This is a genomic window from Inconstantimicrobium porci (genome assembly GCF_009696465.1).
Lineage (GTDB): Bacteria > Bacillota > Clostridia > Clostridiales > Clostridiaceae > Inconstantimicrobium > Inconstantimicrobium porci.
Genome location: NZ_VULX01000001.1, coordinates 57,672 through 115,342, shown reverse-complemented (window position 1 = coordinate 115,342; position 57,671 = coordinate 57,672). Strand labels below are relative to the sequence as shown.

Below are 57,671 nucleotides of genomic sequence, written 5' to 3'. Positions count from 1 at the left end.
ATTCTGCAGAAAATCAACTTTGATTATATCTATATAATCTATTATAGGCATAATATCCCTTTCATAGACATAATCATCAACTGCAAATCTATAACCTTCTTTACGCATCATTTTACAGCTTTCTATTACAGATTCATTCAAATCCACATCTTCTAGTATCTCTACAATGAGATAATCTTTGTCAAGTAACCTAGGAAGTTTGTTAACAAGTGTCTTCTGAGTAAAGTTTATAAATGCACTTTTATTACAGCATAATAATCTGAGACCCATAGAAGAAACGTTATATAATAAATTTTCGGTTGCTCTATCACCATCATCACAGTTATAGCTACTTACATTACCATTTCTATATAGTAGTTCATACCCTACAACTTTTAAATTCCTATCAAAGATAGGCTGCCTTCCTATAAAAATATCCATGAATCCACCTTATCTCTAAACATAAAATAAATTCATAAAAACAAGTGTAAAATAAAAACCGTTCTCATGAATTTATTTTCTAAACTTATTTATATTATTTATTCTTATTTTTATTTAATGTATTTTTTATTACTGAAACATTTATTATTTCATTTTGAAAAGCCTTAAGAAGAGCCTTTTCTAATACCATCTGCTGATCAAAATTTTCTATATCATTACATACAGCAAATACCTTATTTATTGTTCCATCAACACTTTTATATGTTAATGTAACATTAGGTTTATCATATTCTACATCAACTATTTTTAAACCCCAGCAGAACTGTGCATAATCACCATCTACAGTAAGTGTACTTAAATCCTTAAGTTTTTGAGCTTCCTTAGTAGGGTCATTTACTATTATTAATTCGTCACCAACTTTATATTTAGCCATACCAACTTCCTCCTCAAGCAAAATATTATATTTTTAGTTTATCACTTCCATTAGATTAAGTAAAGAAAGCTTTGTTAGATTTATATTTCATGTAATATTATTAAGTTTATATTAATTTTCTAAAAGTAAATTAAGAAAAAAATCATATTTTACGCCATAATTTTACACAGTCATGCTATTTTATTATCAGTCTTTTTTTGATATAATTAGATATATTTATTTAATATGAGGAGCTGATTAATTGTTTGGCTATGTAACTCCATTTAAAATGGAATTAAAGATTAAAGATTATGAAAAATTCAAAGCATATTACTGCGGTCTGTGTCATGAAATAAAATCTAATTTCGGAGATTTACCACGAATGTCATTAAATTATGATATGACATTTATTGCAGTGCTATTTGATGCACTAAGTTCTGATAAGACTATATATGAACCATTCAAATGTGCTCTTCATCCAACAAAGAAGAAAATTAAAGCTGTAAATGTAAAAGCACTAAACTATGCTTCATTCTTAAATGTAAGCTTATTTTATTATAAAATGCTTGATGATGTTTATGACGATAAGAGTATTAAAGCAAAAATAATTAGTATAATTTTAAAAAAATCAAAAAATAAATTTGTCAAAGATTATCCTTATATTAATGATAAAATTAAAGAAGAACTTAACAATTTAAGCATACTTGAATCATCTACTGATAAATGTATTGATGAAATCGCCCATCCATTTGCATCACTTACAGGTTTTTTATTTAAGAACTACCCATATAAATTATTTAACGACAGCATGGATCTTAGAGAAGACCTGTATGCACTCGGATATAATTTAGGAAAGTGGATTTATATAATAGACGCACTGGACGATTTAAAAGATGACATGAAAAAGGATAAGTACAATGCTTTAAACAGCTCCATGAACAAAGACAGAGATTCTTTTGAAGTATTCTTTTATAAAGAAAAAGAAAGAATTAAATTTATTCTGCTCTCATGTGCATCTCAATGCTGTGATATAATAAAGAAAATCAATTTTGTTAAAGATATAGAAATAATAAACAATATATTGTTTTATGGAATAATGGATAAAAACTTAAAGATTCTTTCAAAGTACGATCCAGATAATAACATAAAACAACATGAAGGAGTGTTATAATATGAGAAACCCATATGAAGTATTAGGTGTCAATGAAAACGCCTCTGAAGCCGAAATAAAAAAAGCATATAGAGAACTAGCAAAAAAATATCATCCAGACCAATATGGTACAAACCCACTTAAAGAATTGGCTGAAGAAAAAATGAGAGAAATAAATGAAGCTTATGATTCGCTTATGAAGAATCCTCAAGGTTCAAACAACACTTATAGTAGCCAGCAGAATAACTACTCAAACAGCGCATATGATTACAGACAAATAAGAGTACTTATAAATCAGCGAAGAATTTCTGAAGCAGAAGCTAAATTAACTCAGATACAAACAAGAGATGCAGAATGGAACTACCTTTATGGATTAGTATTATTCCAGAAGGGCTGGTATGACAGCGCTGTTAATTATATCAGTACTGCATGTTCATTAGATCCTAATAACTTTGAATATCGTCAGACTTTAAATTCTATACGCGGAAGAAATAATTCATATGAAAGACAATACAGACAAAACAATAATTCAGATGACTTCTGTAATTTATGCTTGAACCTTTGGTGTCTAGACTCAATCTGTGAATGCTTTGGCGGAGATTTAATCCCCTGCTGTTAATTAATGATATGGAGGTACAAGTAAAATGAACTCTAAAAACATAGCTAAAGGAGGATTATTTACTGCCGCTGGTTTTATCTTCTTATATCTTTCCTCCTTTATGCCAACTAACAAGTTGGCATTTTTAATATTGTCATCAGTAATAATACCAATAACTTTATTAACTTGTAATTTAAAAACAGCTATTCTTGTATATTCAGCCACATCACTTTTATCACTAATTATACCAAACAAGGTTATCTGCATTGTGTACATTTTCCTATTCGGTATATATGGGATTGTTAAATATTTTGCTGAAAAGATTAACAACAATGTTATAGAATTTATCATAAAATTCACATTTTTTAATATATCTCTTGGAATATGTTACTTTATATATTCTACATTGTTTATGGGTCTTACAAATTCAAAACTGCCTATTTATATATTATTAGCAGGAGCTGAAATAGGATTCGGATTATATGATTTTATTCTTACAGGATTTATCAGCTACTTCCTAAATAAATTCAACATATTCACAAAAAACAAGTAATAATTGCTATTAGTTGACAAATGATATTGTTTAGAATATAATTTTAAATGTATTATTGAAATCAAATATAACAAAATATTATAGGATGGTTATTTATGGACAATTTAACATTGGTTTTCAAAGAACACAACCTAAAGTTAACTCCTCAAAGAATAGCTGTATACAAATACTTAAAAGGTACTACAGAACATCCTTCAGCAGAAACAATATATACAGCACTTCACGAAGATTATCCTACAATGAGTCTTGCAACTTTATACAAAGCTCTTAAGACTCTTACTGAAGTAGGATTGATTCAGGAGTTAAATCTAGGTGAGAATAATTTCAGATATGATGCAAACACATCATCACATCCACATGTAAAATGTATTAACTGTGGAAGAGTGGATGATATAATGGGCCTTGACTATTCCACTCTTGTAATAGATGCAGAAAAGCACAGCGACTATACAATACTTTCTGATCAGGTATACTTTTTTGGTGTATGTAGCAATTGTCAGAAAAAAAAAACAGATTAGTAATATACTAATCTGTTTTTTTGCTTATTTTTATTTTTAAGCATAATTATTTTCTATAAAAAATCATATAAATATATAAAGTAAATTTGCGGAGGATATAAATGAGAGTATCTGATAAACAATTAAACAAATTCATTATACAAGTAGTTATATTTTTATGCATTGTAATTTGCCTGCCTATTATGACTTTATATTATAATACGAACAGAAACTTAGATACGAATAATTCTGCAGCTATTGAAACAATTTCAAGTGGCAAGGATACAGATTATAAAATTGATTTAAACGGTGACGGAAGAAAAGATATCTTAAGTATTGAAGTCGATGACGGCAAGTATTCTGCTATAGCGTATATAAACAGTACAAAATATCAACTTATTCCTAGTACACCTTTAAATACTTTAGGGACAAGTAACAACGAAATATACTGTACTTTTATAGATACTACGCGTAATAATATCCCTGAAATCATAATACAGTCATATGAAAACAATACCCCTATGCAGCACATATTTACCTGGAATGGCCATAAATTTATTGATATATTTTCTTCTACAAATAATTCTATAGGAATTTTAGATCATACCTCTAATAAAACTTCAAGGTTGCTTTCTTTTAACATAAATAGTTCGCTAGAAAATATTCAGCAGTATATGTACATTAAAGACAGCTATAAGAATATATCATATGATAAATCAGATATTCAGGGATATTCTTGTATACAAAAATTAATCGATGTAATTCAACTTCAATATGAACTTGAAGAATGTCCTGACATCTTTAATGACGATGTTGATTACTACAGCAAGTCGCTTCTTTGGAAGCTATCTAAAAATTCCTATGATTATCAATTTAGAGACTGTTTCTTCTTTGACACAAAATGTGATAAAAACGGAAACCCTACAGAATATCAATGGAATATAAGATTCGAAAAGAAGTTAAAATCAGCAGAACAGACTTCATCAATAATAAAAATGAAAGTTACAGTAAAGCAGTTATCTGATATGTTTAAAATTAATTCAATATCTATTGAAAAGTAGGGAATTAGATTTTTAATAAAATTAAAAAGGGCCGCTTTTGCGGCCCCAAAAGGGGGATGGGGGGTTTTAGCTTTTTGAAGATTACTCTTCGTAAGCTAAAGGAGATTTCTCTCCTTTACGTTTATATTATTGTCATTTTATTTTTTTTTATACAATAAAATTAATTTATTGTATCTTTTATTTCTCCATCTTCATACATTTTAATAAGTTTATCTATAAACTCCACTTTACTTGAATCAACGACATCTCTTAAAGACTTTAGCATTTCAATATTGGTCCCCTCAGCAAATGGTTTTTTCTTCAGTTCTTCTGCTCTTGATTCTTCTACAGTTTCTTTTACAGTATCATTATTTATTGGAGTTTCTTTATTTATATTTTTATTTACATTAACAGAATTATTTCTTATGTTTGTCCTATTGTTGTTCATATTACTATTAGTGCTATTATTTCTTCCAAATGGTCGTTGCATAGTTTGTCTCTGCGGACCTTTCATAAACATGCTCATCATAGCCATTAATGGATTCATTTGACCACCCATCATTCCAGCTAAGGGGTTTCCTCCTGCTCCGCCCATGGCATTCATCATTCCTGCTAATGGATTTCCTCCTTGTCCGCCCATAGCGTTCATCATTCCTGCTAATGGATTTCCTCCTTGTCCGCCCATAGCATTCATCATTCCTGCTAATGGGTTTCCTCCTTGTCCGCCACCCATGGCATTCATCATTCCTGCTAATGGGTTTCCTCCCATCTCATTCATTCCAGAAGATGTATTAGGCTGTGCACCAAGTCCAAGCATTGATGCTAAGTTATTTATATTCATATAATCATTATTACCGCTATTTTGTGGGGTTCCATTCTGCATATTACCCATATTATTCATCATTGAAGCCATTTTTTGAAAGTCAACATTATTAAAATTCCCCATGCTTCCATGACTATGGTTTCTACTATGTCTGCTCAACTTTTCTCCTCCCTATAATATTAATAAATATGTATTAAACTTTTTTATTGGGAGGGCTTACGCCCTCCAATAACTATCCTAGTTTACCTCATAAATACGACACCAGAATAATATTAATTCAAATGATAGGATTATTAGAAGAATCCACCGCCACAGCCGTTGTTTCCGCCAAAGCCCCATCCAAATGCTAGGATGATTATTAACCAAATCCAGATCCAAGATCCACCACAGCCAAATCCGTTTGCACCGACTCCACCGTATCCGCCACCATATGGTACTCCATAAGCAGGCATCATAGCATTACAACAGCATGGTTCGCAGCAGCAACAACTACTTCTCTGTTTCTTCTTAGAGCAGCAGCAGCATGGTTGGCAGCAGCTCATAACAGGCATCTGATATCCAGCGCCAGCACCGTATCCTCCGCCGAAGCCTCCAAAGCCATTACCACATCCAAAGAATATTAATAGTATTAATATCCACCATATCCATCCATTTCCACAATTGCTATTGTTGTTATTATTGCAGCAGCAGCATGGTTGTGGTTTGCATCCACAATTTCCATCTCCATTAAGAATATCGTTTATTTCCATTCGTAATTCCTCCTATATTCAATTTGTTTTTTATAGTATATCTTATTCTCTCACTACAAAATTGACACAGAATTTTTACTCAATAATTTAAGGAAAATATACTCTTTGCAATAAAGCCGAAAATAATTAAATCATCGAACTATAAGGAACCATTATTATATAGATTATAGATAAGAACTAAGAGATTAGAGAAATGGATGAAACTCCACTGGAGTTTCTAGCCAAAGCATAAGCGAATAAATTTCATCCTATACTCTTATATCTGCTCTCATATCTCTAATCTTTTTCAGATCTCAGTATTATATTTCTGCAGTGTACCTATATTATATGAATAAAAAAAATGCCTGCTTAGTAACTCGTTGTTACCAAACAGACAGTTTTTTATATCAAATTCTTTATAAATTATTCTTGAGTTGTATCTTCTTCAGAAAGACCATGTACTGGCTCTTCGAAGATATGGTCTATAAGTTCATCTCTTCCAACTTTATTTAGTGATGAGAAGAAATAAAGCTTATCCTGCTTTGTAAGTTTAAGTGTTTCTCTAATTACCTTCTCGCTCTTCTTAAGATTCATTCTAGATAACTTATCGCTCTTTGTTGCAATTACGACAACATCATAACCAAAATGCTTAATCCATTCATACATCATGATATCATCACCAGTAGGCTTATGTCTGCAATCTACAAGAAGAACTATTCTCTTAAGCTGTTGTCTTCCTGTAAGATACATCTCAATTGTCTTACCCCAGCTTTCCTTTTCCTTCTTAGATACTTTTGCATATCCATAGCCAGGAAGATCGACTATGTAAAACTCTTTATTGATTAAAAAGAAGTTAACTAGTCTTGTCTTTCCAGGTGTCTGTGAAACTCTTGCAAGCATTTTTCTATTTGTAAGAGAATTTATTATTGATGATTTACCAACATTTGATCTTCCGACAAAAGCTACTTCCGGAAAACCATCCATTGGATATTGAGCTCTTTTAACTGCTGAAATTATAAATTCTGATGTATTAATTTTCATTACTATCAACTCCATATAATGCATTATTTAGAACATCATCTATGTTCTCTGCAAATATTATATTAAGCTTTCTTCTTACGCTTAAAGGTATTTTCTTAACATCATTTTCATTTTCCTTAGGTATAATTATTGTATCAATTCCTGCTCTAAATGCGGCTAAAGATTTTTCCTTAAGTCCGCCAATTGGAAGCACTCTGCCTGTTAAAGTAATTTCGCCAGTCATAGCCACATTATGTTTAACCTTCCTTCCTGTAAGTGCAGATACCATAGCTGTTACCATTGTTACACCTGCAGAAGGACCATCTTTGGGAACTGCACCTTCTGGAACATGGATATGAATATCTTTGTCTTTATAGAATTTATCTTTAATGCAAAGTTTCTTAGCGTTTCCTCTTATATAAGTATACCCAGCTTTTGCAGATTCTTTCATAACATCACCAAGCTGACCTGTAAGTTCAAGCTTTCCGCTGCCATCCATAGTCATAACTTCAATTTCAAGAGTATCCCCACCAAAGGCAGTCCACGCTAGTCCACGTACTGTACCCACTCTATCCTGCTTTGCAGCTCTGTCATAGTTAATCATCCTAGGTCCAAGGTACTTTTCAAGCACATTCATTGTGATATTGATATGTTTTTTGTCCTTCATCATCATTTCACTTACTGCTTTTCTGATAACTGTACCAATAGTTCTTTCAAGATTTCTCACACCAGATTCTCTTGTGTAATTCTCGATAATAGACTTAATAACATTATCAGATATCTTTACTTCTTCAGAATCAGTTCCATTTTCCTTAAGCTGTCTTGGAATTAAATATTTATCAGCAATATGGAACTTTTCTTCGTATGTATATCCAGAAACCTCAATTACTTCAAGTCTGTCTCTAAGTGGTCCAGGTATAGTATCTAAAGTATTTGCTGTTGTTATAAACAGAACATCTGATAAATCTATATCAAGTTCTAAATAATTATCCCTGAAGTCCTTGTTCTGCTCGCTATCAAGGATTTCAAGCAACGCATCAGCAGGATCTCCCTTATATTCATTTGACATCTTATCTATTTCATCAAGCAGGAATACAGGATTATTTGACTTAGCTTCTTTAAGTCCATACACGATTCTTCCTGGAATAGCTCCAACATAAGTTCTTCTATGGCCTCTAAGCTCAGCTTCATCTCTTACTCCGCCAAGTGACATTCTCACAAAACGTCTGTTAAGTGCAGATGCTATTGATTTAGCTATTGAAGTCTTACCTACTCCTGGAGGTCCAACTAGACATAGTATAGGTCCTTTAAGGCTGTTAGCCTTCTTCTTAACTGCAAGATATTCAATTATTCTTTCCTTAACATCATCAAGAGCATAATGCTGCTCATCTAGAACATCTTTAGCCTCCTTAATATTCAAATTATCCTTAGTAGACTTATTCCAAGGCATAGCAAATACCCATTCTACATAGTTCTTTATTACTGAATACTCTGATGAATATGAACCAGTAGATTTAAGTCTGTTAATTTCGTAAGATAATCTTTCCTTAACTAACTTAGGCATCTTCATCTTCTTTAGCTTTTCTTCGTATTCTGCAATATCCTTCTTGCTGTCGTAATCTTCGCCAAGCTCTTCCTGAATAGCTTTTATCTGTTCTCTTAAATAATATTCCTTCTGAGACTTGTCTATCTTACTCTTAACTTTAACTGCAATCTTCTTTTCAGTCTTAACAAGATCTATTTCGCTTTCAAGAAATGTAAGCACTTTCTGCAGTCTTTCCTTAACATCAATAGTCTGAAGTATTTCCTGCTTCTGATCATATTTTAAATTTAAATATGTACCGATAAGATCTGCAAGATTTTCAGGTGTTTCATCATTGAACATAAGCATTTCTGATGAATCAAGTCCTGTAAGTTTTGCAAAAACTCTAAACTGTTTTTCAAGCATTCTAACTAGTGACTTTATATCAACATCTTCATTATTATCACATAATTCTTCAATAGCTTGTACACTTGCTTCATAAAAATCTTCATTTTCAATTACATCAATCAGCCTTGCTCTTTGAAGTCCTTCCACAAGAACTCTTATATTATCTTTAGGCAGTCTTATTATCTGTTTTATGTTACATATAGTACCAACTTCGTAAATATCTTCTTTTTTAGGTTCTTCCACATTTATATCTTTCTGAGTAGATAAAAAGATCTTCTGATCATTTATCATCGCCTGTTCTAATGATGCAACAGTCTTCTTTCTACCTGTATCAAAATGCAATACCATATTAGGGAATACTGTAAGTCCTCTTAAGGGTATTAAAGGAAGATTCTCAAAATCATTATTCATAGTACACTCCTCCTTATTAATATATTGATAAAAAATTAAGGCTGCGGTTAACTGCAGCCCTAATTATTAATTCATTGATTTAGCTGATAAAATATCAATACCATCCATGTTAACATTATTCATTTTATCATACATATCAAGTAAAGCCAACCCTAAAACATCGCTAATATTTCTCACTGTTTTAATCTCAATACCCTTTATATTCTTAAACTCGTCAGACCAGTTTTCTTCAGGTATTATTACTATAGAAGCTCCTGCTTTTACAGCTGCAGATATCTTCGCACTCACGCCTCCTATAGGCTTAACTTTTCCCTGAAGTGATATTTCTCCAGTCATCGCAACTTTATTATTAACTTTTTTCTTTGTAATGGCACTATACACTGCTGTTGCAATACTTATCCCTGCCGAAGGACCGTCTATTGGTATACCCCCAGGGAAGTTAATATGTATGTCGTAATTCTTGCATCCAAGATTAAATATATTATCCAGCACTGTCAGTACATTTTCTACAGAACAGTATGCTGTTGATTTTCTTTTAACCTTCCTGTTATAAGAAGAAATTTCTTCTTCCTCCACAATGCCTGTTACCTTGAGACTTCCGTTATCTTCAAGTGTCTTCTTTGCAGTTGCTTCTATCTCCATCACAGTACCCATATTAGCTCCATATACTGCTAGTGCATTAACAACACCAACAAGGGGCTTATCGTTTATCTTCTTCTCAGGTCTCATACTGTACTGGCCATTTTCTATTATCCAGTTTATATCAGCATCAGTTATTATATCTCTATGGCTGTTTACAGCGATGCCTGTTCCAAGCTGTACAAGGTTAATAACCTCCCTGCCATTGCTGCAGAACTTAGATATAATATCAAGAGATTTCTCATCTATCCTGTATCCAGACTTCTTTACTGCATTTTTTGCTATAATTTTAATTTCATCTTCATCAAGAGCTCTAAAGAATATTTCTACGCACCTTGACCTGATAGCTGGAGCTATTTCCTCAGGGCTTCTTGTTGTTGCACCTATAAGTCTAAAATCTGCAGGATAGCCATTTTCAAATACTTCTTTAATATATGTAGGCATATTAGGATCTTCAGAACAATAGTACGCGCTGTCTAAAATAACCTTTCTGTCTTCAAGTACCTTTAGAAGTTTATTAATCTGTATTGGCTGCAGTTCTCCAATTTCATCGATAAAGAGAACTCCTCCATGTGCCTTTGTTACTGCGCCAGGTTTAGGCTGAGGTATACCTGCTATCCCCATAGCACCTGCCCCCTGATATATGGGGTCATGTACGCTTCCAATAAGCGGGTCTGCAATTCCTCTATCATCATATCTTAAAGTTGTAGCATCAATCTCTACAAACTTTGCATCATACTTAAAAGGAGACATATTATTTTTCTTTGCTTCCTCTAGTACAAGTCTTGCTGCTGCAGTCTTACCAACTCCAGGTGGCCCATAAATTAGAACATGTTGTGGATTAGGTCCACATAAAGCTGCTCTTAATGCTTTTATTCCCTGCTCCTGCCCAATTATCTCACTAAAATTCTCTGGCCTGCTTTTTTCAGTTAACGGCTCAGTAAGTTTTATTTTCTTCATCCTATTAAGAATATCCATTTCTTTTCTATTTTCATTAGCAATAATATCTTTATTTCCCTTAGAATTCTTAGAATTACTCACTAATAGAGAAATTATAACTGTTGTAAGGACTAGTTGAGTTATTGATATAATAGCTGTCAGTATATCATTCATAAAATAACCTCCTACAAATGCTCTTAGTATTATTCTCTATTTAGTTAATATTTATTCATCTATTAATCTTAATCTATAAATCTATTTAATATTAATGATTATCTTAAGGAAATGTATATTTTATAATGTATAATTCAGGATGAAATTAGCAACGCTACGTTAGCTAATTTCTAAGCCATAATGGAGGGCACCTCCAAACCTCTGAAATTTCATAAAGGAGTTCAATCCGAAATTATACCTTATACTATATACATTTCACCTCAAAATAAATCTGTACACTAAAAAAACAGATCTGAGTTAACAGATCTGCTTTAAATACAGCATTTATATTATGCTGTTTCTATGCCTTTATTGTCTTTGTGCTTTGCTTTTCTAAGTACTGGTCTTACTTCGCCTTCTGCTAACATTGTAACAGTAGGTTCCTTCTTATCAGTAATGCATTCTTTAGTAACATCAACCTTGACAATTCTATCATTTGATGGAATATCAAACATTATTTTATTCATAACTTCTTCAAGTATTGCTCTAAGACCTCTAGCACCAGTATTTCTCTTGATAGCTTCTTCAGCCACAGCTACAAGTGCATCATCTTCAAACGATAACTCAACATTATCAAGTTCGAATAACTTCTTATATTGTTTTACAAGAGCATTCTTTGGTTTACGAAGGATGCTTACAAGAGCTTTTTCATCAAGAGATTCTAAAGTAACTAGTATAGGAAGTCTTCCAACAAACTCTGGAATAAGTCCAAACTTTAATAAATCTCCAGGCATTATTTCTTTTAATAATACTCCAATATCCTTCTTTTCTTTAGATTGAATTTGGGCACCGAATCCCATAGAACTCTTTCTTGTTCTATTTTCTATTATCTTATCTATACCATCAAATGCACCACCACAGATAAATAATATATTTGATGTATCAATTTGTATAAATTCCTGATGAGGATGTTTTCTTCCGCCCTGTGGTGGAACTGAAGCAACAGTACCTTCTAATATTTTTAGAAGTGCTTGCTGAACACCTTCTCCAGATACATCTCTAGTTATAGATGGATTTTCAGATTTTCTAGCAATTTTATCTATTTCATCAATATAAATTATACCCTTCTGAGCTCTTTCAACATCATAATCAGCATTTTGAATAAGTCTTAACAGGATATTTTCTACATCCTCACCTACATAACCTGCTTCAGTAAGAGTTGTTGCATCTGCAATTGCAAAAGGTACATTAAGCATTTTTGCAAGAGTCTGAGCAAGGAAAGTCTTACCACAACCAGTAGGTCCTAAAAGTAAAATGTTACTCTTCTGTAATTCAATTTCATCATCATCATTATTTGCATTAATTCTCTTATAGTGATTATATACTGCAACAGCAAGAGATCTCTTTGCTGAGTCCTGGCCAACTACATACTGATCAAGGTATTCCTTGATTTCCTTTGGCTTTGGAAGACTAGTAGAATCGAATTGAACGCTTTCTTCAAACTCGTCAGCAATTATTTCTGAACATAATTCGATACATTCGTCACATATATAAACTCCTGGTCCAGCAATAAGTCTCTTTACCTGGTCCTGGTTTTTTCCGCAAAATGAACATTTCAATTGTTTTTTATCATCATATTTTGCCATTAAATACACCTCACTACGGTTTAGATTTATTATTGTTTGTCTAATTCATTCTTTACCATTATTTTATCAATTAAACCATATTCTTGTGCTTCTGCAGGCTCCATAAAATAATCCCTTTCAACATCACGCTGAACTTTTTCTAATGGCTGACCTGTCTGTTCACTGATTAACTTGTTTAATGTATCTTTTATCTTTAATATTCTCTTAGCCTGAATATCAATATCAGTTGCTTGACCCTGGAATCCTCCTAAAGGTTGGTGAATCATTATTTCACTATTAGGAAGTGCATATCTCTTTCCTTTTTGTCCTGAAGAAAGTAAAAATGCTCCCATAGATGCAGCAAGTCCTGTACATATAGTACATACATCAGGCTTAATATACTGCATTGTATCATAAATTGCCATTCCAGCTGTTATTGATCCTCCTGGACTATTTATATATAAATATATATCTTTATCAGGATCCTCACTTTCAAGGAATAGTAACTGTGCAACGATTAAATTCGCTGAATCATCGTTTACCTCCCCACTTAACATTATAATTCTATCTTTTAATAATCTTGAAAATATATCGTAAGATCTTTCTCCTCTGCTTGTTTGCTCTACTACCATTGGTACTAAACTCATTCTTTTCTCCTCCTTCTACCAATTATCTCTAAATAAAAAGTAATTATACTTTAAACTGCATATTATTCTTTTGTGTTATTTATAAAGCTCCAATATCATTATATGAAATATTATTATCTTCACCATATATAATTGAAGTTCAAAGAAATTATTAGCAGATTAAGCTTCTAACTAAATAAATAATTTTAAAGCTTACCTGTATTATATAATTTATCAAGATTTAGTGCAACATTTTACTATATACTAATTGAAATTTTTCACAATGTACACATTTCAATTATATCTGTTATTATGAACACATTTCAAAAAAAACAATCATACTATAAAATCATCCTCTATTTATATATTATATATATTATTAAATTTGACTTAATTAGATATATTACGCCACATAAAAAAGAAACCCCGCATAATGCAGGATTTCTTTTTATAGATAATAACTAGTTAGCTTTAACGCTTTCTGTCATCATTTTAATAGTCTTTTCCATTCTAATCTGGCTCTTTAACATTTCAGCTTGAGCCTTAACTATCATATCAACCATTTTTTCTGGTTCCTTAGCGCCATACATAGAAGCTAATTCAGTTGCTTTAGCCTTTAGCTCTTCATCTGAAACTTCAAGGTTTTCTGTTTCAGTAATCTTTTCAAGAACTAAATCAGTCTTAACCTTCTTTTCAGCATTTTCTTTCATGTATTCTTTCATCTTTTCTTCTGAGCTTCCAGTATATTCATAGTACTGCTTTAAGTCTAATCCCTGATACTTTAATCTCTGTTCAAAATCTTTAATCATTGATTCAACTTCTTTAGTAACCATAACTTCTGGAATTTCAACAGTTGCATTGTCAACAGCAGCATTTATAACAGCTTCTTCGAATTCTCTTTCAGCTTTTGCATCGTTACTTTCCTGCATCTTCTTCTTTAAATCTTCTTTGTATTCTGCTATAGTATCAAATTCTGATATTTCTTTAGCGAATTCATCATCTATTTCAGGTAATTCGTTAACTTTAACTTCTTTAACAGTAACTTCGAATAATGCTTCTTTACCGTTTAATTCATCTCTGCCATAGTTTTCAGGGAAAGTCACTTTAACTTCCTTCTTATCTCCAACCTTAGCACCAACTAATTGTTCTTCAAAATCACCTATGAAAGTCTTTGATCCGATTTCTAGTGAGAAGTCTTTTCCTTCTCCACCTTCAAATGCAACTCCATCAATGAATCCCTTGAAGTCGATAACTGCTATGTTTCCGTCTTCTACAGTTCCGTCTTCTTTAGTTTCAACTCTAGCGTTCTTCTTCTGAGAAGCTTCTACCTGTTTCTGAACATCTTCTTCAGTTACTTCGTAAACTGGCTTCTTCACTTCTAATCCCTTATATTCTCCTAGAGTAACTTCTGGGTAAGTAGTAACTTTAGCTGTGTAAACTAAGTCTTTTCCTTCTCCAACTTCTTTAACTTCTATTTCAGGATAATCAACTGGCTTGATGTTGTTTTCCTTTAATACTTCTGGATAGCTTTCATCTATTGCAAAATTAACAGCATCTTCCAAAAGGATTCCTACTCCATAGTATTGTTTAACTATGTACATTGGAACTTTTCCCTTTCTGAATCCAGGCACATTAAACTTCTTAAGATTTTTTCTGTAAGCCTTATTTATAGCTGCTGTAAACTTTTCAGCTTCAACCTTGATTTCAAATTCAACTACGTTTGTTTCTATTTTGTTCATTTTAACGTCCATTGTAAATCTTCCTCCTACATGGTAATGAAATTCTTATAATAACCAAATCATTATAACATACTTTAAAACTTTATTACAAACATTAATTTAAAATACATTTCCATCTGATGTAACAGTTTTCTTACTACCATCAATATCAACAGTAATGCCTTTATCGTTTAAAGTTTCAATCTTTACTGCCTTGCCTTTTGCTGCCCATACAGTCTGATATACTCCGGAATTTAAATCCATAATCCATACATAAGTATCAAGATCAGCTTTTCCAAACCATGGAAGCTGGCTTATATAAACAACATGAGTATCATCAAGAAACTTCGCATTAAGACCCCAGATATATCCTGGATACTGCTTCATTATAGTATCTTTGCTGAAACTCTGTCCAGATTTAGTTACATAATTAGCTTTTGTAATATTCTTTTCTTCACCATTTAAATTATAAATCTTAATTTCCTGTGAAGAAGCGTCATTTATTATAACCTGACTGCCTGATTTATTTATGTCAAATGTACTTCCGTCTGACAGTCCTTCAACAAGAGTGAACTTCTTTGTTCCATTCTCCTCTGCATAAACAGCCTTGACCTTCGTACCTGATGATAAAGTAACATCAATATACTTTGTTTCATTTTCAGCCTTTGTTTCCTTAGCTTCTTCTTTTTTAGCTTCTTCTTTTTTTACAATAGTTGAAGTTTTTGAGTCTGAGTCGTTTTTCTTGAAAGTAAATATATTCTTAAGGCTTACATTATTAAGTTTACCAGACCCATACAATGCTCCACCTGCGGCAATCAATAATACTAATGTAACCACAATAGCTATACGTCTTCTTTTTCTTCTTTTCTTTTTCTCATATTCGCTACTAAAAATACTAGTTCGTCTCATATCAAACACACCTCCTAGTCATTTCAAATTTATGTAACAATACTTATAATTTTGACATATTATCAAGTTAACATTTATAGTATACATTATTTTAAATAATAAAAAAAATATTTTTTCATATTTTCTCTATATTTTTTCAATTTGGTGACATATTACATTTATTATTGTATAATTTACATATTAATATAGATGACTTTTTCGGATTTTCCTGACAAAGGCATACAATTTTAGGAGGATATATGAGCAGAATTAATATTTTAGGAACGGGCTGTGCCATGGTAACAAACTGTTTTAACACCTGCTTTACAATCAGCAACAATGATGGAGAACATTTTCTTATAGATACTGGCGGTGGAAACACTATATTAAACAACCTTAAAGCAATGAATATATCTGTATTAAACATCAGATCATTATTTGTATCACATACACATAATGACCATATAACAGGTATAAGCTGGATTATTCGTTCTATTGCTGTTCAGATGAACAAAGGAAACTATCAAGGCATATTTACAATCTACGGAGAAAAATCAGTCATTGAGGCATGCAGAACTATATGTACTCTTACACTTGGGAATAAATTCACAAAGCATTTTGATGAAAGAATTAAATTTTTCCCGGTAGAAGACAATATGACTTTGAATATATTAAATAATGAAGTGACTTTTTTTGATATACATAGTACAAAATGCCTTCAATATGGATTTAAACTAATTACAGAAGATAATGTTTCATTATGTTTCCTGGGCGATGAACCTTACAGAGAAATACTTAAACAATATGCAGAAAACTGTGATTTCCTAATGCATGAAGCTTTCTGCCTTTATGAAGAAAGAGAAATATTTTCGCCATATGAGAAACACCATTCCACAGTAAAGGAATGCAGCGAGAATGCAGAAATGCTGAACGCTAAGAACCTCATAATCATACATACAATGGATAATGACGTTGCCAACAGAAAAACATATTACTGTGCTGAAGCTGATTACTTCTGCAAATGCAACGTAATAATGCCAGATGATATGGAAGTTATTGAACTTACACATAACGATAACGAATAATATACTAAGATATTTATCAATAACAAAAGAGCAGACTTCATATTACTGAGTCTGCTCTTTTTGTATCATCTTCGCTTATGCCTTGACTGGAACTCAGCCTAAGCTGAACCCCAAGCACTATTCCAATTTTTTATAATCTATGTTCTAAATCAACATTGCTTATTCTTGCATCTACAGTTGCATTTACCTGTCTGCCTACAACTCTTTATTCCAAGCTCAGCCATTTCCTTTTCTGTAAGCTTCGCTACATTTTCAGTAGGATCTTCATAATCAGGTTTATCTTCAAGCAGTGTCTTCTTCACTAACTGAATCATCTATCTCACTCCCTTATAATCAATGAATAATTTATATTGTATAATGTATAATTAAGGATGTAATACGCAAACGGATTACTAAATCTTAATGGAGGGCACCTCCAAGCCACTGTACTTATTAATCCAAAGAGTTTTAAAGAGAAATGTGTTCTCTTTTTTCCGAAACTCCTATAGAGTTTTATCCTTCATCGATGAATGATCATTGATAACCGATCATTATTTCTAAAATTTATAATATAAAATCATTATATCTGATTTCATATCTATTATACCATTAAATTATTACTATTCTTTTAATTTAATTTAGTATATTATAGTAATATATGTTTTGATTTGAAAGGAGACTTATTAATGAGTACACATATAGGAGCAAAAAAAGGTGATATCGCAGAAACAGTACTTCTTCCAGGAGATCCTTTAAGAGCAAAATTTATAGCGAATAACTTTTTAGAAGATGTTAAATGCTATAATGAAGTACGTGGAATGTATGGATTTACTGGCACATACAAAGGAAGAAGAATTTCAGTTCAGGGAACAGGTATGGGTGTTCCTTCAATTTCAATATATTCAACAGAACTTATTTCTGAATATGGCGTAAAAAACCTTATAAGAGTTGGAACTGCCGGTTCAATGCAGGAAGATGTTAAAGTAAGAGACATAGTAATAGCTATGAGTTCATGTACAGATTCATCAGTAAACAAAAACAGATTTGACGGTATGGATTATGCACCAACTGCATCATTCAACCTATTAAAAACTGCATATGATACATCAGTATCACATAACATAACACCAAAGGTTGGAACTATCTTCACTTCAGACAACTTCTACAACGATAAAAAAGATGCATGGAAAATATGGGCAGAATACGGCTGTCTAGCAATAGAAATGGAAACTTCAGCTTTATATACAATAGCTGCAAAATTCAAAGTAAATGCACTTACTATCTTAACAATAAGTGACTCAATGGTAACAGGTGAAGCTACTACTGCCGAAGAAAGACAGACTACTTTCACAGACATGATGAAAATAGCTCTAGATACTGCAGTAGCACTATAATAATTCAAAGTGCATAATGCATAATAGAAAGAAGGAATTCATGAGCAGATGTCTCATGAATTCCTATTTTTTTGGAGCACACCTCCAAACCTATGTGTTTGTCATATTATATTTTATAAAAAACTGATTTTGGCTGTCCGCATACTGGGCATACATAATCATCTGGAAGTTCATCAAATGAAGTTTCACCATCATATATATAATGGCATATTGAACATTCATACATTTCTTTCTTTTCTTCTGATTTACTATCAATCTGCTTACCTGCTTTAATATCTCTATAATCACCATATGTCATAGAATCATCATTATTTGTTTTTTCACAGTCCACTACATCTGCTATAAACATATAATGAGTTCCCAAATCTATAGTTTCAAATACTTTACATGAAATTACCGCATTACATCCAGTTCTGATAATCGGGCATCCCTGCACATCTGTATCATAACTCATGTTTTCAAATTTATTTCTATCTCTTCCACTTGAATATCCAAAGTTCATTACAGTATCAAGACTGGCGTTTCTTGATAATACTGATACTGAAAATTTCTTTGATTTGTTTATAAGTTCTGCTGTATAGTTATTCTTTATTACATTAACACTGACTCTTACAGGCTCCTGTGTCACCTGACTCACAGTATTAACTATGCAGGCATTAATTTTGCCATCAAATTCTGTTCCTAATATATACATTCCATATGTTAAACTGAATAGTGCTGTTTGATCCATATATAAATCTCCTTTATCTTTAAACAATAACTATTATTAATTAACAATTATTATATCTTCATTAGTATACGATGTCAATTTTTATTTGAATTATTTAGCTTAAAAAAAACATGGTAGATATTATTCCACCATGTTATAGCACGAAAAAATTACTTACAAATGTAATACAAATATCAGTTAAAGGAGGTTTGGAGGATTTGCCTCCATTTAAGATTATGAAATTAGTAAGCATTGCGATGCTAATTTCCCATTCATTAGGCATCTGCCATTAAATCTTCGTATGCCTTTCCCAGTCTTTTTCCTCTTACGATATTGCCACTATCGTTATCTTTATATGTAATATTATTTTCTGTAACAACTGTATCTATATTATATTCATCATTTAAAACTGTGATAAATTCATCTTCAGTTATTGACTTTGACCTTGATAAATCAATGCATGTCCTTATTTTTTCCTTCCATGACATATCTCCTCTATCGAGTATGTTCTTTTCTGCATCAGTTATTCTTTTATCAGCTCTTTTTTCAAGATCAAGCACGGTTAATCCTTCCCGTAGACAGATTTCATTACTTTTGCGTTTTAAATCCCACAAGCTCTTATTCGTAGCATTATATTTGATGCCATTAACAAAACTAACACTGTTGATTACAAGGTGATTATGTATATGTGCCTTATCTTTATGTGTTACAATAAATACTTCGTAATCTTTAAACTCACTTATTGATAATTCTACTCCTAGACTATGTGCCTTCTTCGGTGTAATACTATCACCTGGTGCAAAACTTTGAATTACGTGATGATACATAACACCATTATTCTTGTTGTAAATCTCCTTAGTAACTTCAAATTCCATAACAACATTATCAGCATTGCAGTTCTTAGCAGTTACAAGGTTTTCTTCTGTTTTTTCTTCATTAATAAGGTATTGGATAATCTTATCCACCTTTGCCTTAGATGAAATCCTCTTAATTATCGCCATTAGTCATTAACCCTCCTAAGCGACTTCACAACTTCTTTCCAGACAGCATTTAACTCCTGCTTCATGGCCATAAGCTCTTTAACTTCAGATTTATTATCTGTGCTGCTCAGCATATTACTCATATTACTGCTTAATATTTTCATTTCCATAACGAGTTCTTTAAGGTCGTCAATAACGATTATTTCCTTTTCTAAAATGCATCTTCTTAAATATTCACTTTTCTTAAGCTTTGATTTTTCAACATTCTTATTAAAAATTTCAAGTTCATCACTGCTCAGCCTAAAATTAATCTGTTTATCTCTTTGTCTATTCATTAGTTTATTACTCCTGTTCTTTTCTTCTAATGTATAATCCTTATTTGATAGTATAACGCTGAGTTAAGAATTCAGAATGATGAATTATGGATGAAACTCCCCAGTGGGAGTTTCAAAATAAGAGGACAAATTCCTCTTAAAATCTCTTTAGATAGAAAATAAGAGGTTTGGAGGTAAAACCTCCATTATAATTTAGAAATCAGTAAGCGAAGCGAACCGATTCCTTCCTTAATTCATCATTCTTCATTCTGCTTTCATAATACTATCCAACTTTCCATTTATCGATATGATTATAAATTTGTAAAATATTCATGTTTAAATCTATAATCTGAAAGTGGCTATACAAACACGCAACTTGCTCTTAATATTATGCCATTATTCAAACCCTCTTTATTTAAACATCACGCATAAAATCACTTTACTTTTTTCCTTTTCTTTATCGTACTCTGCTTTCCTTTTTAAATCATCGGTACTATAAATATGCCTGCATTGATAGCAGTAGAAATCACGATTAATGTTGTCAAATATATATTGAGGCACACAACAATATCGTTTCGTATCTCTTCCTTCACTACCATATCTTATTTCTTTAACTCTTTTAGATCCGCAGAACGGACATCTATTTTTAATCATACTACACACTCCTTATTTAATTATTCATAAGGTATATATGCAGCACTAAAATAGTTGTTAATTAATTTATTATTTTTTTGAATAAACAGACAGATAAGTGAATAACTAATAGCAAACAACGAATAGTTAAGGATAAAATTCAGCGTTGCGTGAGTTTCTAAAAAGGAATCTTATGCTAATAAGTTTATCAACATATTAAATTCATAAGCGCAGCATATGAATTTTGTCCTTCGTTATTCGTTGTTATCTATTCACTATTAGTTGATTTACAAAATTAATCTATAGCCCTAATTATCTGCTGTTATTAATCTAATCAAATAACAGTTCTTATGATTTCTTTTTTGTTCCTGGTTTGTAGCTTCCCGGCTGAACATTGAATATAATATCTGTACCATTTGACTTTGCAACAATTGTACCGCTTTCATCTGTTCTATAAACAGGAATTGATGCTTTCTTAAGTCTGTTAATTACAGTTTCAGTTGGATGGCCATAATCATTGTCTTTACCACAGCTGACAACTGCATACTTAGGATTTACAGTTTTTAAAAATTCTGTTGTTGTTGAACTTCTTGATCCATGATGACCTACTTTTAGTACATCAGACTTTAAATCATATCCTTTGCTAAGCATTTCTTTTTCACTTATACTGCTTGCATCACCTGTAAATAAGAATGAGTTATTTTTGTATGTAATTTTAATAACTATTGAGTATTCATTAGCATCATCATAGTTTCCTGAATTAGGAGCAAGAATTGTACATTCTGCTTCTCCAAGTTTAAAAGACTGTCCTGCTACAGGCAGAGTAAATTTCATATTCTTATTCTTTACCGAATTCACGAAGTCTTTATAAGTCTTTGTGCTTGCAGTCTGCTTTGGAAAATATATCTTTCCTACATTAAATGAATTAATTATATAATCAAGCCCTCCTATATGGTCTTCGTGTGCATGAGTTCCAACAATGTAATCAAGCTTCTTAATTCCCTGCTTCTCAATATATTCACTAACTAGTTTATAATCATCATTGTTACCGCCATCAATCAGCATTGAAGAATTACCCTGTGTAATTAATATGCTATCTGCTTGTCCAACATCTATGTAATGTACAGCAAGACCATCCTTAGATGAAGCTGCCAAAGAGTTTTCTCCTGATACTGATGAGTCAAGTTTTCCAGTAAAACTCTTAACATCATCAATCGATCCACATGATATAAAAGACATAGATAATATGAAAATAATAATTACTGCTAAAAATTTATGTGATACATCATTTAAATATCTCTTCATCTTAATATCCTCCTTCTTAAATTTGCATAGTAATTATAACATAAAAAAAAGTTTGCAGAAAGTATGTTCCCTTCTACAAACTATAATTTTCTGTTGTTTCCTTCATTATTTTTTTCTTTAGATACATAAGTTTGTCAGCCCTATTAAATGTATCCAGAAGATTTTCATCTATTTCTTTATTATAAAATGAATATCCATAAGCAACATTAAAGTTATATTCTACCTCTTTGTTGTAATAGTTAACCTTTTCCTTAAATTTTTCTAAAAATTCCTGTATGAGCAGTTCACTGCAGTTTGTGAAAATGCATGTAAATTCATCTCCTCCAATTCTATAGCATGTACCAAATTCATGCAGGCAACTCTTAATACATTCATAACATAATCTTATAGCATTATCACCTGCAATATGCCCATATTTATCATTAACATATTTTAGATTATTCATATCTAGAATCATTATACATAATAATTCATTCATATCATTACCAGTAATAGAATTAATATCCCTATAAAACGCTGTCCTATTTTTGCCTTTTGTTATGGCATCCTGATAAGCTAGTATATTTAGCATCCTGGTCTCCTTAGCCTTTTTATAAATACTTATAAAATTAAACAGAATTAATGAAATAAGGAATATACCAGAAAATGCAATTCCTATAACGAATATTCTTGCTGTATCAAATATAAATTTCTTATTATAATATTTTAAAACTTCTAAAACTGTTGCAACTAAAATAGGTGACATACATATTAAAGCATATTTACTATAGTGGTCATTCTTTTTTGTTATATTAGTAATCATTACATAAAATGCAGCAAAGCAGTTTACAGTTATCGTAAAATGCGTGAATATCGTTGTAGCATTTACAAGACTCTTTCTTAAAACAACCCATATAAAGTTAATTATAAAATCAACTATGTATAGGTACAGAAATATCTTACAGTTTCCATATTTTTTTTCACCAACAATATTCTTAAGAAATAAATTTATAGGTATAGGGGCAAGCATTATGCAAAAATAAGCTGCAACCTTTACTACATGCTGATCATAATAAAAAAACTGAGTTAATCCTGACTCCAAAAACATCCATAACGAAATCATTATACAAAATACTACCAAATATATATATTTTTTTGCTTTTTTCTTTCTTCTATTTAGAATACAAAATATTAAACAAATCAAAGCTATTACATTAATGAATAAAATCATTAAGAGTCTAAAAGCACTATGCTTAAAAATATTTAATATAATATCCCCTTTCGTACCATAGAATATTTCATTTATCTCACCTGAATGTTTTGCGTATTTTGTTCTATACTTTATAATAATTTTCTTACCAACTGCTCGTTCGGGCAGATTAATTATATTGTATATGTCACCAGGAAGATCAATTAGGTTATTCTCTCCATCATATCCACATTTATAAATGAGAACCTTGTCTATATAAACATCAATTGCCTGTTCAGCAGTAATAACACACAAATACTCATTATCACCTAAAATATGAGGAAGATAACGGTTTATCTCTACTTCTGTATTAACAGGTGCATTAACATTCGTAGGAAGAGTAATATTTTCCGATTTATACTTCCATTTATCATTCATAATTTTAGCATTGTTTGCCTCTATTTTTGTGCTATATTTATTAGTACTACTAAGACCCGATTTCATAAACATCACAAAAAGTATCATAAATAAAACTAATACTATTAATACTTTTCTATCCTTCATTTCCCATTTCCCCATTTTTGAAAAATATTCTATTTTATTTTAGAATATTTAAAGTATGAAACTGTGGCTTTATCTTGAATAACATTATACTTTACACATCCATAGCCTTCACAATAATATGATACCTTTGTTGTGCTGTCGCTTTTTCTTTCCCAAACCTTAGCATAGTTGCCTTTGTAAGTAATGCCATCCACCTTAAGATTCTTACCTATTTCTACTATTTCTTTATTATCCCATCTTGTACCCACTTTAACAGGAGCCTTTAATACAAGTGTTTGCTTACTTCCCCTCTTGTCAAGATAATTAAGAGAAGATAACTGACCAGCCTTTGAATCTTCTATATCTTCAGAAAACACTTCGTAAATACCATCATTTTTTATATTAAATACTCTAACGAAATTGCCTTTACCAGTTGAACCAATAACCTGATATGCAGTACCATTTCCCTTTAAGTACTTTATATTTTCACCAAGGTCATTGCTTAAAGATGATGTTGTATAGCTACCATTAACTGCAAATGAATTGATATTTATATTATCCTCAGTTTTGTTCTGTTGCTTAGAAGCAGATGTATTATCATTTTTCTCAGCATCTTTCTTTTCTGATTCACTGCTATTATTATTTTTATCTGTTTCTTTATTTTCTTCATTCTGCTGAGTCTGAGCCTTATTATTCGAAGTAGCCGCTGAATTCTTCACTGACGAACATCCTGCAAATATTGTTGCAACAAATAAGATAGATAAGCATAATGAAATTACTTTTCTTCTCATAAAAGATCCCCTCCCAAATAATATTATTATTTATATACATTGATTTTACCATAATAATCAAAAATGTACTAACAATAAATACTATTTTTATAAATTTAAGCTTTTAATTTATTGAGTTATTTTTAAAAAAACTCAGAATTATATTCTGAGTTTTTCCAAAAACATTATATACTTTTATTAGTTTCCATAGAATAAGCTTTCTGTTTGATATACATCATCACAAGTTATATCCACAGCAAGCTTTCTGAATGTATCTTCATCGCTTGAAGGCAATATAGTTGTTGAATGAGCCTGACAATTCTTAAGACATACTATTTTATCAAGAGCAGCCTGTGCAGCTGGATTTGTTGCCGCACAAATACTTAAAGCTATAAGTATTTCCTGGCTGTTAAGTCCTGATGCTCTGTAGCCTAAAGTTTCTTTCTTAAGTTTTAGAATCTGATCTAAAACCATTGGTGATATAAGATGTAAATCATCAGCAATACCTGCAAGACTTTTTGCTGAATTTAGTATAAGTGCTGCAGATGCATCCATAATGTCAGAACTTCTTCCAGTTACTATTGTTCCATTTTCAAGTTCAAGAGCTATTACTGAACAAAGCTTATTTGTATCATTGCCTTCATTAAGCTTAGCAGCATATTTTCTAGCAGGTTCAACTACTACTCTGTCACTTTCCTTAAGTTCAAGTTCATCCATAATAAGTTTTGCTCTATCTGCAGTTTCCTTATCACAGTATCCCTTCTTGTAATCACAGCTTGTTTTAAAATAACGTCTGATTATTTCTTGTCTTGAAGCTTCTTTAACCACTTCGTCATCTATTATTCCAAATCCTACTCTGTTAACTCCCATATCTGTTGGAGATTTGTATACAGCTTCTTTTCCTGTTATCTTTTCGATTATTCTCTTCAAAACCGGAAAACTTTCAACATCACGGTTGTAGTTAACTGCAATCTGGTTGTATGCTTCCATATGGAATGGATCTATCATGTTAACATCCTTAAGGTCAACTGTCGCAGCTTCATAAGCTATATTTAAAGGATGCTTTAGTGGCACATTCCATACTGGGAAAGTTTCAAACTTAGAGTATCCAGCCACATTTCCTCTCTTAAATTCATGATATAGCTGGCTAAGACAAGTAGCAAGCTTTCCGCTTCCTGGTCCTGGTGCAGTAACAACAACTATTGGCTTAGTTGTTTCTATATATGGATTCTTTCCATATCCTTCATCACTTACTATTGTATCCACATCTGTAGGATAACCCTTTGTAGATTTATGTTTATAAACCTTGATACCTCTTCTTTCAAGTTTGTTTATAAATATTTCAGCTGAAGGCTGTTCATCATATCTTGTAATAACAACACTGTTAACATCAAGATCATAAGCTCTAAGGTCATCAATAAGTCTTAAAACATCCATGTCATAAGTTATACCGAAATCTCCTCTGATCTTATTTCTTTCGATATCTCCTGCATAAACACAGATTATTATTTCAGCCTTATCCTTAAGTTTGTGAAGAAGTTTTATCTTTGCGTTTTCATCAAATCCAGGAAGGCATCTAGCAGCATGCTTATCAAATAAAAGCTTTCCTCCAAATTCAAGATATAACTTGTCATAATTATTTACTCTTTCAAGAATAAATTTAGACTGCTCTTCAAGATACTTTTTGTGATCAAATCCTATTTTCATAAAACCTCCTAAGTAATCCATATTTTTTATCTTCATAGTTTAAAACAATATTCTTATATCCTATCAAAATAAAGATGTTTTTTCAACAAAAATATAATTAGTTTTTTATTGCCAAAATATAATATTTTGCTATAATTAGCAAGGTAGGTTTCAATAACCAATTACATACTTATAGGGAAGACATAAAATATGGGATCAAAATTCAGTATTTAAAGAAAAGATTTTTTCTTTTAAGCACAAAAAAGTGGAAAATCAAATTGAACTAAGTAATGCTTACTCAACTGCAGACAGTAAAAAGAAAAAGCCATTTTACAAAAAGCCTTGAGTAATTGCTGCTGCCGCTCTTTTAATCATAGCTGCTGCTACAAATTACGACGACAAAAACAAAACTGTAAATCATGCAGAAACTGTTAGAAAAAGCACTCAAATCATAACTAAAAAAGATAATGAGAAAGCTAAAAAGGCTGAAGAAGAACGTATTGCCCCAAAAAGCCCAAGAAGCTCGTATAGCTAGTGAATCAGCAAGCAGAAGTGCATCTTCCTCATCAGGTGAAACTTCTTCATCTTCAAGAAGTGTACCAAAGAGCAGTACTGTAAACACAGATAACATAGGAGCAAAAGTATATATAACTGCAACAGGCAAAAAGTATCACAGCCACGCAAACTGTGGTAATTCTAAAACTGCTTATCAGGTTTCACTGACTGAAGCCGAAAGCAGAGGCTTATCTGCCTGCAAAAAATGTTATTAATCTCATATATATATATTCATAAAACAAAAAATGCAGCAGAATAACCTGCTGCATCTTTACTTACCAGGGAGCATTTTTTGAATAATCACTAAAAATACTTAAACATTAGTAATCGGCTTTCTTTCTCCTTTAAAGTTACCTATTTTTCTGCTTCTATTAGCAAGCTCCTCTGAAACATCATCAATAGTTATCCCCTTTTCAGCCATAAGTACAAGGACATGATATACAAGATCGCAGATTTCATTTACCTGCTCAGTCTTGTTATCTTCTTTGCAGCTTATAACTACCTCTGTACATTCCTCTCCAACCTTCTTTAAAATCTTATCAATGCCTTTTTCAAAAAGATAGTTTGTATAAGAACCATCAACCTTGTTTACTTTTCTATCTAAAATAACCTTATATAAATCTTTTAAATCTTCATTCATAACAATACCTCCTTATAATTTAGTGAATAACGAACAGTTAATAGTGAACACTTTCGGTTAAAATTCATTCGCTTACCTGTGAGCTTAACTTACAGTTCTCTGTAGAAGCAGCTCTTATTTCCTGTATGGCATGCTGCTCCTATCTGCTCAACAAGAATTAAAATTGTGTCATTATCACAGTCAATCTTTATATTCTTTATATATTGAAAGTGTCCTGAAGTGGCTCCTTTGTTCCACAGTTCTTTTCTTGATCTGCTGTAAAACCATGTAGTATCTCCGTCAAGCGTTTTACGTAAACTTTCCTTATTCATATATGCAAGCATAAGTACTTCCATGCTCTCATAATCCTGAACTATTGCTGGCACAAGACCATTTCCTTTTTCAAAATCCACTAGTTCAATCTTTTCATCTATAGTCAAACCTCTCATCATCTCCACTTAAACTCTTACAGGAATATTTCTTTTCTTAAGGTATTCCTTAACCTGTCCCACAGTAAGTTCTCCATAATGGAAAAGTGAAGCTGCCAAAGCTGCATCTGCAGTATCATCTTTAAAAACATCACAGAAATCTTCTAAACAGCCGCAGCCCCCTGATGCAATAACCGGTACGTTAGTAATATTGCTTACAGCATTAGTAAGTTCTATATCAAAACCTTTTTTCGTACCATCTGCATCCATTGAAGTCAGAAGTATTTCTCCTGCACCTAGTGACACAGCCTCTTCTACCCATTTTAAAAGGTCAATGCCTGTATCTTTTCTACCGCCTTCAATAACTACATTCCAGCCAGTCCTATCATCCCTCTTCTTTGCATCAGCAGCCAGCACTATGCACTGGTTTCCAAAATAATATGCTCCTTCTCTAATAAGATTCTTATCTCTTACAGCAGCTGAATTAAGACTTACCTTATCAGCTCCTGCTCTTAAAATCTTTCTAATATCATCAATAGTTCTAAGACCTCCGCCTACTGTAAAAGGAATAAAAATTTTTTCTGCCACGCTTTTCACTACTGACTCCATAATGTCTCTTTTTTCATGAGTGGCTGTAATATCAAGAAATACAAGTTCATCTGCTCCCTGCTTGTAATAAAACTCTGCAAGATCTACAGGATTGCCTACATCAACAAGCCCTTTAAAATTAATACCTTTAACCACTCGTCCTTCTTTTACATCAAGGCAGGGAATAATTCTTTTTGTATGCATATAAATCACCCCTTACTTTGAAATATCTATAGCTTCTTTTAAGGAAAGTGTCCCAGCATAAACAGCCTTTCCTGTAATAGCTCCATATAAATCAATGCTGTTTAAAGTTTTAATATCATATATACTGCTTACTCCGCCTGATGCTGTAATATTAATTTGAACATATTTCTTAAGCTTTTTCAGCATCTCAACATTAGGTCCCTTAAGAGTTCCGTCCCTACTGATATCAGTAACTATGATATTTTTAACACCTACAGATTCCATATGCTTTGCAAAATCTATATAATTAGCTTTGCTATTCTCAAGCCAGCCCCTAGTTCTTACTCTGCCATCTCTGACATCTATACCAACTGCAATCTTACCACCATATGTATCAATTGCTTTTATTAACAGCTTCTCATCTTCAACCGCAGCTGTACCAAGTATCACTCTTGCAACACCATTATCAAGAAGATACTTTATTGTTTCAAAATCCCTGATACCACCTCCAAGCTCCATTGGAATTTTTAAAGCCTGCGCAAGCTTGATTACAAGTTCATGATTAACTCTGCTGCCAGTCTTAGCACCATCAAGATCAACAAGATGAAGAAACTCTGCCCCATCGCTTTCAAAAGATAAAGCTGTCTTAAAAATATCATCAGCTACAATTTCCTTCTTTGAATAATCACCCTGATAAAGCCTTACTGGTTTTCCATCTATAATATCAATTGCTGGTAAAATAATCATTTAATCATCTCCCCAAAATTCTTAAGCATTTTAAGACCACATTCACCACTCTTTTCAGGGTGAAACTGAATACCAATGACGTTTTTATGCGCCACAATACCAGGAATCTTATTTTCACCATATTCACTATAAGCAATTAAATCTCCACTATCGTAACCCGCTGCACAATAAGAATGTACAAAATATACAAAGCTGCCCTCATCAACGCCATCAATTATTTTATGCTTTCTGTTGTATGCAAGACTGTTCCACCCAATGTGAGGTATCTTTATATTGTGTTCTTTATCATCAATCATCTTAACTATGCTGCCCTTTAAAAGTCCAAGCCCTTCTTTTTCGACCTTCTCATAGCTTTTTTCAAATAAAAGTTGCATACCAAGACATATACCAAGAATCATCTTACCTTTTACCGCTTCTTCTTTTATAATTACATCAATACCCTTCTTATTTATAGTTTCCATGGCATCAGGAAAAGCACCTACACCCGGTAGAATCAATGCATCTGCAGATTTAATATCATCTTCATCGTCTGATATCTTGTTTTCAATACCAAGATGATTAAGAGCATTACTAACACTCTTCAAATTCCCCATTTCATAATCAATTATTACTACCATAAAACGCCCTCCTATCGTTTATATATAAATAGTTAAAACTTTCACTTCATTAATGATAATTGACGTATTTAGCACAACGTCAAATATCAACTTATCTGACTGCCTCTGTTTATCCTAAATATATAATTTATAAATTAAGAGTTCCCTTAGTAGATGGTAGTCCGTTTTCTTCATTTACATGTTTTGCTTCTTTAAAGGCATGTCCGAAAGCTTTGAATAACGCTTCTATTTTGTGATGATCATTGCTGCCATAAAGGACTTTAAGATGAAGTGTGATGCCTGCATTAAAAGCAAATGACCTGAAGAATTCTTCTGTCATCTCAGTTGACATCTCTCCTACTTTTTCTCTTTTAAAGTCACAGTCAAATACTAGATATGGTCTGTTGCTGATATCAAGAGAAGCAAAAGCAAGAGTTTCATCCATAGGCACATGAAAAGTTCCATACCTGTTTATTCCGACTTTATCTGAAAGAGCTTCCTTAACAGCAAGTCCTAATGTAATACCTATATCCTCAATAGTGTGGTGGTCGCATACATTAAGATCACCATCTGCTTTTACCTGCAAATCACATTTGCTGTGAAATGCAAAAAGATCAAGCATGTGGTCAAAAAAGCCAATTCCTGTGCATATATTACTTTTACCGCTTCCATCAAGATCAATCTTAACCTTAATCTTTGTTTCCTTAGTGTTTCTTATCTTTTCAGATACTCGCTTCTCCATAATAAAGCCTCCTAAAATACGTTATTAAGTACTGCCAGCAGTTTTTCATTCTGCTCCGAAGAACCTACAGTTATCCTGAATGCACTGCCATCAAAATTTCTGATATAAATATTATTTTCTGCAAGTGATTGAAGCATTCTTTCTTTATTTTCAGTTCTACCATAAATATAATTTGACTTTGATTCATAAAATACTACACTGCCATGAGATGCATTTTCTATTTTCTTCAAATTCTCATATAACGACTTTCTCTCACTTACTATTATCTCAGCATTTCTTATTGGTCTTTGCTTATCCTGAAGTACTATTTCTGCAGCCATCTTAGAAAAGCTGCTTACTGTGTAAGGCACTTTACTTTCCATAAACTTATTTATATTGTCTTCATTTGAAATTAAAAAGCCCATTCTAAGTGCAGCTAGTCCCCATGCTTTAGATAAAGTTCTTGTTACTATAAGATTCTTAAATTCATTAATATAAGGAAGTACAGTCTCACCATTAAATTCATAATAAGCTTCATCAATTATTACTGTTTTGTCCTTGAACTCATTTAAAAGTTTTAAGATATCAGCTAAGTTTACAGCCATGCCTGTAGGATTATTAGGATTAGAAAAGACAATAAGATCCACATCCTCACTTTTGCCAAGTGCTATAAACTCATCCATATTAAAACTCATCTTTGTACCCACATCATATTTAACAAGCTTGCCTTTGAACATATTTGTAAAGAAATCATACATCACAAAATCAGGTGATAAGGTTAAGACTTTTTTATTATCATTGATGATGCTTCCTATAATTATATCTAGTGATTCATCTGAACCATTACAGACAATAATGTTTTCTGGCTTTACATCTGCATAATCTGCATATAACTTTTTTATTTCACTCATATCATTTGATGGATATCTGTTAAACTCCAGATTACTTAAAGACTTCTTTAGCTTCTGTTTTAAATCATAATCTAAATCCATATAAACCTCATTGCTGTTAAGTCTGATACTTTCAATGCTGTCTGTGTCTATATACTGACTATATACTCCCATAATTACAACCTCACTTTTATTGAATTTGCATGTGCAGTTAATCCTTCTTTATCTGCCATGGTAATAATCTTTCTGCCATCCTTCTTTACTGCTTCCTTAGAATAATAAATAAAAGATGACTTCTTGATAAAGCTGTCCACTGATAAAGGAGAGAAAAATCTTGCTGTACCACTTGTAGGAAGCACATGATTGGTACCTCCAAAGTAGTCACCTATAGGTTCTGGAGTATATCTGCCTAAGAATACTGATCCGGCATTTCTTACAAGACCTAGATACTGCATAGGCTCATCCACCATAAGTTCAAGATGCTCAGGTGCAATTATATTAGATATATCAATACATTCTTCGATGCTTTCACAAATAATAGCCTTACCATAATTTTTTAATGACTCTTTAATTATTTCTTTTCTTTCAAGATACTCACATTGTCTCTTAAGCTCTTCTTCCACTTTCTCATATAGTTTTTTAGAGGTAGTTACAAGTATGGCACTAGCTATCTTATCATGCTCAGCCTGTGACATAAGATCTGCTGCTACGTGAACTGGATTAGACTTTTCATCTGCAACTACAAGTATTTCACTTGGCCCTGCTATCATATCAATATCTACAAGTCCAAAAACCATTTTTTTAGCTTCAGCCACAAATATATTTCCTGGACCCACTATCTTGTCTACCTTTATAATGGTTTCTGTACCATAAGCTAAAGCTGCAACTGCCTGTGCTCCCCCAACTTTATATATCTTATCTACACCTGCAATCTTGGCAGCTGCTCCTATATAAGGATTTATGCCACCATTCTTATCTGGAGGCGTAACCATAACTATTTCATCTACTCCTGCCACTTTTGCTGGAATTACATTCATAAGAACTGATGATGGATATGCTGCTGTTCCTCCAGGTACATATACCCCAACTCTCTCTAGGGGAATAACTCTCTGTCCAAGGTAGACACCATTGTTTTTAGTTATTATGTAGCCATTGGCTTTCTGCTTCTTGTGATACTCTTCAATATTCTCCTTAGCCTCCTTAAGAGCATCTATAAATTCTTTGCCTGCTTTTTCAATGCACTCATTAAGATCACTCTCTGTAACTTCAAAAGAGTCCAGCTTTACAAGATCAAATCTTTCTGTAAGTTCATATAAAGCTTTGTCTCCTTCATTTTTAACTTTCTCTATAATATCAGCTACACTTTTTGTAACACTTTCATCTGCTTTTAACGATCTGCTTCTTAAACTCTTAATGAGCTGCTGCTTACTGATTTCATTAACCTCCATGTATTTCAACATATTAACGCCCCCAATTATTAAATTAATATTTTAAATAACAGCTTTTATCCTTTTGATAAATCCCCCAATTTCCTGCTGTTTCATCTTAAAACTTGCCTTATTGACGATAAGCCTTGCACTTATGTCACATATCCTGTCTAAAACAACAAGACCATTTTCTCTTAGAGTAGTTCCTGTTTCCATGATATCTACAATGCCATCACATAATCCAAGAATAGGTGACAATTCAACTGACCCTTCAATCTTGACAACTTCAACATCCATATTTCTCTTCTTGAAATACTCCTTAGCTACATTAGGATACTTGCTACCTATCTTTATATGGCCAACTTTCTTGAATATATTGTTATCTGGAAGTGCCGCCACAATAAAACCACATCTGCCTACTTTAAGATCAAGCACCTCATAACACTGCTGACTGCTTTCCATTATTGTATCCTTGCCTACAACTCCAATATCAGCCACACCATGCTCCACATAAGTTATTGAGTCTGCTGCCTTTACAAGAAAATACTTTATATCATCACTCTTATCAATAAATACCAGCTTACGCCCCTTATTCTTAAGTTCAGATGGATCATAACCTGCTTTTTCAAAAATTCTTACAGTCTCCTCTTCCAGCCTGCCCTTTGTAAGTGCTATACTAAGACTCATTTACTTCACCTCACTTTTTACTACCTTTATTTCTTCTATGTCATTATCAGGAATAAGCTTTACAATAGCCCCATTATTTCTAAGTTTAATGCTCTCTTTAACAGCTTTTATATTATCTTTAAGATTATAATAAATAGTATATTTATCCTTACTAACAAATCCTTGAAATTTTTCTTTGATAATTGGAATAACTGCATTTATATCTACTGAAAATCCAACAGCATTCATAAAAGAGCCATCCTTTGATTTAATAAGCTTGTCATATCTGCCACCTCTTAAAAAAGAGCTTCCAATACCTTCGCTAAATCCTCTGAAGATTATACCGCTATAATAATTTAGCCTTGGAGCCATGCCAAGATCAAAAATCACTTTATGCCCATAACCAAGCTCCGAAAGTTCATGATATAAAGTTTCAAGATATTTTATATTTGATAATATACTTTCATTAAATGCATACTTCACTGCCTCTTTAAGGATTGAACTGTCACCAAACATCCACGGCACTCTATTGAGAAATTTCTTATAATCATTATCTATCTTAAGGCTGTCAAGATAGTCTTCAAGACTAGTCAGATTCTTGTCTTCAATGAACTGTGCTATATGTCTTTTCTCGTTTTCTGTAATATTAAGACTATTAAGTACACCTTTCAAAAAACCAATATTACCAATTTCAAGTTTAAAATCATCAAGATCCAGCTTTGTCAAAGCTTCTAGTGCCATTACAAGCACTTCTAAATCTGCTTTTTTATCTTCATAGCCTATAAACTCAACCCCACAGTCAGTGAATTCATTTGTCTTCCCCCCAAAGCTTTCATGAACTCTAAAAATATTAGAAACATATCTTATTCTTAGCGGTAACTTTGTATCTTTAAATTTTGTCTCAACAACCCTGGCAATGGGTATAGTCATATCAGGTCTTAGCACAAGTATCCTGCCCCTGTTATCAAAGAACTTGTACATATCTTCCTCATTGAGACTCTGAGTTTCATTATTGAATGTTTCATAATATTCAACTGTAGGTGTTATTACTTCCTTATAGCCCCATGACTCAAACAGTCCGTCTATACTTCTCTCTAAAGACTTTTTTATTACACATTCGTCTAATATTAGATCCCTTGTCCCATCTGGAAGCATATTTTTTTTATTCATTATCATACCTCCTTTTTCCTTACTGCTTATTGCATCTTATTCACTTTTTGTTATATTTATACAGAATAGTAAAGTTTGTTATCAATATTAGTTTATTGCTTAAAACATGTCAATATTCACATGGTAACTTTAGCAGTTTTACAATATATTGTACTTTTATATCCGTTTTGTAAATAAAAGTAAAAAAATAAGGCACCATTTTGGTACCTTCCTCAATTTTACACTGTATAATTATTAGTTCATTTTATGCATTTTTTATAGAGACTAATTGTATAATGAAATTGAACCAATAAAAAATCCATAGTGATTACCCGTGTTATAATTAAGTTGCGAAACCAAAATAACAAGGAGTTGAAATGTACCTTGCAGATACTGGTGAAGCAGTCTATACAAAGAATCGTCGTAACTCTTGTCGCACATTCAAACGCCTACAATGTGATGAGTTTATTAAGTATACTGTAAATCAAATTAAGACTAACTCATGGTCTCCAGACGCATGTGTCGGAAGTGCTCTATCAACAGGTAAATTCAAGCGTTCAGAGATAGTATGTACTAAGACGTTATATAACTATATCGATTTAGGATTACTATCTATTAAGAATGCTGATCTTCCGGTAAAGCTTCGTAGAAGCACCAAACATACAGTTGTGAAAAAGCATAAGAAGATACTTGGTAAAAGCATCTCAGAGCGTCCTACACACATCCTTATTCATCATTTGAAAAAGGCACAAATGAGCGTCATAATGGGCTAATACGTCGATTTATCCCCAAGGGAAAGCGTATATCTGATTATAGTGTTGATAACATAGGGTTTATTGAAGAATGGATGAACACTCTTCCACGTAAAATCTTAGACTACCGAACTCCAGAGGAGCTTTTTGAAAAGTACCTCGATGAGATCTATGCAGCTTAAAAATTCAAGGGTTCAAATGGAAAAATAAAATTAGTTCAATTTGTTATTGCAATTTATCAAAAAAAATTATTTATTCTTAAATTAGTAAATATAGCATTAGAAAAAAAATGTTCTTAATATTAAAGAGCTGTCGTATTAATAGCAAAACTGCTAGCGACTAGCTCTATTATTTTACAAATATTTTAATAGTATTTTTAAATCATGTTAAAATCATCTTTTCACTATAAAAAATTCCAAATAATATTACTCATTTTTAGTAAATTAATAATTAAATTCAATATTATTCTTTAATTCCATATAGTTTATATAATATGTAATTTAATCTTTATTTGTGTTGCATATAGATGATATAATAATATTGTTTTTAATTTAATTAAACATACGAAAAAAAGGGGAGGAAAACAAATGAATAAAAACAAAAAAGTTATTGGATTAATATTGTCTGTAGTTGCTGTTATTGTAATTATTTCTTGTATATTTATATTTAAAACGGCAAATACAAAAAGCTTTTCTCAAGAATCTGTACAAACTCTACTTAGTAATGGAGCCTCATTACATTCTTTCAAAACAGATAACAAATCTACAAATATAATTATTAATGGAAATTTAGATGAAACTGCTTTAATTGATTTAAGCAAAAAGGTATCTTCTATGAAAAAAGCACCTGAAAATATCAATATTTCAGTTACAAATGCTGACTCTGTTGATTTAAACAGCTTTTATACAGAAGGTCTTACTTTAACTTCTACAATAAATACAAAATCAAAGTCAGCTGACATTTCATCTTTTAAGAAAAGTGAATTAACAAAAAGACTATGAAATGAAAGTATCTGATTATAAATACGGTGATATTGAAAATACCGACAAAACTGCAATAATCAATATTTCTTCAAGCAAATTAACTGAATCAGATTGTCAGAACGAACTTGTTGTTTTTGCCAATATAGTAAAAAATCTTAATTCAGATTTAGATAACATAATTGTTAACTGTAATGTTTCTGATAAGACTTACAGCATTTCAACAAATGATAAAAATATATTAAAAACAACACAACAATATAAGCTATAACCAGGGGGGTATTTTTATGAAGAAAAATAAAACAATTTTATGCAGTATTGCAGTTTCAACAATGCTATTTTCAAACCTTTTCCCTGTAGTTGCGAAGGCAACTACTATCCCTATCCAAGAGGTAAACGGAGAAAAAGTGGTTCAATTAGAAGAATTAGTTACAGCTATGAATGGTAAAGTTGTAAATGAAGGAGATTTAACCCTTTATACTATCAATGATAAAGTCATAACAACTAATTCTAATCATCCTGCTTTTTATTCTGTTTCTAAGGATTTAGTAGGTGAAACAATTCCTTATAAGACAAAAGAAATTAAAGGAATTAAAGTTCCGGATTGTGAAGCCACGGCTGTTAAAGACGAACACGGAAAACTATTATTCCCTGTTAGTGCATTAGAAGAATATGTGGGATTAAAGCCAACTACGGAAGGATTTGTTATTAAAGAAGAGGAAAAGAAAGAAGATACTACCCAAAGTAATGGTTCTTCAAATAATTCTAATTCAAACAATAACTCTTCAAATAGTTCAGCGTCAAATGGTGGCATTACCGCAAGCACTTCAAAACCAAATAACGGGTCTACAAGTAGTGGTTCTTCAAATAGTAGTTCTGTAAGTAATTCAAAGCCAAGTGGTGGGTCTACTTCAAGTAGTGGCTCTGTAAGCAATTCAAAGCCAAGCGGTGGTTCTACAGGTGGTTCATCTTCAAATAGTAGTTCTACATCTAAACCATCTAATGGTGGTAATAATTCTGGCGGAACAACTCAAAAGCCAAGTACACCACAGACACCATCAAGTAATAGAGTTCCCGTAAGTGCGGTTACAGCCAAATTGCCGGGATTAGGATGGACACAAAAAACGTCAAATGCTTATAGATATAGAACTATTGGCACAATCAATATAAATGGTGACGGAATGTCTATACATTTATACGGATATAGTGATGACTTCTACAGTTCTGTAAGTAGTGTGTTACATACAATAATACCTAATGGCGCTTCTAAAGCTTTAGGTATGCTAAATACCGACAGTAGTGGTTCATTTTCATCGGATGGCAGAAATGTAAGTATTACTTATACTGATGGAACACCAATAGTTTATATTAATTAAGCTAATCATTAAGAGAAGAGGTTTTTACCTCTTTCTTTTTTTTATGCAAAAAAAGATTGGATAGTTTATGTGAAATAAAATCCAATCTTAATTTCTTTTTATTTGATTATTATATCACCTGTGTTTTTATCATAATTTAATGATAACCCAAGTTCTTTTATAGCTAAATTCATTTCTGCATAGATTACCCCATTATCATTGTTAGAAGCTGTAGCAGTTAAGATTTCTTTATTATTAACCAATACACTCTTTGTTCCAATGTTGTATTCTATTTTTATATTGTCTTTAGTTAAAGTTGCCCTGTTATCATCTATAGATACATTGTACCCTAATAGCTCTCCAACTTCTTTTACAGGTAGTTGTAGCATTGAATTTGATAACTTTAATGCCTAAGGCAGGGAAAAGGTATATAATTTTCTATTTCAAATATAATTTATTATTATATTCCTTTGCTTCTTTTAATCCTTCTTCATATCCTTCTTTATAGCCTTTTTCTTTTACTCTAACAAGATTGTCGTGGTACTTTATTAAATTAGCATATGTTAATGGATTATATTTACATATATTCACTGAATATTCCTTAGAATTATTAACTTTATCGTCAATTATTTCGCCATCTTGAAGTAAAACATATTCCCAAAAATAATCCTCTTTTTCAGCTTTTATCTTTAAATCGAAATATTCTTGTTCTATATGTGAATATACTTCACAAATTGTATTAAAGCCTTCAGCATGGCAGTCACCATTTATATGATACCTTAGTAATATAAACTTAAACTTTCCTTCAACTATAATCTCATTATCAAAATCTAACTCTAACTCTTTTCGGAGTTTTTCTTGACATAAATTCATCATCTCAAAATATTCATAAAGTACCTTATGCTGAAATGTTGTAAATTTACTATTTTCTATTTTTTTACCCAAAGCCTTTTTATCAATAACTATTTGATTCTTTGTATTATCAGTATAATCATAATCAATATCAATAGGCTGTAAGTCTTTCAAAATAACAAAACGCCAAAATCCATTACTAACAAGATTCTGATTCAACTTCATAATTTTATCAGCATTATTAAAATCATTATAAAGCTCATCTAAAGTATCATATTTTTTCAAAACATTCTCTTCGTTTCTGCTATATCCCAAGAGAATATAGGGCGAACAGTCCTCAATTTCATCATCTAGTTTTTCATAATTATTAAAATACATAGTACTAAAGGCTATTTTCTGCTCAAAATTACACTTATCACTATTAATAATTCGTTTTAATAAATTTCTTATTGTTATTTTCACTGTATATCCTCCCCTTTGTTTATTAACTTTAATGCTACCATATTATTGGGTACAGTGAAATTTTTCTTAGACAATTTTTCCAACTGTTTGTTGCATATAAATAATAATTAACAATAAAAAAACAAGCTATCTTTTTAATAACTTGTTTAATACCACTTATATTATTTTATGTACATAAAATAGCTAATCCTTTACCCTAGAAACGATTTTTCGTTTCTTCTATGTTCCCTCAAAAAAAAGTTTCGAAAATATCTGCTTTCCTTCAAACGCAGTCCCCTCCAAGCTTCAAGCCTATTTCAACCAAAGAAATGATAATAAAGTTCCGAAAGTAAAATCAAGCAAAAATCAGTAGTTATCCACAGGCATTTTCCATGAAAATCATAAAAAAGTTCCGAAAAAATATCATGTAGTTTTCCAAGCATTAATCATGCAAAATCACCCGCTATGCGTCAGCGAAAAACTCTTACACTTATTCCTGTCAATCCTTTATTCATGCCATTCTTCATACATTGATATTCAGATATTTTAACAGGCTATTATCTTTTCATATTTAATTGCAGACATAAAAAAGACCAGCTCAGAGGCACAAAAGTGCCTCCTGGCTAGTCATATTTTCTAAACTTTTTTATTTCGTTCGAAACTTTATTTTAAATGAACAATTAGAATCTACCAGCTTTTGCTGCTTCTTCAACTGCAACAGCTGTAGCAACTGTCATACCAACCATTGGGTTGTTACCAGCTCCGATTAATCCCATCATTTCAACGTGTGCTGGAACTGATGAAGATCCTGCGAACTGAGCATCAGAATGCATTCTTCCCATAGTATCAGTCATACCATAAGAAGCTGGACCTGCAGCCATGTTATCTGGGTGAAGAGTTCTTCCTGTACCACCACCTGATGCTACTGAGAAGTACTTCTTACCTTCTGCGATACATTCTTTCTTGTAAGTTCCTGCAACTGGATGCTGGAATCTTGTAGGGTTAGTTGAGTTACCAGTGATTGATACGTCAACACCTTCGTGATGCATTATAGCAACACCTTCTCTAACGTCGTCAGCGCCGTAGCATTTAACCTTAGCTCTTGGTCCGTTTGAGTATGGAGTTTCTTTAACTATTGTAAGTTCTCCAGTATAGTAGTCGAACTTAGTCTGAACATAAGTGAATCCATTGATTCTTGAGATTATGAATGCAGCATCTTTTCCAAGACCGTTTAATATAACTCTTAATGGTTCTTTTCTTACTTTGTTAGCAGCTTCAGCTATCTTGATAGCTCCTTCAGCAGCAGCAAAGCTTTCGTGTCCAGCTAGGAATGCGAAACATTTAGTTTCTTCTCTTAAAAGCATAGCTCCTAAGTTTCCGTGTCCTAAACCAACTTTTCTGTCATCAGCAACAGATCCTGGTATACAGAATGCCTGTAATCCTTCTCCGATTGCTTCAGCAGCATCAGCAGCCTTCTTGCAGCCCTTCTTTATTGCTATAGCAGCACCTAAAGTGTAAGCCCATCCAGCGTTTTCAAATGCTATTGGCTGAGTTTCCTTAACTATTTTGTAAGGATCTATTCCTACAGATGCACAAACTTCTTTAGCATCTTCTATCTTTTCCATTCCGTATTTCTTTAATACTGGAGTGATTTGGTCAATTCTTCTTTCATAACTTTCAAATAATGCCATAATAAAATTTCCTCCTTTACAAATAAATTACTTAAGTCTTGGGTTTATTAATTCTTTAGCGTCAGCAACTCTTCCGTATTGTCCTCTAGCTGCTTCTAAAGCTTCGTTAGCATCCATTCCCTTAGTGATGTTTTCCATCATCTTTCCAAGGTTTACGAATTTGTATCCGATTATTTGCTTATCTTCATCTAAAGCAACGTCAGTAACATATCCTTCAGTCATTTCTAGGTATCTAGGTCCCTTAGCTAATGTTCCGTACATAGTACCAACCATTGATCTAAGACCCTTTCCTAAATCTTCAAGACCAGCTCCGATAGGTAGTCCACCTTCTGAGAATGCAGTCTGAGTTCTTCCGTAAACTATTTGTAAGAATAATTCTCTCATAGCTGTATTTATAGCATCACAAACTAAGTCTGTGTTTAATGCTTCTAATATTGTTTTTCCAGGTAGTATTTCTGAAGCCATAGCAGCTGAATGAGTCATTCCTGAACATCCTATAGTTTCAACTAATGCTTCTTGGATAACACCATCCTTAACATTTAATGTTAACTTACAAGCTCCCTGTTGTGGTGCACACCAGCCTATACCATGAGTAAGACCTGATACATCTTTGATTTCTCTTGATTGTACCCATTTTCCTTCTTCAGGAATTGGTGCTGGACCATGATTAGGACCTTTAGCAACTACACACATTTCTTCAACTTCTTTTGAATAGATCATATTTTGCTCCTCCTTAATATAAATTAACCGATATACTTTATTTATGTAAAAATATCAGTTGGTCAAAAAACGTCCCAGTGGGTCAAATTTTCTTTAACTCGTATCTATTCTAACAAACTTGTCCCACTCTTTTCAATACATTTTAGAAATTTTATAGATATTTTTAGATTACTTTCCTATTAATTTTCCACAGTTTTCTATAATAGAAAAAAATACTTTACAAGTCCAACCTGCTGTGATACTATAATAAAGGATTTGCCGGTGTGGCGGAATGGCAGACGCACATGACTCAAAATCATGCGAGAAATCATGAGGGTTCGAGTCCCTCCACCGGCACCAGACAAAACATAGCTCCTAAGATTGAATTTCAATCTTAGGAGTTTTTTATCTTGTATAATAATATATATTCAATATTAAAATAAAATCCTTATTAGCCATTCAACAAAACACACTATAATTATTATAACTATCGTTATCATCTATTTCTGCTAATTCGAACATTCCTATTATATTATCAACATCTTTTTTTATCTCTTTCTTCGCTGAAATAAACTGATAATCGGTAAAATTATATTTATAATAAGCTATATTGCTAGTTAATCTCTCTTGTATGTACTGTTCTATATTCTGTTCATTTACCATCTGTCCATCCATCTTGTTATCTACAATATAATGAACCACATCTTTTACTGTCTTTTCTTTAATTACATCCTCTAACTTAGCCTTCATATTATTACTCCTAAAATTCAAATGTTAGTGTAAAGTTTCTTCACACTTTTTACTTTAAAATTTATTTATATATCAAGGTTTCGGAAGTTTTTTTGCAAAAAAAAAAAACAACGACCCCCTAATTTCATGTTACAATTGAATCTCCTAGAATACAAAAATAAACACGAAAGGATGTCGTTGTATCGGACACACGTGCCGTAGGGCCGTGTATTCTTGCTATGCGTATGGCTTTTGACAAGTTTAAAAACTTCCCAAACAAAACTCTTAAGTTCATTGCTGATGGTTATAGTGCGTATCCATTAGCAAAGCAGCAATTTAAATTGGAAGAAGAGAAAATCTTCGACTTAACTCACGTCACTGGAAGCCTTTAAATGAGCTTAAAGAGTTAGAGTTTGCCGAAAACATGCCTACTAAATGGCAGATACTCATTAGCTTAGGTCAACAGACAATTCTTCAAATGCAAGAATCAGATGCTTCCTGACAAGTAATTTAACTAAATATTTATTGTTATTTTTTGCCTCCGTCAACGAAGGCCTATTTGCTATATTCAATTTTAAAAATCAAATGAAAGATTAAGTTCATATTTCTAAAATAAGTAATTAATTAGTTTTTTCTCATTAACTTCATCCAAATCATATATTATTAGTCTTCTACCCATTCTCTCCTCCTAAAATATCTAAGCGAAATTTCCTACTAACTATATGATACTCTTTCAGGATATCTTAAAAAGTGAAAAAAGTCAGAGATTACTATTACTTAAGTAACAATTTATAGTTTTTGATTACAGTCATAACAAAAAACTGCTCTATAGTCTCCCTACCTACATAGCAGTTTTTAAAATAAATCTTATATTATAATCTTTTCAATATATCAGAAACTTTCAGTCCATTAGCCTTTGCCAGTTTCCTCCACCCCATATGCGCAGCCATCTTATACAGAAACCTTGGGAAATTAGGTTCTACATAAACTGTATCTTTTGAATTCTTATTCATTATATCCTGAACAAGAACATCAACTGCTCTACCAAGATTCGTGCTTGTACCATGACCAAGAGGTGACTGCTGTGCCATTTCACCAGCTCCAACAGCAAGTGCTACTCCTTTTTTCATTCTGCATTTTCTGCACCACTGCCACAGAATATCTATTGCAATACTATTCTGCTGAGCATCATAAAAGCCATTGTTCACTATCTGATAAACATGCATATTATTTTCCCTGCTCTTTATGTTTTTTTCTATATACTTAAGCGCAGATAATAAATGTGAGGGAAGACAGTCAACATATAGTGGATATGCAATAACAATATTATCAGTATCGCTCAAATTCTCTACAATTTTCTTAGTAACTTTGTTATCCACATTTTTTGACAGTTCAAAAAGTATAGTTTCATTGTTTTCTCCCAGTTTATCCTTAATGGCATTAAGCAGATATACTGATGTACTCTTACTCATACGAGGACTGCCGCTTATTAATAAAGTTTTCATCTCAGCGCCTCCTGAACATAATCAATTGTCTTCATAAAATTGATAGAAGAACTTGCTGCGCCTAAGTTTACAGCATTTGCTTTGACAAGTCGCTCTGCAATGCTCTTTTCCTCTTCATCACATTCACCATAAAAATGCACATTAAGCTTGAATGGATTTTCGTATCTCATTTTATGGTGCATTTCTCCATTAACAATACGGAAATAAGGTAGAATATAGCCAATAGAACGATCAAGCACTGCTTTTATATTGTCTGAATAACCACCATACAAAATTGGACTGATGACTACAAGTTCATCGCACTTTGGTATATATGATGTCATAACATCACATCTATCCTTTATTACGCATTTTGCAGGAGTCTTTATCCAGCATCCAAAGCAACCCATGCAGTGATTAACAATAGGACGTGCTGAAAAAAGTATATCATCTTTGCAGGACATCATTAGTTTCTTCTCGCTGATATCATCCATATCATATATTATAAGTCTTTTACCCAAAATTTCTCCCCCTATACCTTATAACAATCTATAAATGTTTCTTTCACTCATATATACACCCCAAACACTTCAGTTGTTTCTTATAATTATACAGCGAATCTAATTTTATGTAAACTTATTTATAAAAACATATTAATGACAAGCAGATATGATGCAACTCCGCAGAGCGATCCTAGAATCACACCAGACAATACATCTGTTAAGTAATGTACAAAGAGGTACAGCCTTGAAAAACCAATAAGCACTGCTAAAATCAATGTTACAAATCCTATATTTTTATAAAAAAACAAGATTGTTACTGCAGCTGCAAATGAAGCACTTGTATGACCAGATGGGAATGAATAATCATGAGGCGTTTCAATAAGAAGTTTAACTTCTTTGTTTATCCAGCATGGTCTTTTTCTTGCAAAAATATTTTTCAGAATAAGGTTTCCTATAATACATGATAAAATAATCGCCAGTATTAAGGTAACTCCGCACAATTTATACTCATTCGTAAATAAAAAAATTATAGCCATCAGAATCCATACAGATGCAATATCACCTAGTCTTGTTAAGCACACCATAATCTTATCTAGAAATGGATTTCTCAATTTTTGTAATGCAAGCAGCAACTTCATATTCGTATTTCTCCTACTCAAAATATATTTCTAATAATATGATACAAGATTACTGTAAAGTCTGAATTAACCTTTATAAACATTCCATTAATTTTATACTTTCACTTTTTAACAATTTTAATCATTAAAATGTATAATTTATATTGAATTACAGCACCATATAAAAATAGAGAGAAGCATTAATGCTTTCTCTATTTTCTGATTATCTCCAATACATTTGTAGTTTTTAAATTTGTTATAAAAAACTCCACAAAGCTTCTGCTTCGTGGAGTTACAAATTCAAAATATTATGTTTTTAAACATTCATATACTTTCTTATAGATAATAAACTTCCTAATATTCCTATAACACTACCTGCAATAATAGTTATTGGAGCTAAACTACATATCAGACTCTTTAAATCCATAAGCACAAATCCATCCATAAGTGATTTCATCACTATCATAATCTGCGGATTAGCATATGTATATACTGCTGAGACTGTAATCAGGCTCAGTATCGCACCTGTTGCTCCGATTATAAGACCTTCTGATATGAATGGCAGTCTTATGTAATTATTTGTTGCCCCTATGTATTTTATAATGCTTATTTCTTTTCTCCTTAAAAGAACTGCTACTTTTATTGTGTTAGAAATAAGTATAATGCATATAACTGAAAGCAATGCCATAATTCCGGTTCCTGAAATCTTTGTATATCTACTTATTTTATTCAAAAAGTTCGTAACAAGATTTCCGTCATTAACTTTATATATTTCCTTATACTTTGTTAACTCTTGTTTAACTTGCTGATTTTTTGAACTATCCTTAGTCTTTATTGAAAAACATGAAGGAATAGGATTCTGCTCTTCACTTGATGATTCTTCTAAAATTTTTATCATCTCTTCATCACCGTCTTTTTTTAGTGTATCCTTGTACTCTTTAAGACCTTCCGTTGATGAAGTGAATTCTACAGATTTAACATTATCATTTTTCAATATTCTATCTTTTATTTCTTTAATCCTGTCTTGCGAAACATCATTATTAAGGAATGCGTTAAGCTCTACCCTTCCTTGCATAGCATCTATATTATATTCAACATTATTTACCACTATATAAAATATTGAAAATAATGTAAGTGATAAAAATACTGTTGATATTGATATTAAAGATACCATTCTATTTCTTACTATATTCTGAAATCCTTCTTTAAAAAGACCTCTGGCTGTTTTAGCTTTCAATGTTGTAACCTCCTCTTCTGTTATCGCTTGTAATTTCACCCTTATACATGCTTATAACTCTTTTTTTAAGAGAATCAACAACATTTGTATCATGTGTAGCCATAACAATTGTTGTACCACTATTGTTAATATCAATAAGCAAATCAATTATTTCCTGTGATGTTATTGGGTCAAGGTTACCTGTTGGCTCATCACAAAGCAGAATTTCAGGTTCATTTATAATAGCTCTTGCTATTGCAACTCTCTGCTGCTCTCCACCTGACAATTCTCCTGGATAGCAGTCAGTCTTCTTTTCAAGTCCTACTATTCTTAAAACTTCTGGTACTCTTTTTGCAATAAAATCATCTTCATGCTCTAATACCCTCATTGCATAAGCAACATTTTCATATACTGTTTTCTTTTCAAGCAGTCTGAAATCCTGAAAGACTATACCAAGCTGTCTTCTAAAATAAGGAACTTGTCTTTCTCTCATCTTTACTAGATCATATTTACCGACAATTACTTTTCCTTTACTAGGTTTTATCTCTCTAAGCATCAGCTTAATTAATGATGACTTTCCTGAACCTGAAAGTCCAACAAGAAATACAAATTCCCCTTTATTTATTTCTAAATTTATATTTCTTAATGCTGTATACTTTTTATCATATCTTTTCGTAACATTTTCGAATTTTATCATTTGTTTTTCCTCCTGAAGAGAACTATCTAAGATAATTAAGCGGATTTACAAAAGACCCATTTACAAGAACGCTAAAGTGACAGTGCGAACCTGTTGAATATCCTGTTGAACCTGCCTTAGCTATCTGCTGTCCTCTTTTAACTCTTTGTCCTACGCTAACTAACATTGATGAATTGTGTGCGTAATAAGTCATAATACCACCACCATGATCAATTACTATCCAGTTTCCGTAAGCAGTATTATACTCTGCTCTCACAACTATACCATCATTTGCAGCTACTATTGCCGAACCAGTTGCTGCTGGAATATCAATTCCATCATGAAGCTTGTTCACACCTGTAACAGGATGTACTCTGTATCCAAAATGAGATGAAATACTTGAGTTAGAAGGAACAGGCCATCCCATCTTTCCCCCTGAATATGTACCACCACTAGCAGAAGCTGCAAGCTCTTCCTTAGCTTTTTCTATCTGCTTTTCAAGTTTATTCTGGATTGCAAGCAGTTCTTTCTTTTCAGATGTTCTTGAATCAACAAGATCATTAAGTCTCTTAGCTTCACTTTCAGCCTTAGCCTTCTGATCCTTAATAGTCTGAATCTGCTTGTATAACTTTTCTACTTTACTATTTAGTTCACCCTCAATTTTTTCAATTTCCTTAACAAGATAATTGTTATTCTTAATTAAGTTGCTGACAACTTCAGCTCTCATAAGAAAATTCTTAAAGCTATCTGCTTCAAGAAGAAGTGATAAATAGCCGCCAGATTTCTGTTCATATTCTATCTTTATTACACTTCTTATAATTTCATACTTTTCTTCTTTTTCTTTGTTTAAAGCTTCAATTTCTTTTTCAATCTCTTTATTTTCTTTCTCAAGTTTTTCATTTTCAGCGTTTATTTTTTTGATCTCAGCATGTATATTGTTAATCTCTTGCTGAGTCTTTTTATTCTGAGATTCGATTTTTTTAATTTTTTCAAGAGTTTCATCTAACTCCTTGTCCATTTTTTCAACGCTTTTTTCAGAACCATAAGCAGTTATCGTCCCATATGCTGCAGTGCCTACATTGGTACTAAAAATAACGGCAGCAGCAACAATAGCTGTAATATGCTTTTTCACAACGTCTCCTCCGATACAAATATTATATTCTATTATATTATAACACAAATCGACATAAACAGACATTGTGCGTGTTAATATTTATATTTTTTTAATAAAATTATAGGAAATATGTGAATATAAGAAATATTATATTTTATAATTCAATTTATTGATAATTATAAAAAGATGTGACTTATATCAGTAAACGAAAACAAAGGGAATGAGTAAGCACAGAGATAGCTAATTTTCCTCATCATTTGAAATTTAATATCTGCCATAAAAAAATCTGTACTCCCCTCTAACAGAGTACAGATTTTTTATCCTATCTTCCTGCTTTCTTACAGATTATGTTCATTATTTCTTCAACTGGATCATTATCTTGGAAAGTAAAGCTTAATTCTGTTTCAAATTTTTCTGTATATTCAGTTTTTGCTGTCTTGTCTTCTCTTAAAAAGATTACAAGAGACACACCTCTCTGGCTATATTCTGTTTCGAATCCTCTTCTTATCATAATTTCATATTCAGGATGTTTCTCTAATAAAGCAACTGCCTGGTCAATATCATCTTTATATTTTTCATCAATTTGCTTATTGTTCATTTTTATGCCTCCATTATAATTTTTTTGGTTAGATTACACAAATATTATAACGCTAATTGTAATTGTCTGTAATTTATTTCTGTTCTAAATTTTCTTTATTTTTATTGTATTAAAAGAAAAACGCTTAATTCAATGAATAAATACCATTTTTTCTCTATTTATTGTCATCTACTTTCTTCTCACGTCGTTTTTTATTTTCCTTTTATTTAAAATGTTGCTATATCTATTACATGCTTTGCACAGATACCGAACAGCAAGAGGACCATTAGTACTTACACTAGTCTCAGACGTAAGCATAAAGCCATTTACGCCATTTTTCATCATAGTAAAAATATCATTCAATTCAGAAGTAGATGGTCGTCCTTTAAGAGAAACATTATCCATAATATTAGTTGCCACAATGAACATTTTTCCTGATTTATGAAGACTTCTGCATATTTCCCATTGATAAAGTGGAAGATTTAATATACCGCCTTCTGCCGACATATCACCACGACCAAAGACTATGGTATCTGTTTCACTGCAAATATCCAGTATATTTTTGACACCATCTTTTGTTTCAACTTTTGCCCAAATTTCAATACTCTTATTTATCCTACTAGATATAGCATTGATTTTTTCCTTATACTTTCTTATATCTTCTGCGCTAGAAATAAAAGATAGCAATACAATATCCACATCATTTTTCATGAGGAATTCAATATCCTCTATATCTCTGTCTGGTATGTCCATATTACTTCTATCAATAGACTTTATTGTACAGCTCTTACCTTTCGTAATATAAATAGTACTGTCAGCCCTACACTGAATTACGCTACCTTTTCTGCCCATAACAGCAAGCCTGTACCTTCCATCCTTTATATAAATATCATTTATCTCCAATCCCTCAATAATAGCTTGTTTTATATTTAGCGGTATAATCTTAAGTTTTGAGTCCACAAGCTGCTTCTTTAATTTATCATACTGATCCTCTACAGTAAAAATAACCTCTTCACCCTTAGTTATTTTAAAACCATCTTTAAGCTTTTCTGACACACGTACCTTTTTCCCTGTAATATCACCAATAATTTTCACATCAGGATAATTACTTTTAATAAAACCAACTATTCTTTTGATATTATCCTTACTTATATGTGACATATTTATTCTAAAGGCCTCAATTCCTGCTCCTATAAGCTTTTGTATTGCATTATCGCTAATTGTCTTAGGTCCTAATGTAGCCACTATGTACATTGCCTTCCTCCATAAAACATTAATCATTTTATTCTATTAAGGAAGGTCTTTCTTTATACTAAATTCAGTCATATTTTATTCACTAAGAGATAAAAGTCCGCTTATTATTCCATCGACAATAATCTTTTTATCATCAACTTTATCATCATTAATATACATTAACAAAACTGGAGCATTAACATTTTTAATTAGATATAACTTGTCATTGTTTTCGATGCTTATATCTTCAAATCCCTGCTCCCTTAATGAATTGCAGAAATTTTCTACAATCATCATCCCTGATTTTTCAAATGATGTCACAACATTTACTTGATGATTCATCTTATTATCATAGATAACCCCTAAATACAGCTTTATTCTCGCCTGATTTGCCATCATCACCTTGATTTTAAGATTTTCCCCAGGTATCGGAGCATTTTTTTCTCCAAGATTTATAACAATATGGCCAAGTTCCAGCATTTTTCTTTCAATTTTACTTACCATTTCATTATCTAAAATATCGATGCCATATTTCATTTACACATATACTCCTTAAGAGTTTTTAGTTTATAATACTCTAATTCTCTAAAAAAGTTCTGTTTTTAAGTTTTTTATCATAATATATATCATCTAATAGATTATAAGAGGGAATGATTTTATGAAGAAATTTTTGATATGCTTAATGACAATTATACTTTTAGGCAGTACTTTATGCGGCTGCTCAAATACTATTTTTATATCTTTTGAAAAGAAACCTTCAGCCTATTATTATTCCGATGAAGTGATGAAAATAGTAAATAGCGGCACATATACCGTGAAAGTTCTAGATATGAATATGTATAAAGAAGAAACTGTGAAAGATAACGAAAAAAATATAATTCCAGATTTTCTGACTCATGTAGATAAGAATAAGAATTATATATCCCATCCTAAAGATATTTCAGATAAGGACATCCAGTATAAGATGTTTATTGAAGGCAGTGGTCAGAAATATGTAGTGAATGTGTATAACGATAATCTTGTATGTGTCCACCCATGGGATGGTACATTTACAGAAGATTTTATCACTTCTGAAAATGTACCGGTAAACTATAATCTCTGTGGTTTCTGCAGATATATGTTTAAGCCTTATGACTAAACAATTTTAAATACAGCCATGCTGTCTGCAAGTTCTTTTGCCATTGTATGAAGCTTGTCAGCATATTGTGATAATTCATTTATTGTAGCATCTACTTCCTCAGTAGATGCTGTTACTTCTTCTGAAATTGCTGCAGTATTCTGTGATACTGAACATACTTCATCTATTTTTGATTTGACCTTTTCTTTATCATCATTTATTTTCATAATAAGTTCTCTTATGTTGTTCAGCTCATCAGCAAGTGATTCAATTGAATCCATGATTTCTGCAAAAACACTCTTAGTCTTTGTCACCACTTCATTCTGCTCCTCAATTATTGAGCTGCTTTCATTCATGACACTTGTTGTATCTGATACACCTTTGTTGATTTCCACTAATATTGATCTGATGTCATCTGTTGATTTTCTTGACTCATCTGCAAGTTTTCTTATCTCCTCAGCAACCACAGCAAAACCTTTGCCTGCTTCCCCTGCCCTTGCAGCTTCAATGCTGGCATTAAGTGATAAAAGATTAGTCTGGTCTGTTATTGACGCTATTGCTCCAGCCATAACATTTATCTTCTTTATACTGTCTGTCATGCTGCCAACCATAGATGCTACATCTGATACATTATTTTTAGTTTTATCACTTTTTTCAATAAGCAGTTCCACCATTTTAAGACCTTTTGAACTTAATTCTTTTGTTTTATCAGACTTGCTGTTTATTGTTTCTGCATCATTATTAATTGACTGCAGCTTTTCTGAAAGACTTTCCATACTCATAGCGGCATTTTCTGTACTTTCTGATTGTTTTCCTGCACCCTGAGCCACATTTTGTATTGCTGAAGATACCTCTCCTACAGACTCAGTTGTTTCTGACGCCATATTTGTCATGCTTTCGGCACTCTTAGAAAGTTCCTCTGCCATATCATTAGATGATTTTATAATCTTTGATATTGCATCAAGCATACTGTTATACCTGTCTCCCAGCACTTCAAATTCATCGCCTGTTTTAACAGCTATTCTATCTGTAAAATCTCCACCAGCTACGCTTTTAAATGAACTGCTGAATTTTGCTATTGTTCCAGTAAGAATACTTGAAATGCCAAGTGCTACAGCTGTACATATAGCAATAAATAAGATTATGGTAATAATTATGCCGTTTTTAATCCCATTGGTATTGTTAGTCACTTCCTGATGATCAACTATTCCAATAAGTTTCCAATTTGTTTCACTGTTTGTACACTGTGCAATGTATGACTTTTCACCACTTATTGAGCTTTTATATGAACCGGAATTCTGCTTTTTAATTTCACTCCAGACATCAATGCTATTCATGTTTTTAAGCTTATTTTTTGAATTATTAAAAACAATATTGCCATTTTCATCACAGACAACAATATAGCCTTTATTAAGAAGCTTTGTTGACTGCACATATGTTTCAACATTTGATATTGCAACATCTATGTATACGACTCCCTTAAACTCAGAGCCTTCATTAACAGCCTGACATACCCTTACAAGTTTTTTACCTGTAGTTTCATCCTTGCCTGAAGTATTAAAAATTGGCATGTCCTTTTTTTCCTTTGCTGCTTTATACCAGTCTGATGATTTATATCCTGACTTTGATTCTTCTTCATCTTTCATAGCCTCTATCAATATTCCGTCTTCTGAAGCAAATCCTGAATTAGCAATATTATCATTGGCACTGCCTGCAGCCATCAGAAGTTTCTGCACACTCTGTATACTGTTACGATCTGTTCCTGCTGACTGTATGTATGAACATTTTGAAAGCATACCCACCTCTGATGAGATTATATTGAAGTATTTTGAAAAGCCATTATCAATTTCCTTAAGTGTCTGGCTGCTTGTAACCATAATGTTCTTTTCAAATTCGCTGCTTACCTTAATCACTGAAGAGATACCAAAAGTAATTAACGCAATTGCAACAGTTGCTGAAAAACAAATTGTAAGTTTATATGCTATTTTATTTTTAAATAACATTTTAACATTCTTCACGCTTTTCCCAATTATACCTTTATTATTACCACGAAACTTATTCTTCCATTTAAAACTTGTCAATTTATTTCTTTTTAATTTTAACCCCATTTTGTCTGCCCCCCAAATAGTCATTTTGTTATGTCATATTATCAATTAAATACCAAAATAACATCTTTTATTCTTATTTATTATTATGTCACAAATTATATATATGATTATAACATAAAAGACTCTAAATGGAACTTAATATTCGCTAATTTTTACAAATTACATGGTTTTTTCTATATTTTCAGAAGTTTTCATGCCATTATACTTTTTATTACAATATATTTTGTAGTATTATATATTTATCAAAAACGAACTATTAAAAATTAATAAATTAAGGAGTGTATCTTATGAATACAACAAAAATTGACCTTCACTGCCATTCCAATGCATCAGATGGTAAATACTCACCTGCAGAAATAATTAATCGTGCATATAAAAATAACGTAAAAATACTTGCTCTTACAGATCATGACACAATAAAAGGATTAAGTAGTGCTTTAGAAGAAGCAAAGAATAAAGATATGATATTCATACCAGGAATTGAACTGTCTACATTCCATAATAATGAAAGTATCCATGTGCTTGGATACTTCAAAGATGACAGTTATAAAAACAGTGAACTTGCTTCATTTTTAAGTGATCTTAACAAGAAGAGAAAAGAAAGAGCTATTAAGATAATACATAATCTTGATACATACTACAACATTAAACTTGACGTAGACAAAGTACTTTCACTTGCTAATGGTGTAGTTGCAAGACCTCATATTGCAAAAGCTATTATTGACGCTGGTTATAACTACGAATGGGATTATATTTTTGACAATTTTATCTGCAACAATTCAAAGGCATATGTTCCCAATGAAAAAATATCAACTGAAGAAGGTATTAAATTATTAAAAAAGTATAACTGTGTTGTTGTTTTGGCCCATCCTGTTTTAATAAAGAAATCTCCAATTACTGACTTTCTATCAATGGGTTTTGACGGCTTTGAAGCTTACTATTTCCAAAACTTCAAGAAGGATACTGAAAGACTTTCCGGTATCTGTAATGTTAACAATCTGCTTTGTACTTGCGGGTCCGATTTTCACGGGATAGATGATAATGATTCAAAACACGGTGATATCGGTGACATGAAAATGCCCGAAAAATATATAGATGAATTCTTAAAATTCTATAATTCTTAAATTTCTCAACATAAAAATATCTGATGAAAGCTTAATACTAAAAGCTTTCATCAGACTTTTAGTTATTACAGAAGCTCATCATATATTTAGATTATTATAATTAGTAGCTTTTTCTCTTCTGTTTATTCACTTAGCTATTCCTCTTTCTCTTCTTGTTTTTCTATAGGCTCATCAAGTTTTTCTGGTTTATTGTCAGGTACAGCTTTGCATGAATCATCTAGGAACCACTTGCATTCTGTATTGGGATTATTTAGTATGCCCGCCATAACTAGTATTGAAAGTACTGCCATGCAGACTTCCTTATATTTTTCTGGCACCAAAGTAATTCCAAACAATTCTAGAACCATTGGTACTAGAGCAAGTATAGCAGCCCAGAGACCATAGTTTCTAAATCTTTCTTTGCTCATACAAAAAACTCCTTTATATCTGTAGTATCTTAAGTACTATAGTATATAAAAGAGTTTCTTTATTTGTGACTAAATTTTATATAAAAATCTAATTTTCTTTTTCATTCTACATTTCTTTTAGGAATGCAACATATGCCTTATATCCTTCATAGATATCAGCCTTACTTGCAATTTCCCAAGGTGAATGCATGTTAAGTAGAGCTATACCAGCATCTATAACATTCATATTGTACTGAGCTAGTATATAAGCGATTGTACCACCGCCACCTTGATCAACTTTACCTAGTTCTGCAGTCTGCCATACAACGTTATTCTTATCCATAACATTTCTTATCTCAGCCATAAATTCAGGGTTAGCATCATTAGAAGCATACTTTCCTCTTGATCCTGTATACTTATTAAATACAATACCTTTTCCTAAAAATGCTGAATTTTTATCTTCCATCACTGATGGGTAATTTGGATCAAATGCAGCACTTACATCAGAAGAAAGCATCTTTGAGTTAGCCATAGCTCTTTTTACCTTTAAATCTGAATATGATGTAGTTCTATCAAGTAATTCTGATACTGTGTTCTCGAAGAATCTTGACTGCATTCCCGTAGCTCCTACACTGTTCACTTCTTCTTTATCAACTAAGATGCAGCAGCAAGTTTTCTTAGGGTTTTCAATCTGAAGTAATGCTTCAAATGAAGTATATGCACATATTCTGTCATCGTGTCCATAAGCCATTATCATGCTTCTATCAAATCCATAATCTCTAGCTTTTCCAGCCGGAACTATTTCAAGTTCTGCTGATATAAAGTCAGATTCATCAATTCCATACTTTTCATTTAACATCATTAAGATGTTAGCTTTTACTGTATTTTTAACTTCTTTATCAGCATACTTTAAAGGAATGCTTCCGAATAAAACATTTAATGCTTCTCCTTCAATAACCTGTGAAGCTTTCTTATTCATCTGATCTGCTGATAAATGTACTAGAAGGTCTGAAACTCCGATAACTGGATCATTATCGTCTTCTCCAATTACTATGTTTACTACTTCACCATCCTTCTTTACAACAACACCATGCATTGCTAATGGTAAAGTAACCCACTGATATTTTTTTATTCCACCATAATAGTGAGTCTTAAGAAGTGCAAGTTCATTACTTTCATACAATGGATTCTGCTTTAAGTCTAATCTTGGTGAATCTATGTGTGCACCTAGTATTGTAAGACCGCTTTCAAGGCTTTCTGTACCAATTACAAATAGAGCAAGGTTCTTACCCATGTTGTTAGCATAAACCTTATCTCCAGCCTTTAAGCTTTCTCCCTTTTCTATAACATCCTTAAGATCCTTAAAACCATTTTCTTCAGCAGTCTTTATTAATTCTGTAACACATTCTCTTTCTGTTTTGCATACTGACATAAACTTTCTGTATCTTTCAGATAATTCAAAAACCTTTTTTAAATCATCTTCACTATATTTTGTCCATGCATTAACTGATTGTTTTTCTAAATCTTTAGTATTCATCTAAAAACCCCCTATATTTTTAATATTCTGCCACAAATAATATTACTTTAATAATAATTTTACACCATTTAGTTGTTATTATCAATTCAAGATTTTTCTTCTTCCTCTGCCATTCTGCTTTCAATAATGTCTACAGGGCTTACCTGAGACATTAAGTTGTATCTGTAATTAGCTGCTGCAGCTTCAATTATTACCGCAACATTTCTTCCTGGTCTAATTGGCACTGACATTTTTCTTATTGGAACCCCAAGAATATTCATATATTCTGCATTAATTCCAAGTCTATCATAATCACCATCATCTCTCCAGTGCTCTAAATTCATCACTAGCTTGATTTCTTTATCACTAAGTACTGAACTAAGTCCATATAAAGCGGAAACATCTATTATTCCCATTCCCCTTACTTCAAGCATACCAAAAGTAATATGAGGAGAAGTCCCTATAAGTTCACCATCTATCTCCTTAATGTCTACTGCATCATCAGTTACAAGTCTATGCCCTCTCTTTATAAGTTCAAGAGCAGTTTCACTCTTACCAATTCCGCTTTCACCTGTAATTAATATACCTATTCCATATACATCTACAAGTACACCATGAAGTCTTGTTTCAGGTGCAAGTTTATCAGCAAGGTATATTGTCATCTTACTAATAAACTTAGTTGTTGTCATGTTTGTTCTCATAAGCCATATTTTTTTTCTTCGTGCAGCTTCTACAAGTTCTTCATGTGGCTCAAGACCTCTTGTAATTATAAGAGTTTTTATATCAAAGCTGAAAAATTTTTTTATTCTCTTGTTTCTCATATCAATAGACATATCATCAAGAAAACTCCACTCAGCTTTACCAATGACCTGAATTCTTTCAGGCGCAAAATAATTATAAAACCCTGCAAGCTGTAACCCCGGCCTATTTATATCGTTAACATCTATGTTTACGTTTTTAGGACCTTCAGCTAAGATTTCCATATCAAAATCTTTTATTAGTTGTTCTACATTAACAGAGACCATATCCTTCACCTACTTTTTTCTTGAGTTATTAGGCTTCACTGTCTGCAACTGAGCCCTAACATTATTTTTAATATTATCTATATACTGTCTTCTAAGAGCTGCCTGTTCCTCTTTTTCCTCAGCTGTTAAACCTTGCTCTTTAGATTTTCTATGTAGTTCATTTATTCTCTG

General features: G+C 32.0%; 63 protein-coding genes, 1 tRNA gene and 2 pseudogenes (2 of these 66 cut by a window edge). 17 read left to right on the top strand and 49 right to left on the bottom strand.

The features are described from left to right. On the bottom strand, positions 1 to 420 hold the 5' portion of the coding sequence (locus FYJ33_RS00595) for an EAL and HDOD domain-containing protein (RefSeq protein WP_154529827.1). It extends 801 nt beyond the left edge of the window; 420 of the gene's 1,221 nt are visible here — the first part of the coding sequence; it begins with the start codon at positions 418 to 420; its stop codon lies beyond the left edge, outside the window. A gap of 94 nt (positions 421 to 514) precedes the next feature. Continuing rightward, entirely contained in the window at positions 515 to 853 is a 339-nt protein-coding gene (locus tag FYJ33_RS00590) for a hypothetical protein (protein ID WP_154529826.1), read from the bottom strand. Positions 854 to 1,094: 241 nt separating this feature from the next. On the opposite strand from FYJ33_RS00590, the gene FYJ33_RS00585 reads away from it, so the two are divergent. The 5 genes from FYJ33_RS00585 to FYJ33_RS00565 all read left to right on the top strand — a co-directional run bounded on the left by FYJ33_RS00585 (position 1,095) and on the right by FYJ33_RS00565 (position 4,691). Continuing rightward, entirely contained in the window at positions 1,095 to 2,003 is a 909-nt protein-coding gene (locus tag FYJ33_RS00585) for a DUF5685 family protein (protein ID WP_154529825.1), read from the top strand. 1 nt (position 2,004) lies between these two features. Continuing rightward, entirely contained in the window at positions 2,005 to 2,601 is a 597-nt protein-coding gene (locus FYJ33_RS00580) for a J domain-containing protein (RefSeq protein ID WP_154529824.1), read from the top strand. Between the two features lie 25 nt (positions 2,602 to 2,626). Continuing rightward, positions 2,627 to 3,133, top strand: a complete 507-nt coding sequence (locus tag FYJ33_RS00575; RefSeq protein WP_154529823.1) for a hypothetical protein — start codon at positions 2,627 to 2,629, stop codon at positions 3,131 to 3,133. Positions 3,134 to 3,228: 95 nt separating this feature from the next. Beyond that, positions 3,229 to 3,651 (top strand): transcriptional regulator PerR, encoded by a 423-nt coding sequence (locus FYJ33_RS00570; protein WP_154529822.1) that lies wholly within the window; start codon positions 3,229 to 3,231, stop codon positions 3,649 to 3,651. Positions 3,652 to 3,752: 101 nt separating this feature from the next. Then, positions 3,753 to 4,691, top strand: a complete 939-nt coding sequence (locus tag FYJ33_RS00565) for a hypothetical protein (protein ID WP_154529821.1) — start codon at positions 3,753 to 3,755, stop codon at positions 4,689 to 4,691. 160 nt (positions 4,692 to 4,851) lie between these two features. Here FYJ33_RS00565 and FYJ33_RS16000 read toward each other — a convergent pair whose 3' ends face one another. The 9 genes from FYJ33_RS16000 to FYJ33_RS00520 form a co-directional block, all read right to left on the bottom strand. Then, on the bottom strand, positions 4,852 to 5,652 hold the full coding sequence (locus FYJ33_RS16000) for a hypothetical protein (RefSeq protein WP_206046576.1): 801 nt from the start codon (positions 5,650 to 5,652) through the stop codon (positions 4,852 to 4,854). 134 nt (positions 5,653 to 5,786) lie between these two features. Further along, on the bottom strand, positions 5,787 to 6,242 hold the full coding sequence (locus tag FYJ33_RS16140; protein WP_235900736.1) for a hypothetical protein: 456 nt from the start codon (positions 6,240 to 6,242) through the stop codon (positions 5,787 to 5,789). A 402-nt stretch (positions 6,243 to 6,644) separates the two neighbouring features. Next, positions 6,645 to 7,262 carry a ribosome biogenesis GTP-binding protein YihA/YsxC gene (gene yihA / locus FYJ33_RS00550; RefSeq protein WP_154529820.1) on the bottom strand — a complete coding sequence of 206 codons (618 nt, stop codon included), beginning with the start codon at positions 7,260 to 7,262 and terminating at the stop codon, positions 6,645 to 6,647. Then, positions 7,252 to 9,582 carry an endopeptidase La gene (lon, locus tag FYJ33_RS00545; protein ID WP_154529819.1) on the bottom strand — a complete coding sequence of 777 codons (2,331 nt, stop codon included), beginning with the start codon at positions 9,580 to 9,582 and terminating at the stop codon, positions 7,252 to 7,254. Before lon ends, yihA begins: the two co-directional genes overlap by 11 nt. A 66-nt stretch (positions 9,583 to 9,648) precedes the next feature. Further along, positions 9,649 to 11,334: an ATP-dependent protease LonB gene (gene lonB / locus FYJ33_RS00540; RefSeq protein ID WP_154529818.1), complete on the bottom strand. Its 1,686-nt coding sequence runs from the start codon at positions 11,332 to 11,334 to the stop codon at positions 9,649 to 9,651. Between the two features lie 329 nt (positions 11,335 to 11,663). After that, complete coding sequence (gene clpX, locus FYJ33_RS00535; protein WP_154529817.1) at positions 11,664 to 12,959, bottom strand: ATP-dependent Clp protease ATP-binding subunit ClpX; 1,296 nt, start codon at positions 12,957 to 12,959, stop codon at positions 11,664 to 11,666. Positions 12,960 to 12,988: 29 nt separating this feature from the next. Continuing rightward, a complete protein-coding gene (gene clpP / locus FYJ33_RS00530; RefSeq protein ID WP_154529816.1) occupies positions 12,989 to 13,585 on the bottom strand; it encodes an ATP-dependent Clp endopeptidase proteolytic subunit ClpP in 597 nt (198 codons plus the stop codon). Positions 13,586 to 14,025: 440 nt separating this feature from the next. Then, positions 14,026 to 15,315 (bottom strand): trigger factor, encoded by a 1,290-nt coding sequence (tig, locus tag FYJ33_RS00525; protein WP_154529815.1) that lies wholly within the window; start codon positions 15,313 to 15,315, stop codon positions 14,026 to 14,028. 87 nt (positions 15,316 to 15,402) lie between these two features. Then, on the bottom strand, positions 15,403 to 16,191 hold the full coding sequence (locus FYJ33_RS00520) for a hypothetical protein (protein WP_154529814.1): 789 nt from the start codon (positions 16,189 to 16,191) through the stop codon (positions 15,403 to 15,405). Positions 16,192 to 16,430: 239 nt separating this feature from the next. On the opposite strand from FYJ33_RS00520, the gene FYJ33_RS00515 reads away from it, so the two are divergent. Then, the gene (locus FYJ33_RS00515; protein ID WP_154529813.1) at positions 16,431 to 17,255 is read left to right on the top strand and encodes an MBL fold metallo-hydrolase; all 825 of its coding nucleotides are present in this window, start codon (positions 16,431 to 16,433) and stop codon (positions 17,253 to 17,255) included. A gap of 149 nt (positions 17,256 to 17,404) precedes the next feature. Here FYJ33_RS00515 and FYJ33_RS00510 read toward each other — a convergent pair whose 3' ends face one another. After that, positions 17,405 to 17,569, bottom strand: a complete 165-nt coding sequence (locus FYJ33_RS00510) for a hypothetical protein (protein WP_154529812.1) — start codon at positions 17,567 to 17,569, stop codon at positions 17,405 to 17,407. Between the two features lie 351 nt (positions 17,570 to 17,920). Between FYJ33_RS00510 and deoD the strand changes: the two genes are divergently transcribed. Next, entirely contained in the window at positions 17,921 to 18,628 is a 708-nt protein-coding gene (deoD, locus tag FYJ33_RS00505; protein ID WP_154529811.1) for a purine-nucleoside phosphorylase, read from the top strand. Positions 18,629 to 18,734: 106 nt separating this feature from the next. On the opposite strand, the gene FYJ33_RS00500 is transcribed toward deoD, so the two are convergent. From FYJ33_RS00500 to FYJ33_RS00465, 8 genes are all read right to left on the bottom strand, one after another. Then, complete coding sequence (locus FYJ33_RS00500; protein WP_154529810.1) at positions 18,735 to 19,358, bottom strand: flavin reductase; 624 nt, start codon at positions 19,356 to 19,358, stop codon at positions 18,735 to 18,737. A 254-nt stretch (positions 19,359 to 19,612) separates the two neighbouring features. Continuing rightward, complete coding sequence (locus FYJ33_RS00495; protein ID WP_154529809.1) at positions 19,613 to 20,338, bottom strand: relaxase/mobilization nuclease domain-containing protein; 726 nt, start codon at positions 20,336 to 20,338, stop codon at positions 19,613 to 19,615. Continuing rightward, the gene (locus tag FYJ33_RS00490; RefSeq protein ID WP_154529808.1) at positions 20,338 to 20,652 is read right to left on the bottom strand and encodes a plasmid mobilization protein; all 315 of its coding nucleotides are present in this window, start codon (positions 20,650 to 20,652) and stop codon (positions 20,338 to 20,340) included. The genes FYJ33_RS00495 and FYJ33_RS00490 overlap by 1 nt, the downstream gene beginning before the upstream one ends. A gap of 390 nt (positions 20,653 to 21,042) precedes the next feature. Continuing rightward, on the bottom strand, positions 21,043 to 21,285 hold the full coding sequence (locus FYJ33_RS00485; protein WP_154529807.1) for a hypothetical protein: 243 nt from the start codon (positions 21,283 to 21,285) through the stop codon (positions 21,043 to 21,045). Positions 21,286 to 21,612: 327 nt separating this feature from the next. Next, positions 21,613 to 22,569, bottom strand: a complete 957-nt coding sequence (locus FYJ33_RS00480; protein ID WP_235900735.1) for a ComEC/Rec2 family competence protein — start codon at positions 22,567 to 22,569, stop codon at positions 21,613 to 21,615. Between the two features lie 73 nt (positions 22,570 to 22,642). Beyond that, on the bottom strand, positions 22,643 to 24,301 hold the full coding sequence (locus FYJ33_RS00475; RefSeq protein ID WP_206046575.1) for a sensor domain-containing diguanylate cyclase: 1,659 nt from the start codon (positions 24,299 to 24,301) through the stop codon (positions 22,643 to 22,645). Positions 24,302 to 24,330: 29 nt separating this feature from the next. Then, complete coding sequence (locus FYJ33_RS00470) at positions 24,331 to 25,071, bottom strand: hypothetical protein (protein ID WP_154529805.1); 741 nt, start codon at positions 25,069 to 25,071, stop codon at positions 24,331 to 24,333. A gap of 177 nt (positions 25,072 to 25,248) precedes the next feature. Further along, a complete protein-coding gene (locus FYJ33_RS00465; RefSeq protein ID WP_154529804.1) occupies positions 25,249 to 26,757 on the bottom strand; it encodes a DUF1846 domain-containing protein in 1,509 nt (502 codons plus the stop codon). Positions 26,758 to 27,203: 446 nt separating this feature from the next. On the opposite strand from FYJ33_RS00465, the gene FYJ33_RS00460 reads away from it, so the two are divergent. Further along, positions 27,204 to 27,506 (top strand): hypothetical protein, encoded by a 303-nt coding sequence (locus FYJ33_RS00460; RefSeq protein ID WP_154529803.1) that lies wholly within the window; start codon positions 27,204 to 27,206, stop codon positions 27,504 to 27,506. Positions 27,507 to 27,604: 98 nt separating this feature from the next. On the opposite strand, the gene hisE is transcribed toward FYJ33_RS00460, so the two are convergent. The 10 genes from hisE to hisZ all read right to left on the bottom strand — a co-directional run bounded on the left by hisE (position 27,605) and on the right by hisZ (position 35,326). After that, positions 27,605 to 27,937 (bottom strand): phosphoribosyl-ATP diphosphatase, encoded by a 333-nt coding sequence (hisE, locus tag FYJ33_RS00455; protein ID WP_277643846.1) that lies wholly within the window; start codon positions 27,935 to 27,937, stop codon positions 27,605 to 27,607. Between the two features lie 83 nt (positions 27,938 to 28,020). Beyond that, positions 28,021 to 28,359 carry a phosphoribosyl-AMP cyclohydrolase gene (hisI, locus tag FYJ33_RS00450; protein WP_407717532.1) on the bottom strand — a complete coding sequence of 113 codons (339 nt, stop codon included), beginning with the start codon at positions 28,357 to 28,359 and terminating at the stop codon, positions 28,021 to 28,023. A 9-nt stretch (positions 28,360 to 28,368) separates the two neighbouring features. Continuing rightward, entirely contained in the window at positions 28,369 to 29,130 is a 762-nt protein-coding gene (gene hisF, locus FYJ33_RS00445; protein ID WP_154529801.1) for an imidazole glycerol phosphate synthase subunit HisF, read from the bottom strand. Between the two features lie 12 nt (positions 29,131 to 29,142). Then, complete coding sequence (gene hisA / locus FYJ33_RS00440) at positions 29,143 to 29,856, bottom strand: 1-(5-phosphoribosyl)-5-[(5-phosphoribosylamino)methylideneamino]imidazole-4-carboxamide isomerase (RefSeq protein WP_154529800.1); 714 nt, start codon at positions 29,854 to 29,856, stop codon at positions 29,143 to 29,145. After that, positions 29,853 to 30,473 (bottom strand): imidazole glycerol phosphate synthase subunit HisH, encoded by a 621-nt coding sequence (hisH, locus tag FYJ33_RS00435; RefSeq protein ID WP_154529799.1) that lies wholly within the window; start codon positions 30,471 to 30,473, stop codon positions 29,853 to 29,855. The genes hisA and hisH overlap by 4 nt, the downstream gene beginning before the upstream one ends. A gap of 127 nt (positions 30,474 to 30,600) precedes the next feature. Beyond that, positions 30,601 to 31,194, bottom strand: coding sequence for an imidazoleglycerol-phosphate dehydratase HisB (gene hisB / locus FYJ33_RS00430; protein WP_154529798.1), 594 nt, complete (start codon positions 31,192 to 31,194; stop codon positions 30,601 to 30,603). 11 nt (positions 31,195 to 31,205) lie between these two features. Next, complete coding sequence (locus FYJ33_RS00425) at positions 31,206 to 32,237, bottom strand: pyridoxal phosphate-dependent aminotransferase (protein ID WP_154529797.1); 1,032 nt, start codon at positions 32,235 to 32,237, stop codon at positions 31,206 to 31,208. A gap of 2 nt (positions 32,238 to 32,239) precedes the next feature. Further along, entirely contained in the window at positions 32,240 to 33,523 is a 1,284-nt protein-coding gene (gene hisD / locus FYJ33_RS00420) for a histidinol dehydrogenase (protein ID WP_154529796.1), read from the bottom strand. A gap of 30 nt (positions 33,524 to 33,553) precedes the next feature. Next, a complete protein-coding gene (gene hisG, locus FYJ33_RS00415; protein WP_154529795.1) occupies positions 33,554 to 34,177 on the bottom strand; it encodes an ATP phosphoribosyltransferase in 624 nt (207 codons plus the stop codon). Next, positions 34,178 to 35,326 (bottom strand): ATP phosphoribosyltransferase regulatory subunit, encoded by a 1,149-nt coding sequence (hisZ, locus tag FYJ33_RS00410; RefSeq protein WP_154529794.1) that lies wholly within the window; start codon positions 35,324 to 35,326, stop codon positions 34,178 to 34,180. Positions 35,327 to 35,682: 356 nt separating this feature from the next. Between hisZ and FYJ33_RS17100 the strand changes: the two genes are divergently transcribed. The 5 genes and pseudogenes from FYJ33_RS17100 to FYJ33_RS00390 all read left to right on the top strand — a co-directional run bounded on the left by FYJ33_RS17100 (position 35,683) and on the right by FYJ33_RS00390 (position 38,413). Further along, a complete protein-coding gene (locus FYJ33_RS17100) occupies positions 35,683 to 36,078 on the top strand; it encodes a hypothetical protein (protein ID WP_206046574.1) in 396 nt (131 codons plus the stop codon). Next, positions 36,021 to 36,239, top strand: a pseudogene (locus tag FYJ33_RS17095) (transposase); the annotation flags it as partial. The gene FYJ33_RS17100 and the pseudogene FYJ33_RS17095, both read left to right, overlap by 58 nt. Before the next feature lie 405 nt (positions 36,240 to 36,644). After that, complete coding sequence (locus FYJ33_RS00400) at positions 36,645 to 37,058, top strand: hypothetical protein (protein WP_154529793.1); 414 nt, start codon at positions 36,645 to 36,647, stop codon at positions 37,056 to 37,058. 1 nt (position 37,059) lies between these two features. Further along, positions 37,060 to 37,308, top strand: a complete 249-nt coding sequence (locus FYJ33_RS00395; RefSeq protein ID WP_154529792.1) for a hypothetical protein — start codon at positions 37,060 to 37,062, stop codon at positions 37,306 to 37,308. Between the two features lie 16 nt (positions 37,309 to 37,324). Beyond that, positions 37,325 to 38,413: a hypothetical protein gene (locus FYJ33_RS00390; RefSeq protein ID WP_154529791.1), complete on the top strand. Its 1,089-nt coding sequence runs from the start codon at positions 37,325 to 37,327 to the stop codon at positions 38,411 to 38,413. 98 nt (positions 38,414 to 38,511) lie between these two features. Here the strand turns inward: FYJ33_RS00390 and FYJ33_RS00385 are convergent, their stop codons facing one another. The 4 genes from FYJ33_RS00385 to FYJ33_RS00370 form a co-directional block, all read right to left on the bottom strand. Continuing rightward, positions 38,512 to 38,781, bottom strand: a complete 270-nt coding sequence (locus tag FYJ33_RS00385; RefSeq protein WP_154529790.1) for a stalk domain-containing protein — start codon at positions 38,779 to 38,781, stop codon at positions 38,512 to 38,514. A 49-nt stretch (positions 38,782 to 38,830) separates the two neighbouring features. Further along, positions 38,831 to 39,706, bottom strand: a complete 876-nt coding sequence (locus tag FYJ33_RS00380; protein WP_154529789.1) for a hypothetical protein — start codon at positions 39,704 to 39,706, stop codon at positions 38,831 to 38,833. Positions 39,707 to 40,365: 659 nt separating this feature from the next. After that, on the bottom strand, positions 40,366 to 41,376 hold the full coding sequence (locus tag FYJ33_RS00375) for a GGGtGRT protein (RefSeq protein ID WP_154529788.1): 1,011 nt from the start codon (positions 41,374 to 41,376) through the stop codon (positions 40,366 to 40,368). Between the two features lie 27 nt (positions 41,377 to 41,403). After that, on the bottom strand, positions 41,404 to 42,096 hold the full coding sequence (locus tag FYJ33_RS00370; RefSeq protein ID WP_154529787.1) for an iron-sulfur cluster assembly scaffold protein: 693 nt from the start codon (positions 42,094 to 42,096) through the stop codon (positions 41,404 to 41,406). A 257-nt stretch (positions 42,097 to 42,353) separates the two neighbouring features. Here FYJ33_RS00370 and FYJ33_RS00365 point away from each other — a divergent pair. Then, a tRNA-Leu gene (locus tag FYJ33_RS00365) sits at positions 42,354 to 42,435 on the top strand. 99 nt (positions 42,436 to 42,534) lie between these two features. On the opposite strand, the gene FYJ33_RS00360 is transcribed toward FYJ33_RS00365, so the two are convergent. Further along, entirely contained in the window at positions 42,535 to 42,825 is a 291-nt protein-coding gene (locus tag FYJ33_RS00360) for a hypothetical protein (RefSeq protein WP_154529786.1), read from the bottom strand. A gap of 179 nt (positions 42,826 to 43,004) precedes the next feature. Between FYJ33_RS00360 and FYJ33_RS17090 the strand changes: the two are divergent. After that, a pseudogene (locus tag FYJ33_RS17090) lies at positions 43,005 to 43,306 on the top strand (transposase); the annotation flags it as partial. 370 nt (positions 43,307 to 43,676) lie between these two features. Here the strand turns inward: FYJ33_RS17090 and FYJ33_RS00350 are convergent. The 9 genes from FYJ33_RS00350 to FYJ33_RS00310 all read right to left on the bottom strand — a co-directional run bounded on the left by FYJ33_RS00350 (position 43,677) and on the right by FYJ33_RS00310 (position 50,761). Beyond that, positions 43,677 to 44,309: an NAD(P)H-dependent oxidoreductase gene (locus FYJ33_RS00350; RefSeq protein WP_154529785.1), complete on the bottom strand. Its 633-nt coding sequence runs from the start codon at positions 44,307 to 44,309 to the stop codon at positions 43,677 to 43,679. Next, positions 44,306 to 44,809 carry a flavodoxin family protein gene (locus FYJ33_RS00345; RefSeq protein ID WP_235900734.1) on the bottom strand — a complete coding sequence of 168 codons (504 nt, stop codon included), beginning with the start codon at positions 44,807 to 44,809 and terminating at the stop codon, positions 44,306 to 44,308. Before FYJ33_RS00345 ends, FYJ33_RS00350 begins: the two co-directional genes overlap by 4 nt. A 119-nt stretch (positions 44,810 to 44,928) precedes the next feature. Next, positions 44,929 to 45,429, bottom strand: a complete 501-nt coding sequence (locus FYJ33_RS00340; RefSeq protein ID WP_154529784.1) for a phosphatase PAP2 family protein — start codon at positions 45,427 to 45,429, stop codon at positions 44,929 to 44,931. Between the two features lie 295 nt (positions 45,430 to 45,724). Beyond that, entirely contained in the window at positions 45,725 to 46,645 is a 921-nt protein-coding gene (ftsX, locus tag FYJ33_RS00335; protein ID WP_154529783.1) for a permease-like cell division protein FtsX, read from the bottom strand. After that, positions 46,635 to 47,321, bottom strand: coding sequence for a cell division ATP-binding protein FtsE (gene ftsE / locus FYJ33_RS00330; RefSeq protein WP_154529782.1), 687 nt, complete (start codon positions 47,319 to 47,321; stop codon positions 46,635 to 46,637). The genes ftsX and ftsE overlap by 11 nt, the downstream gene beginning before the upstream one ends. 22 nt (positions 47,322 to 47,343) lie before the next feature. Beyond that, positions 47,344 to 48,432, bottom strand: a complete 1,089-nt coding sequence (locus FYJ33_RS16770) for a peptidoglycan DD-metalloendopeptidase family protein (RefSeq protein ID WP_206046573.1) — start codon at positions 48,430 to 48,432, stop codon at positions 47,344 to 47,346. Positions 48,433 to 48,736: 304 nt separating this feature from the next. After that, the gene (locus tag FYJ33_RS00320; RefSeq protein ID WP_154529780.1) at positions 48,737 to 49,012 is read right to left on the bottom strand and encodes a hypothetical protein; all 276 of its coding nucleotides are present in this window, start codon (positions 49,010 to 49,012) and stop codon (positions 48,737 to 48,739) included. A 168-nt stretch (positions 49,013 to 49,180) separates the two neighbouring features. Then, positions 49,181 to 50,245: a pyruvate kinase gene (locus tag FYJ33_RS00315; RefSeq protein WP_206046572.1), complete on the bottom strand. Its 1,065-nt coding sequence runs from the start codon at positions 50,243 to 50,245 to the stop codon at positions 49,181 to 49,183. A gap of 75 nt (positions 50,246 to 50,320) precedes the next feature. Beyond that, positions 50,321 to 50,761 (bottom strand): hypothetical protein, encoded by a 441-nt coding sequence (locus FYJ33_RS00310; RefSeq protein ID WP_154529778.1) that lies wholly within the window; start codon positions 50,759 to 50,761, stop codon positions 50,321 to 50,323. Between the two features lie 121 nt (positions 50,762 to 50,882). Between FYJ33_RS00310 and FYJ33_RS00305 the strand changes: the two genes are divergently transcribed. Then, on the top strand, positions 50,883 to 51,362 hold the full coding sequence (locus FYJ33_RS00305) for a DUF4883 family protein (RefSeq protein WP_154529777.1): 480 nt from the start codon (positions 50,883 to 50,885) through the stop codon (positions 51,360 to 51,362). Here the strand turns inward: FYJ33_RS00305 and FYJ33_RS00300 are convergent. Continuing rightward, a complete protein-coding gene (locus tag FYJ33_RS00300) occupies positions 51,359 to 53,449 on the bottom strand; it encodes a methyl-accepting chemotaxis protein (RefSeq protein WP_206046571.1) in 2,091 nt (696 codons plus the stop codon). The genes FYJ33_RS00305 and FYJ33_RS00300 overlap by 4 nt on opposite strands. Before the next feature lie 287 nt (positions 53,450 to 53,736). Here FYJ33_RS00300 and FYJ33_RS00295 point away from each other — a divergent pair, with 287 nt between their 5' ends. Next, positions 53,737 to 54,573: a PHP domain-containing protein gene (locus FYJ33_RS00295; RefSeq protein WP_154529775.1), complete on the top strand. Its 837-nt coding sequence runs from the start codon at positions 53,737 to 53,739 to the stop codon at positions 54,571 to 54,573. Positions 54,574 to 54,707: 134 nt separating this feature from the next. Here the strand turns inward: FYJ33_RS00295 and FYJ33_RS00290 are convergent, their stop codons facing one another. The 4 genes from FYJ33_RS00290 to FYJ33_RS00275 all read right to left on the bottom strand — a co-directional run. Beyond that, positions 54,708 to 54,980 (bottom strand): phage holin family protein, encoded by a 273-nt coding sequence (locus FYJ33_RS00290; protein ID WP_154529774.1) that lies wholly within the window; start codon positions 54,978 to 54,980, stop codon positions 54,708 to 54,710. A gap of 106 nt (positions 54,981 to 55,086) precedes the next feature. Then, positions 55,087 to 56,496 (bottom strand): aminopeptidase, encoded by a 1,410-nt coding sequence (locus FYJ33_RS00285; RefSeq protein WP_154529773.1) that lies wholly within the window; start codon positions 56,494 to 56,496, stop codon positions 55,087 to 55,089. Between the two features lie 86 nt (positions 56,497 to 56,582). Then, a complete protein-coding gene (gene hprK / locus FYJ33_RS00280; protein ID WP_154529772.1) occupies positions 56,583 to 57,500 on the bottom strand; it encodes an HPr(Ser) kinase/phosphatase in 918 nt (305 codons plus the stop codon). Positions 57,501 to 57,509: 9 nt separating this feature from the next. Then, on the bottom strand, positions 57,510 to 57,671 hold the 3' portion of the coding sequence (locus FYJ33_RS00275) for a DUF896 domain-containing protein (RefSeq protein WP_235900733.1). Its footprint extends 27 nt past the window's final position; 162 of the gene's 189 nt are visible here — the last part of the coding sequence; the start codon falls outside the window, past its right edge; its stop codon occupies positions 57,510 to 57,512.

Excerpts from the sequence above, each read along its gene's own strand:
- FYJ33_RS00590 (WP_154529826.1), bottom strand. The coding sequence starts at position 853 with ATGGCTAAATATAAAGTTGGTGACGAATTAATAATAGTAAATGACCCT.
- FYJ33_RS00580 (WP_154529824.1), top strand. The coding sequence starts at position 2,005 with ATGAGAAACCCATATGAAGTATTAGGTGTCAATGAAAACGCCTCTGAA.
- FYJ33_RS00575 (WP_154529823.1), top strand. The coding sequence starts at position 2,627 with ATGAACTCTAAAAACATAGCTAAAGGAGGATTATTTACTGCCGCTGGT.
- FYJ33_RS00570 (WP_154529822.1), top strand. The coding sequence starts at position 3,229 with ATGGACAATTTAACATTGGTTTTCAAAGAACACAACCTAAAGTTAACT.
- FYJ33_RS00565 (WP_154529821.1), top strand. The coding sequence starts at position 3,753 with ATGAGAGTATCTGATAAACAATTAAACAAATTCATTATACAAGTAGTT.
- FYJ33_RS16140 (WP_235900736.1), bottom strand. The coding sequence starts at position 6,242 with ATGGAAATAAACGATATTCTTAATGGAGATGGAAATTGTGGATGCAAA.
- yihA (WP_154529820.1), bottom strand. The coding sequence starts at position 7,262 with ATGAAAATTAATACATCAGAATTTATAATTTCAGCAGTTAAAAGAGCT.
- lon (WP_154529819.1), bottom strand. The coding sequence starts at position 9,582 with ATGAATAATGATTTTGAGAATCTTCCTTTAATACCCTTAAGAGGACTT.
- lonB (WP_154529818.1), bottom strand. The coding sequence starts at position 11,334 with ATGAATGATATACTGACAGCTATTATATCAATAACTCAACTAGTCCTT.
- clpX (WP_154529817.1), bottom strand. The coding sequence starts at position 12,959 with ATGGCAAAATATGATGATAAAAAACAATTGAAATGTTCATTTTGCGGA.
- clpP (WP_154529816.1), bottom strand. The coding sequence starts at position 13,585 with ATGAGTTTAGTACCAATGGTAGTAGAGCAAACAAGCAGAGGAGAAAGA.
- tig (WP_154529815.1), bottom strand. The coding sequence starts at position 15,315 with ATGGACGTTAAAATGAACAAAATAGAAACAAACGTAGTTGAATTTGAA.
- FYJ33_RS00520 (WP_154529814.1), bottom strand. The coding sequence starts at position 16,191 with ATGAGACGAACTAGTATTTTTAGTAGCGAATATGAGAAAAAGAAAAGA.
- FYJ33_RS00515 (WP_154529813.1), top strand. The coding sequence starts at position 16,431 with ATGAGCAGAATTAATATTTTAGGAACGGGCTGTGCCATGGTAACAAAC.
- FYJ33_RS00510 (WP_154529812.1), bottom strand. The coding sequence starts at position 17,569 with ATGATTCAGTTAGTGAAGAAGACACTGCTTGAAGATAAACCTGATTAT.
- deoD (WP_154529811.1), top strand. The coding sequence starts at position 17,921 with ATGAGTACACATATAGGAGCAAAAAAAGGTGATATCGCAGAAACAGTA.
- FYJ33_RS00500 (WP_154529810.1), bottom strand. The coding sequence starts at position 19,358 with ATGGATCAAACAGCACTATTCAGTTTAACATATGGAATGTATATATTA.
- FYJ33_RS00495 (WP_154529809.1), bottom strand. The coding sequence starts at position 20,338 with ATGGCGATAATTAAGAGGATTTCATCTAAGGCAAAGGTGGATAAGATT.
- FYJ33_RS00490 (WP_154529808.1), bottom strand. The coding sequence starts at position 20,652 with ATGAATAGACAAAGAGATAAACAGATTAATTTTAGGCTGAGCAGTGAT.
- FYJ33_RS00485 (WP_154529807.1), bottom strand. The coding sequence starts at position 21,285 with ATGATTAAAAATAGATGTCCGTTCTGCGGATCTAAAAGAGTTAAAGAA.
- FYJ33_RS00480 (WP_235900735.1), bottom strand. The coding sequence starts at position 22,569 with ATGAAGAGATATTTAAATGATGTATCACATAAATTTTTAGCAGTAATT.
- FYJ33_RS00475 (WP_206046575.1), bottom strand. The coding sequence starts at position 24,301 with ATGAAGGATAGAAAAGTATTAATAGTATTAGTTTTATTTATGATACTT.
- FYJ33_RS00470 (WP_154529805.1), bottom strand. The coding sequence starts at position 25,071 with ATGAGAAGAAAAGTAATTTCATTATGCTTATCTATCTTATTTGTTGCA.
- FYJ33_RS00465 (WP_154529804.1), bottom strand. The coding sequence starts at position 26,757 with ATGAAAATAGGATTTGATCACAAAAAGTATCTTGAAGAGCAGTCTAAA.
- FYJ33_RS00460 (WP_154529803.1), top strand. The coding sequence starts at position 27,204 with ATGAGAAAGCTAAAAAGGCTGAAGAAGAACGTATTGCCCCAAAAAGCC.
- hisI (WP_407717532.1), bottom strand. The coding sequence starts at position 28,359 with ATGAGAGGTTTGACTATAGATGAAAAGATTGAACTAGTGGATTTTGAA.
- hisF (WP_154529801.1), bottom strand. The coding sequence starts at position 29,130 with ATGCATACAAAAAGAATTATTCCCTGCCTTGATGTAAAAGAAGGACGA.
- hisA (WP_154529800.1), bottom strand. The coding sequence starts at position 29,856 with ATGATTATTTTACCAGCAATTGATATTATAGATGGAAAACCAGTAAGG.
- hisH (WP_154529799.1), bottom strand. The coding sequence starts at position 30,473 with ATGGTAGTAATAATTGATTATGAAATGGGGAATTTGAAGAGTGTTAGT.
- hisB (WP_154529798.1), bottom strand. The coding sequence starts at position 31,194 with ATGGAGAAGCGAGTATCTGAAAAGATAAGAAACACTAAGGAAACAAAG.
- FYJ33_RS00425 (WP_154529797.1), bottom strand. The coding sequence starts at position 32,237 with ATGGGAGTATATAGTCAGTATATAGACACAGACAGCATTGAAAGTATC.
- hisD (WP_154529796.1), bottom strand. The coding sequence starts at position 33,523 with ATGTTGAAATACATGGAGGTTAATGAAATCAGTAAGCAGCAGCTCATT.
- hisG (WP_154529795.1), bottom strand. The coding sequence starts at position 34,177 with ATGAGTCTTAGTATAGCACTTACAAAGGGCAGGCTGGAAGAGGAGACT.
- hisZ (WP_154529794.1), bottom strand. The coding sequence starts at position 35,326 with ATGAATAAAAAAAATATGCTTCCAGATGGGACAAGGGATCTAATATTA.
- FYJ33_RS17100 (WP_206046574.1), top strand. The coding sequence starts at position 35,683 with ATGTACCTTGCAGATACTGGTGAAGCAGTCTATACAAAGAATCGTCGT.
- FYJ33_RS00400 (WP_154529793.1), top strand. The coding sequence starts at position 36,645 with ATGAATAAAAACAAAAAAGTTATTGGATTAATATTGTCTGTAGTTGCT.
- FYJ33_RS00395 (WP_154529792.1), top strand. The coding sequence starts at position 37,060 with ATGAAAGTATCTGATTATAAATACGGTGATATTGAAAATACCGACAAA.
- FYJ33_RS00390 (WP_154529791.1), top strand. The coding sequence starts at position 37,325 with ATGAAGAAAAATAAAACAATTTTATGCAGTATTGCAGTTTCAACAATG.
- FYJ33_RS00385 (WP_154529790.1), bottom strand. The coding sequence starts at position 38,781 with ATGCTACAACTACCTGTAAAAGAAGTTGGAGAGCTATTAGGGTACAAT.
- FYJ33_RS00375 (WP_154529788.1), bottom strand. The coding sequence starts at position 41,376 with ATGGCATTATTTGAAAGTTATGAAAGAAGAATTGACCAAATCACTCCA.
- FYJ33_RS00370 (WP_154529787.1), bottom strand. The coding sequence starts at position 42,096 with ATGATCTATTCAAAAGAAGTTGAAGAAATGTGTGTAGTTGCTAAAGGT.
- FYJ33_RS00360 (WP_154529786.1), bottom strand. The coding sequence starts at position 42,825 with ATGAAGGCTAAGTTAGAGGATGTAATTAAAGAAAAGACAGTAAAAGAT.
- FYJ33_RS00350 (WP_154529785.1), bottom strand. The coding sequence starts at position 44,309 with ATGAAAACTTTATTAATAAGCGGCAGTCCTCGTATGAGTAAGAGTACA.
- FYJ33_RS00340 (WP_154529784.1), bottom strand. The coding sequence starts at position 45,429 with ATGAAGTTGCTGCTTGCATTACAAAAATTGAGAAATCCATTTCTAGAT.
- ftsE (WP_154529782.1), bottom strand. The coding sequence starts at position 47,321 with ATGATAAAATTCGAAAATGTTACGAAAAGATATGATAAAAAGTATACA.
- FYJ33_RS00320 (WP_154529780.1), bottom strand. The coding sequence starts at position 49,012 with ATGAACAATAAGCAAATTGATGAAAAATATAAAGATGATATTGACCAG.
- FYJ33_RS00315 (WP_206046572.1), bottom strand. The coding sequence starts at position 50,245 with ATGTACATAGTGGCTACATTAGGACCTAAGACAATTAGCGATAATGCA.
- FYJ33_RS00310 (WP_154529778.1), bottom strand. The coding sequence starts at position 50,761 with ATGAAATATGGCATCGATATTTTAGATAATGAAATGGTAAGTAAAATT.
- FYJ33_RS00305 (WP_154529777.1), top strand. The coding sequence starts at position 50,883 with ATGAAGAAATTTTTGATATGCTTAATGACAATTATACTTTTAGGCAGT.
- FYJ33_RS00300 (WP_206046571.1), bottom strand. The coding sequence starts at position 53,449 with ATGGGGTTAAAATTAAAAAGAAATAAATTGACAAGTTTTAAATGGAAG.
- FYJ33_RS00295 (WP_154529775.1), top strand. The coding sequence starts at position 53,737 with ATGAATACAACAAAAATTGACCTTCACTGCCATTCCAATGCATCAGAT.
- FYJ33_RS00290 (WP_154529774.1), bottom strand. The coding sequence starts at position 54,980 with ATGAGCAAAGAAAGATTTAGAAACTATGGTCTCTGGGCTGCTATACTT.
- FYJ33_RS00285 (WP_154529773.1), bottom strand. The coding sequence starts at position 56,496 with ATGAATACTAAAGATTTAGAAAAACAATCAGTTAATGCATGGACAAAA.
- hprK (WP_154529772.1), bottom strand. The coding sequence starts at position 57,500 with ATGGTCTCTGTTAATGTAGAACAACTAATAAAAGATTTTGATATGGAA.